General features: G+C 72.0%; 51 protein-coding genes, 1 pseudogene and 2 riboswitches (1 of these 54 running past the window's edge). Of the genes and pseudogenes, 14 read left to right on the forward strand and 38 right to left on the reverse strand.

The genetic code is table 11. The features are described 5' to 3' along the window. Positions 1-187 precede the first annotated feature (187 nt). The 4 genes from ilvN to IE294_RS34495 all read right to left on the reverse strand — a co-directional run bounded on the left by ilvN (position 188) and on the right by IE294_RS34495 (position 7,208). The gene (gene ilvN / locus IE294_RS34480; RefSeq protein WP_014675169.1) at positions 188-712 is read right to left on the reverse strand and encodes an acetolactate synthase small subunit; all 525 of its coding nucleotides are present in this window, start codon (positions 710-712) and stop codon (positions 188-190) included. Between the two features lie 20 nt (positions 713-732). Then, positions 733-2,583, reverse strand: coding sequence for an acetolactate synthase large subunit (locus IE294_RS34485; RefSeq protein ID WP_189892737.1), 1,851 nt, complete (start codon positions 2,581-2,583; stop codon positions 733-735). Between the two features lie 243 nt (positions 2,584-2,826). Next, complete coding sequence (locus IE294_RS34490; protein WP_189892739.1) at positions 2,827-5,844, reverse strand: putative bifunctional diguanylate cyclase/phosphodiesterase; 3,018 nt, start codon at positions 5,842-5,844, stop codon at positions 2,827-2,829. Positions 5,845-6,230: 386 nt separating this feature from the next. Next, positions 6,231-7,208, reverse strand: coding sequence for a 2-hydroxyacid dehydrogenase (locus tag IE294_RS34495; protein WP_229917592.1), 978 nt, complete (start codon positions 7,206-7,208; stop codon positions 6,231-6,233). 75 nt (positions 7,209-7,283) lie between these two features. On the opposite strand from IE294_RS34495, the gene IE294_RS34500 reads away from it, so the two are divergent. Further along, on the forward strand, positions 7,284-8,282 hold the full coding sequence (locus IE294_RS34500) for an aldo/keto reductase (protein ID WP_189892741.1): 999 nt from the start codon (positions 7,284-7,286) through the stop codon (positions 8,280-8,282). Positions 8,283-8,678: 396 nt separating this feature from the next. Further along, positions 8,679-9,845 (forward strand): PQQ-dependent sugar dehydrogenase, encoded by a 1,167-nt coding sequence (locus IE294_RS34505; RefSeq protein ID WP_229917594.1) that lies wholly within the window; start codon positions 8,679-8,681, stop codon positions 9,843-9,845. 30 nt (positions 9,846-9,875) lie between these two features. Here the strand turns inward: IE294_RS34505 and IE294_RS34510 are convergent, their stop codons facing one another. The 7 genes from IE294_RS34510 to IE294_RS34540 form a co-directional block, all read right to left on the reverse strand. After that, on the reverse strand, positions 9,876-10,082 hold the full coding sequence (locus tag IE294_RS34510; RefSeq protein ID WP_189892743.1) for a DUF6191 domain-containing protein: 207 nt from the start codon (positions 10,080-10,082) through the stop codon (positions 9,876-9,878). A 37-nt stretch (positions 10,083-10,119) separates the two neighbouring features. Then, positions 10,120-13,158: a helix-turn-helix transcriptional regulator gene (locus tag IE294_RS34515; RefSeq protein ID WP_189892866.1), complete on the reverse strand. Its 3,039-nt coding sequence runs from the start codon at positions 13,156-13,158 to the stop codon at positions 10,120-10,122. Between the two features lie 95 nt (positions 13,159-13,253). Then, the gene (locus IE294_RS34520; protein ID WP_189892744.1) at positions 13,254-13,445 is read right to left on the reverse strand and encodes a hypothetical protein; all 192 of its coding nucleotides are present in this window, start codon (positions 13,443-13,445) and stop codon (positions 13,254-13,256) included. 217 nt (positions 13,446-13,662) lie between these two features. Then, positions 13,663-14,262, reverse strand: coding sequence for a hypothetical protein (locus tag IE294_RS34525; RefSeq protein WP_189892746.1), 600 nt, complete (start codon positions 14,260-14,262; stop codon positions 13,663-13,665). Between the two features lie 35 nt (positions 14,263-14,297). Next, complete coding sequence (locus tag IE294_RS34530; protein WP_189892748.1) at positions 14,298-14,870, reverse strand: GNAT family N-acetyltransferase; 573 nt, start codon at positions 14,868-14,870, stop codon at positions 14,298-14,300. Next, positions 14,848-17,079 (reverse strand): MMPL family transporter, encoded by a 2,232-nt coding sequence (locus IE294_RS34535; protein ID WP_189892750.1) that lies wholly within the window; start codon positions 17,077-17,079, stop codon positions 14,848-14,850. The genes IE294_RS34530 and IE294_RS34535 overlap by 23 nt, the downstream gene beginning before the upstream one ends. A gap of 108 nt (positions 17,080-17,187) precedes the next feature. After that, on the reverse strand, positions 17,188-17,496 hold the full coding sequence (locus IE294_RS34540) for a hypothetical protein (RefSeq protein ID WP_189892752.1): 309 nt from the start codon (positions 17,494-17,496) through the stop codon (positions 17,188-17,190). Positions 17,497-17,586: 90 nt separating this feature from the next. Here IE294_RS34540 and IE294_RS34545 point away from each other — a divergent pair, with 90 nt between their 5' ends. Beyond that, on the forward strand, positions 17,587-18,060 hold the full coding sequence (locus tag IE294_RS34545; protein ID WP_373315896.1) for an SAM-dependent methyltransferase: 474 nt from the start codon (positions 17,587-17,589) through the stop codon (positions 18,058-18,060). Here the strand turns inward: IE294_RS34545 and gatB are convergent. The 6 genes from gatB to IE294_RS34575 all read right to left on the reverse strand — a co-directional run bounded on the left by gatB (position 18,047) and on the right by IE294_RS34575 (position 22,826). Continuing rightward, the gene (gatB, locus tag IE294_RS34550) at positions 18,047-19,561 is read right to left on the reverse strand and encodes an Asp-tRNA(Asn)/Glu-tRNA(Gln) amidotransferase subunit GatB (protein WP_189892754.1); all 1,515 of its coding nucleotides are present in this window, start codon (positions 19,559-19,561) and stop codon (positions 18,047-18,049) included. The genes IE294_RS34545 and gatB overlap by 14 nt on opposite strands. Before the next feature lie 16 nt (positions 19,562-19,577). Next, entirely contained in the window at positions 19,578-19,817 is a 240-nt protein-coding gene (locus IE294_RS34555; RefSeq protein WP_014675152.1) for a hypothetical protein, read from the reverse strand. Continuing rightward, positions 19,814-21,316: an Asp-tRNA(Asn)/Glu-tRNA(Gln) amidotransferase subunit GatA gene (gatA, locus tag IE294_RS34560; RefSeq protein ID WP_189819285.1), complete on the reverse strand. Its 1,503-nt coding sequence runs from the start codon at positions 21,314-21,316 to the stop codon at positions 19,814-19,816. Before gatA ends, IE294_RS34555 begins: the two co-directional genes overlap by 4 nt. Before the next feature lie 5 nt (positions 21,317-21,321). Next, complete coding sequence (gene gatC, locus IE294_RS34565; protein ID WP_004925108.1) at positions 21,322-21,618, reverse strand: Asp-tRNA(Asn)/Glu-tRNA(Gln) amidotransferase subunit GatC; 297 nt, start codon at positions 21,616-21,618, stop codon at positions 21,322-21,324. 269 nt (positions 21,619-21,887) lie between these two features. After that, positions 21,888-22,382, reverse strand: a complete 495-nt coding sequence (locus IE294_RS34570) for a cupin domain-containing protein (RefSeq protein ID WP_189892756.1) — start codon at positions 22,380-22,382, stop codon at positions 21,888-21,890. Positions 22,383-22,454: 72 nt separating this feature from the next. After that, positions 22,455-22,826 carry a DUF4267 domain-containing protein gene (locus IE294_RS34575; protein ID WP_014675149.1) on the reverse strand — a complete coding sequence of 124 codons (372 nt, stop codon included), beginning with the start codon at positions 22,824-22,826 and terminating at the stop codon, positions 22,455-22,457. Positions 22,827-22,921: 95 nt separating this feature from the next. On the opposite strand from IE294_RS34575, the gene IE294_RS34580 reads away from it, so the two are divergent. Next, positions 22,922-23,500 (forward strand): TetR/AcrR family transcriptional regulator, encoded by a 579-nt coding sequence (locus IE294_RS34580; RefSeq protein WP_059264140.1) that lies wholly within the window; start codon positions 22,922-22,924, stop codon positions 23,498-23,500. A 23-nt stretch (positions 23,501-23,523) separates the two neighbouring features. On the opposite strand, the gene IE294_RS34585 is transcribed toward IE294_RS34580, so the two are convergent. The 5 genes from IE294_RS34585 to IE294_RS34605 all read right to left on the reverse strand — a co-directional run bounded on the left by IE294_RS34585 (position 23,524) and on the right by IE294_RS34605 (position 30,540). Continuing rightward, the gene (locus tag IE294_RS34585) at positions 23,524-25,761 is read right to left on the reverse strand and encodes a putative bifunctional diguanylate cyclase/phosphodiesterase (RefSeq protein ID WP_189892758.1); all 2,238 of its coding nucleotides are present in this window, start codon (positions 25,759-25,761) and stop codon (positions 23,524-23,526) included. 259 nt (positions 25,762-26,020) lie between these two features. Next, positions 26,021-28,216: an NAD-dependent DNA ligase LigA gene (gene ligA / locus IE294_RS34590; RefSeq protein WP_189892760.1), complete on the reverse strand. Its 2,196-nt coding sequence runs from the start codon at positions 28,214-28,216 to the stop codon at positions 26,021-26,023. 15 nt (positions 28,217-28,231) lie between these two features. Next, positions 28,232-29,239, reverse strand: a complete 1,008-nt coding sequence (locus IE294_RS34595; RefSeq protein WP_189892762.1) for a methionine synthase — start codon at positions 29,237-29,239, stop codon at positions 28,232-28,234. A gap of 31 nt (positions 29,240-29,270) precedes the next feature. Next, positions 29,271-29,969, reverse strand: a complete 699-nt coding sequence (locus IE294_RS34600) for an SDR family oxidoreductase (RefSeq protein WP_189892764.1) — start codon at positions 29,967-29,969, stop codon at positions 29,271-29,273. A gap of 40 nt (positions 29,970-30,009) precedes the next feature. Beyond that, the gene (locus tag IE294_RS34605; RefSeq protein WP_189892765.1) at positions 30,010-30,540 is read right to left on the reverse strand and encodes an LOG family protein; all 531 of its coding nucleotides are present in this window, start codon (positions 30,538-30,540) and stop codon (positions 30,010-30,012) included. Positions 30,541-30,606: 66 nt separating this feature from the next. On the opposite strand from IE294_RS34605, the gene IE294_RS34610 reads away from it, so the two are divergent. Next, on the forward strand, positions 30,607-30,930 hold the full coding sequence (locus IE294_RS34610; RefSeq protein ID WP_189892768.1) for a DUF427 domain-containing protein: 324 nt from the start codon (positions 30,607-30,609) through the stop codon (positions 30,928-30,930). A gap of 63 nt (positions 30,931-30,993) precedes the next feature. Continuing rightward, positions 30,994-31,776 carry an alpha/beta fold hydrolase gene (locus tag IE294_RS34615; protein WP_189892770.1) on the forward strand — a complete coding sequence of 261 codons (783 nt, stop codon included), beginning with the start codon at positions 30,994-30,996 and terminating at the stop codon, positions 31,774-31,776. A 31-nt stretch (positions 31,777-31,807) separates the two neighbouring features. On the opposite strand, the gene mnmA is transcribed toward IE294_RS34615, so the two are convergent. Beyond that, the gene (mnmA, locus tag IE294_RS34620) at positions 31,808-32,938 is read right to left on the reverse strand and encodes a tRNA 2-thiouridine(34) synthase MnmA (RefSeq protein ID WP_189892772.1); all 1,131 of its coding nucleotides are present in this window, start codon (positions 32,936-32,938) and stop codon (positions 31,808-31,810) included. A gap of 106 nt (positions 32,939-33,044) precedes the next feature. On the opposite strand from mnmA, the gene IE294_RS34625 reads away from it, so the two are divergent. Then, positions 33,045-33,731: an N-acetylmuramoyl-L-alanine amidase gene (locus IE294_RS34625; protein ID WP_189892868.1), complete on the forward strand. Its 687-nt coding sequence runs from the start codon at positions 33,045-33,047 to the stop codon at positions 33,729-33,731. Here the strand turns inward: IE294_RS34625 and IE294_RS34630 are convergent. The 3 genes from IE294_RS34630 to IE294_RS34640 all read right to left on the reverse strand — a co-directional run bounded on the left by IE294_RS34630 (position 33,724) and on the right by IE294_RS34640 (position 35,994). Beyond that, the gene (locus IE294_RS34630; protein ID WP_189892774.1) at positions 33,724-34,893 is read right to left on the reverse strand and encodes a cysteine desulfurase family protein; all 1,170 of its coding nucleotides are present in this window, start codon (positions 34,891-34,893) and stop codon (positions 33,724-33,726) included. The genes IE294_RS34625 and IE294_RS34630 overlap by 8 nt on opposite strands. Positions 34,894-35,510: 617 nt before the next feature. Beyond that, positions 35,511-35,795 (reverse strand): DUF4190 domain-containing protein, encoded by a 285-nt coding sequence (locus tag IE294_RS34635; RefSeq protein ID WP_189892776.1) that lies wholly within the window; start codon positions 35,793-35,795, stop codon positions 35,511-35,513. Positions 35,796-35,826: 31 nt separating this feature from the next. Further along, on the reverse strand, positions 35,827-35,994 hold the full coding sequence (locus tag IE294_RS34640; RefSeq protein ID WP_014675136.1) for a hypothetical protein: 168 nt from the start codon (positions 35,992-35,994) through the stop codon (positions 35,827-35,829). Between the two features lie 145 nt (positions 35,995-36,139). On the opposite strand from IE294_RS34640, the gene IE294_RS34645 reads away from it, so the two are divergent. Further along, on the forward strand, positions 36,140-36,766 hold the full coding sequence (locus IE294_RS34645) for a TetR family transcriptional regulator (protein ID WP_189892778.1): 627 nt from the start codon (positions 36,140-36,142) through the stop codon (positions 36,764-36,766). Positions 36,767-36,793: 27 nt separating this feature from the next. On the opposite strand, the gene IE294_RS34650 is transcribed toward IE294_RS34645, so the two are convergent. Continuing rightward, positions 36,794-37,756 carry a helix-turn-helix transcriptional regulator gene (locus IE294_RS34650; protein WP_189892780.1) on the reverse strand — a complete coding sequence of 321 codons (963 nt, stop codon included), beginning with the start codon at positions 37,754-37,756 and terminating at the stop codon, positions 36,794-36,796. Positions 37,757-37,857: 101 nt separating this feature from the next. On the opposite strand from IE294_RS34650, the gene IE294_RS34655 reads away from it, so the two are divergent. Next, a complete protein-coding gene (locus tag IE294_RS34655; RefSeq protein WP_189892782.1) occupies positions 37,858-38,457 on the forward strand; it encodes a TIGR03086 family metal-binding protein in 600 nt (199 codons plus the stop codon). On the opposite strand, the gene IE294_RS34660 is transcribed toward IE294_RS34655, so the two are convergent. After that, positions 38,444-39,334 (reverse strand): thioesterase family protein, encoded by an 891-nt coding sequence (locus tag IE294_RS34660; RefSeq protein WP_189892784.1) that lies wholly within the window; start codon positions 39,332-39,334, stop codon positions 38,444-38,446. The two genes, IE294_RS34655 and IE294_RS34660, sit on opposite strands and share 14 nt — an antisense overlap. Positions 39,335-39,498: 164 nt before the next feature. On the opposite strand from IE294_RS34660, the gene IE294_RS34665 reads away from it, so the two are divergent. Then, a complete protein-coding gene (locus tag IE294_RS34665; RefSeq protein WP_189892785.1) occupies positions 39,499-40,758 on the forward strand; it encodes an alpha/beta hydrolase in 1,260 nt (419 codons plus the stop codon). On the opposite strand, the gene IE294_RS34670 is transcribed toward IE294_RS34665, so the two are convergent. The 10 genes and pseudogenes from IE294_RS34670 to IE294_RS34715 form a co-directional block, all read right to left on the reverse strand. Beyond that, positions 40,667-41,326, reverse strand: a complete 660-nt coding sequence (locus tag IE294_RS34670) for a trimeric intracellular cation channel family protein (protein WP_103811275.1) — start codon at positions 41,324-41,326, stop codon at positions 40,667-40,669. The two genes, IE294_RS34665 and IE294_RS34670, sit on opposite strands and share 92 nt — an antisense overlap. A 47-nt stretch (positions 41,327-41,373) precedes the next feature. Further along, entirely contained in the window at positions 41,374-42,765 is a 1,392-nt protein-coding gene (locus IE294_RS34675; RefSeq protein WP_189892787.1) for a M1 family metallopeptidase, read from the reverse strand. Between the two features lie 682 nt (positions 42,766-43,447). Then, a pseudogene (locus tag IE294_RS34680) lies at positions 43,448-44,567 on the reverse strand (ABC transporter ATP-binding protein); the annotation flags it as partial. Then, positions 44,564-45,658, reverse strand: a complete 1,095-nt coding sequence (locus tag IE294_RS34685; RefSeq protein ID WP_189892791.1) for an ABC transporter ATP-binding protein — start codon at positions 45,656-45,658, stop codon at positions 44,564-44,566. The pseudogene IE294_RS34680 and the gene IE294_RS34685, both read right to left, overlap by 4 nt. After that, a complete protein-coding gene (locus IE294_RS34690; protein ID WP_189892793.1) occupies positions 45,655-46,662 on the reverse strand; it encodes an ABC transporter permease in 1,008 nt (335 codons plus the stop codon). Before IE294_RS34690 ends, IE294_RS34685 begins: the two co-directional genes overlap by 4 nt. 72 nt (positions 46,663-46,734) lie before the next feature. Beyond that, entirely contained in the window at positions 46,735-48,489 is a 1,755-nt protein-coding gene (locus IE294_RS34695; protein WP_444545313.1) for an ABC transporter substrate-binding protein, read from the reverse strand. A gap of 55 nt (positions 48,490-48,544) precedes the next feature. Further along, positions 48,545-49,543: an ABC transporter permease gene (locus tag IE294_RS34700; protein WP_189892796.1), complete on the reverse strand. Its 999-nt coding sequence runs from the start codon at positions 49,541-49,543 to the stop codon at positions 48,545-48,547. Positions 49,544-49,892: 349 nt separating this feature from the next. Then, positions 49,893-50,678, reverse strand: a complete 786-nt coding sequence (locus IE294_RS34705) for an enhanced serine sensitivity protein SseB C-terminal domain-containing protein (RefSeq protein WP_373315897.1) — start codon at positions 50,676-50,678, stop codon at positions 49,893-49,895. A 183-nt stretch (positions 50,679-50,861) separates the two neighbouring features. Further along, positions 50,862-51,653, reverse strand: coding sequence for an enhanced serine sensitivity protein SseB (locus tag IE294_RS34710; RefSeq protein WP_189892800.1), 792 nt, complete (start codon positions 51,651-51,653; stop codon positions 50,862-50,864). Positions 51,654-51,719: 66 nt separating this feature from the next. After that, positions 51,720-52,388 (reverse strand): AAA family ATPase, encoded by a 669-nt coding sequence (locus tag IE294_RS34715; protein ID WP_189892802.1) that lies wholly within the window; start codon positions 52,386-52,388, stop codon positions 51,720-51,722. A 179-nt stretch (positions 52,389-52,567) separates the two neighbouring features. Further along, a riboswitch (glycine riboswitch) is annotated at positions 52,568-52,663 on the forward strand. Next, a riboswitch (glycine riboswitch) is annotated at positions 52,664-52,776 on the forward strand. Between the two features lie 42 nt (positions 52,777-52,818). Between IE294_RS34715 and gcvT the strand changes: the two genes are divergently transcribed. The 4 genes from gcvT to IE294_RS34735 all read left to right on the forward strand — a co-directional run. After that, entirely contained in the window at positions 52,819-53,937 is a 1,119-nt protein-coding gene (gene gcvT / locus IE294_RS34720) for a glycine cleavage system aminomethyltransferase GcvT (RefSeq protein ID WP_189892804.1), read from the forward strand. Positions 53,938-54,075: 138 nt separating this feature from the next. Next, positions 54,076-54,453, forward strand: coding sequence for a glycine cleavage system protein GcvH (gene gcvH / locus IE294_RS34725; RefSeq protein WP_014675120.1), 378 nt, complete (start codon positions 54,076-54,078; stop codon positions 54,451-54,453). A 14-nt stretch (positions 54,454-54,467) separates the two neighbouring features. Next, the gene (gene glyA / locus IE294_RS34730; protein WP_229917596.1) at positions 54,468-55,748 is read left to right on the forward strand and encodes a serine hydroxymethyltransferase; all 1,281 of its coding nucleotides are present in this window, start codon (positions 54,468-54,470) and stop codon (positions 55,746-55,748) included. Positions 55,749-55,809: 61 nt separating this feature from the next. Further along, a protein-coding gene (locus IE294_RS34735) for an L-serine ammonia-lyase (protein WP_189892806.1) crosses the window boundary here: on the forward strand, positions 55,810-56,444 show its 5' portion. 733 nt of this gene lie beyond the right edge of the window; the window shows 635 of its 1,368 coding nt (coding positions 1-635); the start codon lies at positions 55,810-55,812; the stop codon falls past the right edge of the window.

Raw genomic sequence — 56,444 nt, forward strand, 5'->3', positions numbered from 1 at the left:
GATGACCGCGACCTTGCGGCCCTGGATGATGGACAGGTCGGCGTCGGCGTCGTAGAACAGCTCGGCCACTTTTGGTTCTCTCCTTGTGTGCAGGTGGTGCGTCCCACCGTATGACGGCGGGCGGGAAGGAAGTTCGGGGGTCTCGGCATACGGGCGGCCGTTGATCCGAGGCCGCCCGTTCTCAGTCTTACGCCGTCCGGTCGAGAGCGCGCAGCGAGCGGTCCGTGATCGAACGGGCGCCACGGCCGATCGCGATCGTGCCGGACTGGACCAGCTCCTTGATGCCGTACGGCTCCAGCATCTTGAGCATGGCGGACAGCTTCTCGGTGGAACCGGTGGCCTCGATGGTCACGGCCTCCGGGGAGACGTCGACGGTCTTGGCACGGAACAGCTGGACGATCTCCACGATCTGCGAGCGGGTCTCGTTGTCGGCGCGGACCTTCACCAGAACGAGTTCACGCTGCACGGCCTGACCGGGCTCCAGCTCCACGATCTTCAGCACGTTGACGAGCTTGTTGAGCTGCTTGGTCACCTGCTCCAGCGGCAGGTCCTCGACACCCACCACGATGGTGATGCGGGAGATGTCGGGGTGCTCGGTGACGCCGACCGCGAGCGAGTCGATGTTGAATCCGCGCCGGGAGAACAGGGCGGCGATGCGGGCGAGGATGCCCGGCGTGTTCTCCACCAGGACGGAGAGCGTGTGCTTGGACATGTCTTCTTGCTCTTCCTCGCTCAGTCGTCTTCGTTGTCGCCGAAGTCGGGGCGGACGTCCCGGGCGGCCATGATCTCGTCGTTGGAGGTGCCGGCGGCGACCATCGGCCAGACCATCGCGTCCTCGTGGACGATGAAGTCGACGACGACCGGGCGGTCGTTGATGGAGTTGGCCTCCGCGATGACCTTGTCCAGGTCCTCCGGGCGCTCGCAGCGCAGGCCCACGCAGCCCATCGCCTCGGACAGCTTCACGAAGTCCGGCACGCGCGTGCCCTTGGCCTCCGGGTTGACGTCGTCGGGCCCGCTGTGCAGCACGGTGTTGGAGTAGCGCTGGTTGTAGAAGAGGGTCTGCCACTGGCGGACCATCCCGAGGGCGCCGTTGTTGATGATGGCGACCTTGATCGGGATGTTGTTCAGGGCGCAGGTGGTCAGCTCCTGATTGGTCATCTGGAAGCAGCCGTCGCCGTCGATCGCCCAGACGGTACGGCCCGGCTGTCCGGCCTTGGCGCCCATCGCGGCCGGGACCGCGTAGCCCATCGTCCCGGCGCCGCCGGAGTTCAGCCAGGTGGCGGGCGTGTCGTACTGGATGAAGTGCGCGGCCCACATCTGGTGCTGGCCGACGCCCGCCGCGAAGATCGTGCCCTCGGGGGCGAGCTGCCCGATGCGCTCGATGACCGCCTGCGGGGAGAGCGAGCCGTCGCCGGGCTGGTCGTAGCCGAGCGGGTAGGTCTCGCGCCACCGGTTCAGGTCGCTCCACCAGGCGGTGTAGTCGCCCTTGTGGCCCTCGCTGTGCTCCTTCTGGACGGCCTGGACCAGGTCGGCGATGACCTCGCGGGCGTCGCCGACGATCGGCACGTCGGCGGCGCGGTTCTTGCCGATCTCGGCCGGGTCGATGTCCGCGTGGACGATCTTGGCGTAGGGGGCGAAGCTGTCCAGCTTGCCGGTGACGCGGTCGTCGAAGCGGGCGCCGAGGGCCACGATCAGGTCGGCCTTCTGGAGCGCGGTGACGGCGGCGACGCTGCCGTGCATGCCGGGCATGCCCAGGTGCTGCGGGTGGCTGTCGGGGAACGCGCCGAGCGCCATCAGGGTGGTGGTGACCGGGGCGCCGGTCAGCTCGGCGAGGACCTTCAGCTCGGCGGTGGCGCGCGCCTTGAGGACGCCGCCGCCGACGTACAGCACGGGCCGGCGGGCGGAGGTGATCAGCTTGGCGGCCTCGCGGATCTGCTTGGCGTGCGGCTTGGTCACCGGGCGGTAGCCGGGCAGGTCCATGACGGGCGGCCAGGAGAAGGTGGTCTTCTTCTGGAGGATGTCCTTGGGGATGTCGACCAGGACCGGTCCGGGGCGGCCGGTGGAGGCGATGTGGAACGCCTGCGCGATCACCCGCGGGATGTCCTCGCCCTTGGTGACCAGGAAGCTGTGCTTGGTGATCGGCATGGTGATGCCGACGATGTCCGCCTCCTGGAAGGCGTCCGTGCCGATCGCGGAGGACACGACCTGCCCGGTGATCGCGACCAGCGGCACGGAGTCCATGTTGGCGTCGGCGATCGGGGTGACCAGGTTGGTGGCGCCGGGGCCCGAGGTGGCCATGCAGACGCCCACCTTGCCGGTGGCCTGCGCGTAACCGGTGGCGGCGTGGCCGGCGCCCTGCTCGTGCCGGACCAGGACGTGCCGCACCCGGGTGGAGTCCATCAGCGGGTCGTACGCCGGCAGGATCGTGCCGCCCGGAATGCCGAATACCGTGTCCGCGCCGACCTCCTCAAGGGAGCGGATGAGGGACTGCGCACCCGTGACGTGCTCGACGGGGGCGGACTGCTGTCCTCCGGAACGGGGCCGCGGCTGCGGATGGTGGGCCCCGGTGGCCTGCTCGGTCATCGGCATTCTCTTCTCGATGCTGAGGGTTTTTGCGAGGTTCGGGCGGATTTCGGGCGCTGCACGAAAGGCACTCGTGCAACAAAAAACCCCTCGTGCCGCAAGGCAAGCGAGGGGAGCGCGCCGGTGAGGTCGCTGGGGATTCCGGATCGTCCTCCGGTGGGTCCCAGCTCAGCCGACGCGCTGTCCAAGTACGAGGATTCGGGTGCGCATGGCACTGACCCTCCCCCCGGCACGCACCACGTGTCAAGTGGGTGGGACGGGAGTCTCAGAATGTGAGCGAAGGGCACTGCCGCCTCCGAAGACAGCGGGTACACCCCCTGTGTACACCCTCTCCGGCTCCCTCGCGCTGCCCGCGAACGCGGGTTCGGCCGGGGCGTGCGGCACCGGGTAGTGGCCGGATCCGAGCGCCCGGCGCAGCCGGTACTCGTCCAGCGGACCGGCGAACGCCATGCCCTGCCCATGGGTGCAGCCCATCGCGCGCAACGCGACCACCTGCTCGGGCAGGTCCACGCCCTCGGCGAGCGACTGGAGCCCCAGATCACCGGCGATCCGCAGCAGACCACTGGTGATCTTGTGCAGCCGTGCCGACTCGACCACGCCCTCGACCAGGCCGCGGTCGAGCTTGAGGATGTCCACGGGCAGCCTCCGGAGGGCCGTGATGGCCGCGTAGCCGCTGCCGAAGCCGTCCAGCGCGATCCGCACCCCGAGCCGGCTCAGCGCGGTCAGCCGCCGCTCCAGCTCGTCCAGGGAGACACGGGGATCGGTCTCGGACAACTCGATGACCAGCGCCCCGGGCGGCAGCCCGTGCCGGGTCAGCAGCGCCTCCACCGAGCCCAGCGGCGTCGAGCGGTCCAGCAGCCGCCGGGCGCTCATCCGGACCGCCACGGGGACGACGACCCCGGTCGCGGCCCGCTCGGCCGCCTGCTCCAGGGCCTCCCGCAGGATCCAGCGGTCCAGCTCGGCGGTCTTGTCACCGTCCTCGGTCACCCGCAGGAACTCGGCCGGTGTGAACAGCACCCCCTGCGATGAGCGCCAGCGCGCCTGCGCGGAGACCGCCGTGATCCGGCCGTTCTGCAAGCACACCACGGGCTGGTGCAGCAGGGCGAACTCGCCGTCGTGCAGCGCGGCGCGCAGCCGCGTGGCCAGCTCCGCCTTGCGGACGACGTCCTGCTGCATCTGCGGCTTGTACAGCTCGACCCGGCCCTTCCCGGCCGACTTCGCGCGGTACATCGCCAGGTCGGCGTTGCGCAGCAGCTCGCCCGCGCCGAGGCCCGGTTCGGCGAAGGCGACGCCGATGGAGGCGTTGACCCGGACGTCGTTGCCGTCGATGGCGTACGGGTGGGAGAGGGTCGTCCGGAGGCGGTCGGCGAGCTCCACGATGTTCCGCTCCCGGGCGGCCCGGTCCCGGGTGCCGTCCCCGACGATCAGGGCCGCGAACTCGTCGCCGCCCAGCCGGGACGCGGTGTCCCCCTGCCGGACCGCGTCCTGGAGTCTGCGGGCGGCCTGGATGAGCAGTTCGTCCCCGGCCTGGTGCCCGATCGTGTCGTTGACGGCCTTGAAGCCGTCCAGGTCGATGAAGAGCACGGCCGTACCCCGCAGGGCGGCGCCCCGGTCGGTGGCCCGGCGGCCGGACAGGGCCTGCTGCACCCGCTTGGTGAACAGCGCGCGGTTGGGCAGGTCGGTCAGCGGGTCGTGCTCGGCGTTGTGCTGCAACTGGGCCTGCAACCGCACTCTCTCGGTCACGTCCCGGCTGTTGAAGATCAGTCCGCCGTGGTGCCGGTTGACGGTCGACTCGACGTTGAGCCAGCCGCCGTCACCGGAGCGGAACCGGCACTCGATGCGCGTGGTCGCCTCCTCCAGCGGGTTGGCGGCGAGGAAACGGCGCACCTCGTGCACCACACAGCCCAGGTCCTCGGGGTGGATGAGCCCGGCGAGTTCGGTGCCCACCAGTTCCTCCGCCGGTCTGCCGTACACCCCGGCGGCGGCCGGGGAGACGTACCGGAGGATGCCGTTGGGCGCGGCGATCATGATGACGTCGCTGGAGCCCTGCACCAGCGAGCGGAAGTGGTTCTCCTTCTGCGCCAGTTCCTGGGTGAGGGTGATGTTGTCCAGCAGCATGATGCCCTGCCGGATGACGAGCGCCAGCACCACGGCGCCCGCGGTGATCAGCACCACGTGGTCGGGCCTGCGGCCGTTGAGGACGTTGTACAGGATGCCGAGGGTGCACACGGCCGCGGCGAGGTACGGGGTGAGGGCGGCGAGGGAGCCGGTGAGCGGCCTGCCGGACGGGTACCGGGTGTGCTCGCCGCCCGGTGCGGACAGCGGCAGGTGCCGGTCCGTGCTCCGCCGGCCCGGCAGGTGCTCGTGGACCACGCGCGTGTGCCCGTCCGCCGCGCGTGCCTCCCGCGCGTGCCGGCGCCGGGGCGCGGCCCAGGGTGCGTAGGCGAGCAGCAGCGAACCGGCGAACCAGCCCGCGTCCAGCAGTTGCCCGGAGCGGTAGCTGCTGTGCAGCAGCGGCGAGGTGAACAGGGCGTCGCACATCACGGTCAGCGCGAGCGCGCCGATCGCGGTGTTCACCGCCGTACGGTTGCCCGGGGCGCGGCGGAAGTGCAGGGCGAGCACCATGCTGACGAGCGCGATGTCGAGCAGCGGGTACGCCAGTGACAGCGCGGCGTGCGCCACGCTGGAGCCTTCGATCCGGGCCGCCTGGGCGAGGGCGAGGCTCCAGGAGAGGGTGAGCAGCGAGCCGCCGATCAGCCAGGCGTCCAGTCCCAGGCAGATCCAGCCCGCCTTCGTCACCGGCCGCTTGGCGAGGACCAGCAGGCCGACGATGGCGGGCGGCGCGAAGCAGAGGAAGAACAGGTCGGCGTAGCTGGGGCTGGGCACGGGGCGGTCCAGCACGACCTCGTACCAGCCCCAGACCGCGTTGCCCAGCGCGGCCATGAGCGAGGAGAGGGAGAACAGCAGCCAGGCCGAGCGGAAGCGCACGCGCCGGCTGCGGGCGTACAGGAAGCAGGAGACGGCGGCGGCGCCCGCCGCCGCGCTCAGGCCGAAGTCGCCCATGACCAGCGCGACTTGGCTCGCGCCCCAGTCGAACGCGGCTCCGACGGCGTAGGCCGCGCAGATCAGGGCGAGGACGAGTTGTTCCATCAGCCGGGTGTTGTCGCCGATGGACGGCCGACGGGGCGGCGGCGCCTCGTGCGGGTGCGGTGCGCGCGCCGCTCCGTCGAGGGTGGTCGTCACGGAGGGCGGGGCGCTCACCGGGGCCTCCCGGTGGTCGCCGCTCCCGTGTCCCGACGGTCCCGGTTCGCTGGGTGCGCATGCCTGCGACGGCCGCTGTGCCTGCGCTGCTGGTGGCTGTGGTGGCTGGTGTGGTGGCCGCGCCTGCGCGCGGCCGTGCGCCAGGGTCGCCGTCGGCGGCTCCGCCGCGTCGGATCGTTCGTCCATAGGCCGTGCATCGCCCGTCGCCCCCCTCACGAAGCTGAAATGTCCATCCCCGGCGCCGAGTGGTCAGTCGGCGCAGCCCCTGTCGGGACGATACACCAGTATCGTCACTCAGGGACATAGCCTCTCTACGCTCCGTGACGACCAGCGGTGATACGGGTACGGGCCGCGTCCGAAGGGTTGCGGAGGGTGCCGGAAGCGGCCTAGAGCCCGTTTGCTCCCCTGGTTTCGGGTCCGGTCGTAAGGATCACGTTCCGCAGGGGCTGCCGGTTCACGAACCGGGTCAACTGGTCCACGAGCAGCCTCTCGGCGCGCGGCAGGAAGGCCGAGGAGGGGCCGCCGACATGCGGGCTGATCAGCACTCCGGGCGCCTGCCACAGGGGGTGGCCGGGGGGCAGCGGCTCGGGGTCGGTGACGTCCAGCGCGGCGGTGATCCGGCCCCGCTCCAGCTCGGCGAGGAGCGCCTTGGTGTCCACGACGGGCCCGCGCGCGACGTTGACGAGCAGCGCGCCGTCCTTCATCCGGGCGAGGAAGTCCGCGTCGACGAGCCCCCGGGTCTCCTCCGTCAGCGGGGTGCAGAGGATCACGACATCCGCGTGTGGAAGCAGTGGAAGCACTTCGGCGATCGGAAGCACGGGACCGCGCGCGGTTGTGCGACCGGAGCGCGCAACGCGCGCCACCCGCGCGACCTCGAAGGGCACGAGCCGGTCCTCGATGGCGGCACCGATGGCCCCGTACCCGACGATCAGCACGCTCTTGTCGGCGAGGGCGGGGTGGAAACCGCCCACCCAGCGCTCCTGTTGCTGGGCGCGGACGAAGCCGGGGACGCCGCGCAGCGCGGCGAGGGTGAGGGTGAGCGCCAGCTCGGCCGTGCTCGTCTCGTGCACCCCGCGCGCGTTGCACAGCCGCACGCCCGGCGGGATCACCGACAGCTGCCCGGTGATGTCGTCGACGCCGGCGGTGAGCGTCTGGATGAGCCGCACGTTCGTCAGGTGCTCCAGGGGACCCACCCGGACCGACAGCCGCTTCATGTACGGCACCACGTACACGGCGCACTCCGCCGGGTCGCCGGGGTACGGCTGCGCGCCGTCCTCTCCCCCGTCCCAGAACAGGTACCGGGGCCCCTCGGGCAGCCCCTCGATCTCCTCGGGCGGAATGGGAAGCCACACGTCTGCACTCATGCCAGGAGGCTATGTCAGGCACGTCCGCGCGCAGAGGTTAGGTTGGGGGCCGGGCTAGGGGAGGTTCACGAGCAGGTGGAGCGCAGGACGATCGGCGCGGGGGCGCTCGCGGTGGGGGCCGTCGGACTCGGATGCATGCCGATGAGCTGGGCGTACAGCGGATCGCGGCAGCGGGGTGACGAGTCGGTCAGAGCGGTGCACCGGGCGCTGGACCTGGGCTGCGATCTCCTGGACACCGCGGACATGTACGGCCCGTTCACCAATGAGCTGCTGCTGGGGCGGGTGCTCAAGGAGCGGCGCCGGGACGCCTTCGTGTCCACGAAGGTGGGGCTGCTGGTGGGCGAGCAGCACATCGTGGCCAACGGCCGCCCCGGCTATGTGCGGCGGGCCTGCGACGCCTCGCTGCGGCGGCTCCAGACCGATGTGATCGACCTGTACCAGCTGCACCGTGCCGACCCGGAGATACCCGTCGAGGAGACCTGGGGCGCCATGGCGGACCTGGTGCGGGCCGGGAAGGTGCGGGCCCTCGGTCTGTGCGCGGTGGGGGCGCGCGGCGGGCGCCGCCCGGGCGCCGGGCTGTACGACACGACGCTGCGCCAGTTGCAGCGGGTGCAGCAGGTGTTCCCGGTGACCGCGGTGCAGGCGGAGCTGTCGGTGTGGTCGCCGGAGGCGCTCCGGGAGCTGCTGCCGTGGTGCGAGGCGCGCGGTGTGGGCTTCCTGGCGGCGATGCCGCTGGGCAACGGCTTCCTGACCGGCACGCTGACGCCGGGCGAGGGCTTCGAACCGGACGACGTACGCGCCCGGCACCCCCGGTTCACCGCCGAGATGATGGCGGCCAACCAGCCGATCGTCGCGGGCCTGCGGCGCATAGCCCGCCGGCACGGTGAGGACATGACCCCGGCCCAGGTGGCCCTGGCCTGGGTGCTGGCGCAGGGCCGGCACGTGATCGCGCTGCCGGGCACCAAGCGGGAGCGCTGGGCCGCGCAGAACGCGACGGCCGCCGGGCTGCGGCTGACCGCGCGGGACCTGGCGGAGGTGTCCGAGCTGCCGCCGGCCCAGGGCTCGTGGGACTGAGGTGCCCGCGCTGCCGCCGGCCCAGGGCTCGTGGGACTGAGGTGCCCGCGCTGCCGCCGGCCCAGGGCTCGTGGGACTGAGGTGCCCGCGCTGCCGCCGGCCCAGGGCTCGTGGGACTGAGGTGCCCGCGCTGCCGGCCACCCGGGAGCCCCGGGACCGAGGTGTTCCCGGCCACCCGAGAGCCGCGGGACCGGAGTGTTCGCGCCACCGGACACCCGAGAGCCGCGGGATCGGAGTGTCCGGCGGCCCGCCGCCCGAGGCGGCACGGGACCGAGGTTTTCGCGGTTGGTCGTCGGGGATCGGGAACCCGAGGGGGCGCGGCCCGTGTTTGAGAGGGAGAGCGTGCCGTCGGGCCCGCCTGTGGAGCGCCACCGGACCGCCGCGGCGAAGGGAACCGTGATCGTGCGACGTAGAGCTGTGCCTGCCGGGCTGGCCGTGGCCGCCCTCCTGCTGACCGCCGGCTGTTCCTCCGGCGGCGGGGACGCCCCGAGCGGTGCGCCGGGCGCGACGACCTCCGGGGCCACCGCTTCCGGGCACGGCACCGCCTCGGCCGCGCCGGTCCCTCCGGCGAAGGGTTCGGTGAAGGTGCTGCGCACGGTGGCCGAGGGCCTGAAGACACCGTGGGGGCTGGCTCCGCTGCCCGGCGGCGGCCTGCTGGTCTCCTCCCGGGACGAGGGCACGATCAGCCGGATCGACGAGAAGACCGGCCGGACGACCGAGCTGGGCACGGTCTCCGGGGTCTCGCCGGCCGGCGAGGGCGGCCTGCTGGGCATCGCCCTCTCCCCCGACTTCGCCTCGGACCACATGATCTACGCCTACTTCACCTCGGCCTCGGACAACCGCATCGTCCGCATGCTGTACGACGAGCGGAAGCCGGCCGGTGAGCAACTGGGCGCTCCCGACACGGTGTTCAAGGGCATCCCCAAGGGCCGCATCCACAACGGCGGCCGGATCGCGTTCGGCCCCGACCGCATGCTGTACGCGGGCACCGGCGAGAGCGGGGAGAAGGGCCTGGCGCAGGACAGGAAGTCGCTGGGCGGCAAGATCCTGCGGCTGACCCCGGACGGCGAGCCCGCTCCGGGCAACCCGTTCCCCGACTCGCCCGTGTACTCGTACGGCCACCGGAACGTCCAGGGCCTGGCCTGGGACGACAGACAGCGGCTGTTCGCCTCGGAGTTCGGGCAGGACACCTGGGACGAGCTGAACGCGATCAAGCCCGGTGACAACTACGGCTGGCCCCAGGCCGAGGGCAGGTCCTCCGGCACCGGCTTCCACAACCCGGTGGCCCAGTGGCACACCGACGACGCCTCCCCCAGCGGCATCGCCTACGTGAACGGCGTGATCTGGATGGCGGCCCTGAAGGGCGCGCGCCTGTGGCGCGTGCCGTTGAACGGCACGTCGGCCTCGGCCGCCCCGCAGGCGTTCCTGACGGGCGTCTACGGCCGCCTCCGTACGGTCGTCCCGGCCGGCGGCGACAGGCTCTGGCTGGTGACGAGCAACACGGACGGCCGCGGCACCCCGAAGAAGGGGGACGACCGGGTGCTGGAGCTGCGGGTGCGGTGAGCGGCGCGCCTTCCTCGACGAGCCGCACGGCTACTCGTCCTCGGTGAGCGCTTCGGGCTCCGGCTCGGCCGGCGCCGTCCGCGGAAGGCGTATCACCGCCTTCCCGGAGGTCAGGTCTATGGGGCCGCGGCCGGGGTCGTTGTCGCCCACGTCCTCGCGGGTCAGTTCCAGCCGCTTCTGCTCGTCCCGGGTGTGCTTGCGGCCGGGCGCGAACAGTTCCTCGAACACGTTGAACACGGCTCCCCCTCACTGCCGGTTTTCTCCAGCGTAGGTCTCAGCCCGGCGTTTCGGCGGCGAGCGTCCCGGCCGCGAACAGCCCCATCCGGTGGGCCACCGCCGCCGCCTCGCCCCGGCCCGAGACGCCGAGCTTGCCGAGGATGTTGGAGACGTGGACGCTCGCGGTCTTCGGGGAGATGAACAGTTCCGCCGCTATCTGACGGTTGGTGCGGCCGGCCGCGACCAGGTGCAGGACGTCCCGTTCGCGACTGGTGAGGCCGAGCGCGGTGGCCGGGTCCGCGGGGGCCCGGCGTGCGGCGCCGGTCAGGGTGAGGCGGGCGCGCTGGGCGAGCCGGGCGACGGCGTCGGCGAGGGGGCGCGCGCCGAGGTGGGCGGCGACCGCCCCGGCCAGCCGGAGCAGTTCCACCGCGCGCTCGCGCTCGTCGTCGCCGCCCTCGGCCAGCAGCACCGCGGCGAGGCGGTGGCGGACCCGGGCGAGGGCGTAGGGCCGGTCCAGGCACTCGAAGGCGGTGACGACCGGGGACCAGGTGTCGGCGGTGTCACGGCCCTCCGCGCGGAGCAGTTCGGCGCGGGTCCACTGGCCGTATGCCTGCCAGAGCGGGACGCCGGTGGTGAGGGTCCGTACGGCCGCCGAGAGGCGGTCGAGGGTCTCGGCGCGGCCGGGCAGGGCGGCGGGCAGGGTGCGGGCGTCGGCCTCGGCGGTGGCGGCGGACAGCAACAGCGGCCAGCCATAGCGGTGGGTGCCGGGCGGGAAGCCGGCGTCCAGGGCCGGGAGCAGTGCCGCGCGGGCGTCGGTGATCCGGCCCTCGGCGGCGGCGACCCCGAGGACGATGCGGGCCACGGGCAGGGACTGCTGGGGCATCGGGTCATGGGTGCCGTACCAGGCGCGGGCGGCGGCGAGGTGCCGGCCAGCCTCGGCGAGGTCGCCGCGGGCGAGGGCGAGGCGGGCCCGCGACAGGGCGCCCGCGCCACGGGGCATGGCGCCGTGGCCGGCCCGGGTGGCGTGCGCTGCGGCCTCGGCGGCCTCCTGCCACTGGCCGAGCGAGTACAGCGCCTCGGACAGGTTGCCCCACATCCACGCCCCGGAGTCCAGCAGCCCGTACGCGCGGCAGAACTCGATGCCCTCGCGCAGCAGGGGGACGGCCTCCCGGTCCCGGCCGACGCTCTGCAACACGGACGGCAGGTTCACGTAGGCGCGGGCCGCGACCTGGTGCATGCCCTCCGCGCGGGTGTCCCGCAGCACCTGCCGCATCTCCGCGAGACCGGCCTCCGGCGCACCGGCCTCCGCGGTCAGCCCGCCCAGGGTGAGGCGGGCGTCCAGCTCGGTCTCGCGGGCGCCGACCATGTGGGCGTACTCCACGGCCCGCTCGGCGGCGGCCAGGGCTTCGGGGCCCGGCCGGCGCTGCATGGACCAGCTGGCGGCGACCGCCAGTACCTCCGCGTGCACCTCGGACGGCGGCAGTCCGCGCACCAGGTCCTGGGCGGTGGCCAGTTCCTGCCGGCCGTCGCCGCGCGCCATGGCCTGGACCAGCCGGGAGCGCTGCACCCAGAACCAGGCGGCGCGCAGCGGGTCCGGTTCCTCCTCCAGGAGGCGCAGGGCCCGCTTGGTGATCTTCAGGGCGCGTTCGCGCTCACCACCGAAACGGCCCGCCACGGCCGCCTCGGCCAGCAGATCGAGGTAGCGCAGCGGTGTCGTGGCCGGGTCGCAGCCGCACGGGGGGTAGACCTCGGCGTAGTCGACCGGACGCAGGGCGGAGCGGATCTCCTCGGGCGCGCTGTCCCACAGCTCCATCGCCCGCTCCAGCAGCCGCAGTTGCTCGGTGTAGGCGTGCCTGCGGCGGGCGACGACGGCGGCGGACAGGACGGCGGGCAGGGCCTTCGCGGGGTCGTGGGCGTGGTACCAGTAGCTGGCCAGGCGCATCACGCGGGCGTCGGCCGGGACCAGCGTCGGGTCGGCCTCCAGGGCCTCGGCGTAGCGCCGGTTGAGCCGGGAGCGTTCGCCGGGCAGCAGGTCGTCGGCGACGGCCTCGCGGACCAGGGAGTGCCGGAAGCGGTAGCCGTCGCCGGTGCGGGTGGCGGTGAGGATGTGGGCGCCGACGGCGGCCCGCAGCGCCTCGATGAGGTCGTCCTCGGCGAGCCGGGCCACGGCGGCGATCAGCCGGTACTCCACCGTGGAACCGCCCTCGGCGACGGTCCGGGCGACCTTCTGGGCGCTCTCGGGCAGGGCTTCGACCCGGACGAGGAGCAGGTCGCGCAGGGAGTCGGTGAGGCCGGTGCAGTCGCCCGCCGTGGCGGCGACGGCGAGTTCCTCGATGAAGAAGGCGTTGCCGTCGGAGCGTGCGTAGATCTCGTCCACCTGGGCGGGGTCGGGTTCGGCGGCGAGGATGCCCGCGATCTGGCGGCCGGCCTCCTCGCGGGTGAAGCGGGCGAGTTCGATGCGGCGGACGGTGCGCAGCCGGTCGAGTTCGGCGAGCAGCGGGCGCATCGGGTGGCGGCGGTGGATGTCGTCGGAGCGGTAGGTGGCCAGGACGAGGAGGCGGCCGGCGCGCAGGGTGCGGAAGAGGTAGGCGAGGAGGTGGCGGGTGGAGGCGTCGGCCCAGTGCAGGTCCTCCAGGACGAGGACGACGGTGTGCTCGGCGGCGATCCGTTCCAGCAGCCGGGCGGTGAGTTCGAACAGGCGGGCCGTGCCCTGTTCGTCGTGGCGGCCCGCGCCGGCCTCGCCGAGGTCGGGCAGCAGCCGGGCCAGTTCCTCCTCCTGGCCGGCCGCCGCGGCGGCGAACTCCTCGGGCAGGACGTCGCGCAGGGCGCGCAGCGCGGCGGAGAAGGGGGCGAACGGCAGCCCGTCCGCGCCGATCTCCACACAGCCGCCGACGGCGACGACGGCGCCGTGCCGGGCGGCGGTGGTGGCGAACTCCTCCACGAGGCGGGTCTTGCCCACGCCCGCCTCGCCGCCGAGCAGCAGCGCCTGCGGCTCGGCCGCGGCGGCACGGGCGAGCGCGTCGTTCAGCGTGTCCAACTCGTCGGCGCGGCCGACGAACACGGGACTGACGGACCTGTTCTCCACGGGCCCGAGCATCGCACGGGGCCGGAACGGCCCGGCACCGGTTTTCCACAGCCCCTGTGTGATGGTCGTACCGATGGCCGGCGGTGCCGCACCGGCGGACGGCAGGGTCACGCGATGCGTGGCAGCCGGTGCCGGCGGGGGCGGTCGGTATGCGACTCGGCGGCCGGGGCACCGTCGGCGGCGGGCTCGGCGCGACGGGCGGCGCGGCGGGAGCGCACGGCCTCGCGGGCCAGACGGTCCTCCTGGGCCGTGCGACGCAGCTCGGCGGAGCGGAGGCGGTGGAGTTCGAGGGCGTACATGGCGGGTCCTTCGGGAGTGACGGTTGGGAGAGATGTGTCGTGTGCCGCTTTCCGCGACGCCTCCACCCTCGTCTCCCAGGCGGGTCCGCCACATCGGGAGAGTGCCGCATCTTCGGGCGGCCGGCGGGCCGCACGCGCGCGTAAGGGGCCTTAGGGCGGCGGTGAGTCGCTCACGCGCGCCCTAAGGCCCCTCAAGGTGTGGGTTCCCGGCGCCCTCTCAGCCGGTCGAGGGCAGGCCGAGCAGGGCGTCGGAGTACTTCAGGACGGCGAGCAGCAGTCCGATGACGCCGAGCGAGACGCCCGCCCAGGCGACCGATTTGATCCACGCGGCCTGCGGGCGGCCGGGCGCGCCGAACGCGGGCCGGGCCAGCACGACCACGCCGGTGATGAGCGCGGCCAGCGCGAACAGGCCGGCCCACAGGGCGGTGGTGTGCCAGGCGTCGCCGTAGACCTCCTTGATCTGCGTGGCGACGCTCGCGGTGGAGGACGTCCGGAGCTGGCCGACGAGCTGCTCGCGCGCGGACGCGACGGTGCCGATCCAGCCGCCGCTGAGCGAGACCAGGCCCAGCGCCGCCGAGACGACGGCGCCGGCGCCCTGCCCGACGCCGGAGGGTGCCTTGCCACCGGCGGCTTCCGTCGCATCGCCCGCCTCGCCGCCGTCGGCTTCCGCGGCCTCCTCGGGGACCTGCTCCCCGGCGGCCTGCTCCTCGCCGGCCTGCTCCTCCGCAAGATCTGCCGTCGTCGTCTCGTCGTCCTTGCGCGCCTCGGTGCCGGCCTCAGTGCCGCCCGTGGCGCCTTCCGCTGTCTTCGTTGCCATGCCTGGCACCGTACGGACGCTGTCTGAGAGGTCTCTTAATGATCGTTGTGCGCGGTACGCGCGCGTGCCGCACGCCACTCGGGCGCGAGCACCGACCAGATCTCGGTGCTGGTGCGCACGCCGCGGTGCCGGTAGTTCTCCCGGAGCACGCCCTCACGCGTCATGCCGAGCCGCCGGGCCACGTTGATGCTCGGCTCGTTGGCCGAGGACACCTGCCACTCCACCCGGTGCATGCCGCGCTCCTCGAAGGCCCAGTCGAGCAGCACCCGCATCCCGCGCGTGACCAGTCCGCGGCCGGCCGCGGCCGGCTCCAGCCAGCAGCCGGCCTCGCAGACCCCGCCCGGGGTGTCCCAGACGCGGAACAGCAGGCCGCCGACGAGCCTGCCGTCCAGCCAGATGCCGTGCAGGCCGCCGGCGTCGGCGGCGCGCTTGTCGGCGTACGCCTTCAGCCAGCCACGGGCGCCGTCGAGGTCGGACACCACGTCCGCCAGACCGATGTGCCGGCCGATGAACTCCCGCCCGCGGTCGATGTTGGCGAGCAGTTCCTGCGCGTGCCAGACCTCCAGTGGCCGCAGTTCTGCGTCGTCACCGAGCGATATCGCGTACATCGTGCCGTTCTTCCTTCCGTGGTTCGTGCGCCGGGACCCGGCCGAGCCCGTCCTGAGCCGCGCGGCGCCCGGACGGCTCGATGCCGAGGCGCGGCAGGCGGCGCTCCAGCCAGCCGGGCAGCCACCAGTTGGCGGCGCCGAGCAGATGCATCAGGGCGGGCACGAGCAGCGTACGCAGGACGAAGGCGTCGATGGCCACGGCGGAGGCGAGCGCGATGCCGAACAGGGCGATGACGCGGTCGCCGCTGAGCACGAAGGCGAGGAAGACCGAGATCATGATGACCGCGGCGGAGTTGATCACCCGGGTGGTCTCGGCGAGGCCCACGCGGACGGCGCGCCGGTTGTCGCCGGTGTCCAGCCACTCTTCGTACATCCGGCTGACCAGGAAGACCTGGTAGTCCATGGAGAGCCCGAAGAGCACCGAGACCATGATCACGGGCAGGAAGGGCTCGATGGGGCCCGCGCGGCCGAGGCCGAGCGGTTCGCTGCCCCAGCCCCACTGGAAGACGGCGACGACGATGCCGAACGCGGCGGCGACGGCGGCGACGTTCATGGCGGCGGCCTTCAGGGGGATGCCCAGCGAGCGGAAGGCGACGAGCAGCAGGAGGCAGCCGAACCCGACGACCGCGCCGACGAACAGCGGCAGTTTGCCGACGATCACTTCCGCGAAGTCGTCGTAGCCCGCGGTGACGCCGCCCACCTGTACGGCGAGCGAGGTGCCGCGCTCGGCGCGCGGGAGCACGTCGGTGCGCAGCCGGTCCACGAGATCGCTGGTGTCCTGGGACTGCGGCGCGGACTCGGGCACGACGGTGAGGTACGCGATGTCCCCGCCGGTGGCGTAGGTGACCGGGGTGACGGAGGCGACGCCCGGGGTGGCGCGCAGGGTGGTGTCGAGGTTGTCGAGGGCGAGTTTGTCGTCGCCGCCGTCCACGCGTGTGACGAGGGTCAGCGGCCCGTTCACGCCGGGTCCGAAGCCTTCCGCGAGCAGGTCGTAGGCCTGGCGGGTGGTGGAGGTGCGGGGGTCGTTGCCCTGGTCGGAGGTGCCGAGGCGGAGGGAGAGGGCCGGCAGGGCGAGCACGGCGACGACCGCGAGGGCGAGCGATCCGAGCAGCCGGGGGTGGCGTTCGACCAGCGCCGACCAGCGGGCGGCGAGGCCGGTGGGCAGTTCCGGGCGCGGCCCGTGCTCGGCGAGCCGGCGCCGCTCGCGCCGGCTGAGGGCGTGCGGGCCGAGGTACGACAGCAGGGCGGGCAGCAGCGTCACGGAGGCCGCGACGGTGAGCGCGACCGTCAGACAGGCGGCCACGGCGACCCCGTTGAGGAAGCCCAGCCGCAGTATCAGCATCCCCAGCAGGGCGATGCACACCGTCGCACCCGCGAAGACGACCGCGCGCCCGGTGGTGGCCACGGCGTATGCGGCGGCCTCCGGGACGCTCAGGCCGCGCTTCAGGTCGCGCCGGTGCCCGGTCACGATGAACAGCGCGTAGTCGATGCCCACGCCGAGGCCGATCAGCATGCCGAGCACGGGCGCGAAGTCGGCGACCGTCATGAGGTGTCCGAGCAGCCCGATGCCGGCGTACGCGGTGCCGACGCCGACCAGCGCGGTGGCGATCGGCAGCAGGGAGGCGGCGAGCGAACCGAAGGCGAGGAACAGCACGACGGCGGCGACGAGCACCCCGACCGCCTCGGCGGTGTGCCCGCGCGCGGACTCGCTGAGCCCGATGGCGGTACCGCCCAGCTCCACCTGAAGCCCCTCGTCCGCCGCGGCCTTGGCGGTGCGCACGACGGCCCGCGCCTCGGCCCCGGCGATGTCGTCGGCCTGCCGTGCGAAGGTGACGGTGGCGTAGGCCGTGTGGCCGTCGGCGCTGATCCGGTGGGTGCCCTGGCCGCCGTAGGGGCCGGACACCGAGGCCACGCCGGGCAGTGCGGCGATCCGGCGCAGGGTGCCCGCCATGGTCCGCTCGACGCCGGGCGCGCGGACCGTGCCGGTGACGGTGTGCCAGACGACGGTGTCGCTGTCCCCGCCCAGCCCCGGGAAGCCCTCCTTGAGCAGCCGGGTCGCGCGGCCGGACTCGGTGCCGGGGACCTCGTAGTCGTTCGAGTACGCCGAACCGGCCAGGGCGGTGCCCGCGGTGACCCCGCCGAAGGCGAGGAGCCACAGCAGGACGGCGATCAGGCGGTGTCTGACACACCACCGCGCGAGGTCTGCCACCGACGTGCTCCCGGAAGACGATGTGTGCATCCTTCGCCGGGAACAAACCTTTATAAACCGGACATCCTGCAAAGAACACGTCGGGAGGGCAGTCGAGCTGAAGGCATGTCAGTCGAACTGGTCACCGAACGCCATGACCATCGTCCCGACGATGAGCAGCCACAGGGCTCTGCGGGTACGGCCCTTGGAGCCGAGCAGCGCCGCGAGCGCGCAGACGGCGGCGCCGAGGGCGTAGGCCGCGGGCACGCGGGCGGGCGCGGACCCGGTGAGCCGCAGCAGGGAGGCGGCGAGTCCCGCGAGGCACAGGAGCGCTCCGGTGCCGGCCGCGGTCCACCGGGCCCGCCGGGCGTCCTCGACGTACCCCTCCGGCTCCTCGGTTATCGGGGGCTCGATGTCGGAATCGGTGCGTCCACTCATGGCGGGCGAGCGTACCGTCCCCGGCCGGGAAATCCTGGTGCGGGGCGGTGCCTGCGGCTGCATCGAGGACCAGCCGGGCCCGCACGCGCTGTGGCTGCTGGAGTGGCCGGCGCCCGGGTGCTCGACCTCGGCTGCGGACGGGCCATGACCTCCGTCTACCCGGCCAGGGAGTACGGCCTCCAGGTCACCGCGGCCGACCTGTGGGTGAAGCCGGACGAGAACGCCGTACGCCTCGCCGAGGCGGGTGCGGCCGGCACGAACGACCTGTACCTGCCCACCCCGGCCCGGCTGCTGGAGCCCGGCGGGCGGATCGGGGTGGTGGTGCCGTCGGCGCGGGAGGAGATCGCCGGGGCCGGGCCGCCGGAGCACCTCACGGCCCACTGGGACCGGGTTCCGGGCGAGCGAGTTCACGGCCGGGCCGGCACGCGACCCGGTGGAGCTGCTGACCGCCGACCAGGGGCGCCTGCTGGGGTTCGCCCGGGTCGTGGGACGCCGTACCTGGCCGTACGGCCCCGGAGGGACGCCCTCCGGGGCCGTACACCGCCTGCTGTCAGCCCTCGCTGACGCCCAGCTTCTCCAGGATCAGCTCCTTGACGCGGGCCGCGTCGGCCTGGCCGCGGGTGGCCTTCATGACCGCGCCGACCAGGGCGCCGGCCGCGGCCACCTTGCCGCCGCGGATCTTGTCCGCGATGGCCGGGTTGCCGGCGATGGCCTCGTCGACGGCCGTGCCGAGCGCGGAGTCGTCGGAGACGACCTTCAGACCGCGCTTGTCGACGACCTCGTCCGGGGTGCCCTCGCCGGCGAGGACGTCCTCGATGACCTGGCGGGCCAGCTTGTCGTTCAGGTCACCCTTCGCGACCAGCTCGGTGACCCGGGCCACCTGCTGCGGCGTGATCGCCAGCTCCTCCAGGGCCTTGCCGGACTCGTTGGCACTGCGCGCCAGTTCGCCCATCCACCACTTGCGGGCGGAGGCCGCGTCGGCACCGGCGTCGATGGTGGCGACGATCGGGTCCAGCGCGCCGGCGTTGAGGATCGCCTGCATGTCGGTCGCGGAGATGCCCCACTCCGCCAGCAGCCGGGTGCGGCGGGCCAGCGGCAGCTCGGGCAGCGCCGCGCGGATCTCCTCGACCCACTCGCGCGCGGGCGCGACCGGCACCAGGTCGGGCTCCGGGAAGTACCGGTAGTCCTCGGCCTCCTCCTTCACGCGGCCCGAGGTGGTGGACCCGGTGTCCTCGTGGAAGTGACGGGTCTCCTGGACGATCGTGCCGCCGCCGGAGAGGACGGCCGCGTGCCGCTGGATCTCGAAGCGGGCCGCACGCTCCACCGAGCGCAGGGAGTTGACGTTCTTCGTCTCCGAGCGCGTGCCGAACTTGTCGGCGCCCTTGGGCATCAGCGACAGGTTGACGTCGCAGCGCATCTGACCCATCTCCATGCGGGCCTCGGACACGCCGAGCGCGCGGATCAGCTCGCGCAGCTCGCGGACGTACGCCTTCGCCACCTCGGGGGCGCGCTCGCCGGCGCCCACGATCGGCTTGGTGACGATCTCGATCAGCGGGATGCCGGCGCGGTTGTAGTCCAGCAGGGAGTGGGACGCGCCGTGGATACGGCCGGTGGCGCCGCCGACGTGCGTCGACTTGCCGGTGTCCTCCTCCATGTGGGCGCGCTCGATCTCCACGCGGAAGACCTCGCCGTCCTCCAGCTGCACGTCGAGGTAGCCGTTGAAGGCGATCGGCTCGTCGTACTGGGAGGTCTGGAAGTTCTTCGGCATGTCCGGATAGAAGTAGTTCTTCCGGGCGAAGCGGCACCACTCGGCGATCTCGCAGTTCAGCGCGAGGCCGATCTTGATCGCGGACTCGACGCCGGTCGCGTTGACGACCGGGAGCGCGCCGGGCAGGCCGAGGCAGACCGGGCAGGTCTGGCTGTTCGGGTCGGCGCCGAGCGCCGTCGAGCAGCCGCAGAACATCTTGGTCTTGGTGCCGAGTTCGACATGGACCTCAAGGCCCATGACGGGGTCGTACGACGCCAGCGCGTCCTCGTACGACACCAGGTCGGTCGTGGTGGTCACGGTGAAAACTTCCCTCTCAGCCCAGCAGGACGTCGTCGTCGCCCAGCCGCTTCAGCTCGCGGTAGAGGATGGCGAGGCCGGTGACGATGCCGGCGGCGGTGACGACGGCGTCGACGAGCCGCAGCGTGTCGTTCTCGGCGCGGGCCTTCTTGATCTGCTTGGCGGCGCCGACCGCGCCGAACGCGGTGGCGGCCATGGACAGGTACGTACCGGACTTGGACTTCTTGAAGCCCTTGGCCTTGGTCAGTGCGCTCACAGCGACGGTGCCTCCTCCAGCAGCGGGTGACCCCACTTTTCCACGAAGGCGGCCTCGACGGCGGCGCCCACCTTGTACAGCCTGTCGTCCTTCATCACCGGGGCGATGATCTGGAGGCCGACCGGGAGGTTGTCCTCCGGGGCGAGCCCGCAGGGCAGGGACATGGCCGCGTTGCCCGCCAGGTTGGTCGGGATGGTGCACAGGTCCGCGAGGTACATCGCCATCGGGTCGTCGGCGCGCTCGCCGATCGCGAAGGCGGTGGTCGGGGTCGTCGGGGAGACGATCACGTCGACCTGCTCGAAGGCCTTGTCGAAGTCCTGCTTGATCAGCGTGCGGACCTTCTGGGCGCTGCCGTAGTACGCGTCGTAGTAACCGCTCGACAGGGCGTACGTGCCGAGCATGATGCGGCGCTTCACCTCGGGGCCGAAGCCCGCCTCACGGGTGAGGGAGGTGACCTCCTCGGCGGAGTGCGTGCCGTCGTCGCCGGTCCGCAGGCCGTAGCGCAGGCCGTCGAAGCGGGCGAGGTTGGAGGAGCACTCGGAGGGGGCGATCAGGTAGTACGCCGACAGGGCGAGGTCGAAGGACGGGCAGTCCAGCTCGACGATCTCGGCGCCCAGCTCCTTGAGCAGCGCAACCGACTCGTCGAAGCGCTGGATGACACCCGCCTGGTAGCCCTCGCCGCGGAACTGCTTGACCACGCCGACGCGCATGCCCGCGACGCTGCCGTTGCGCGCGGCCTCGACCACCGGCGGGACCGGGGCGTCGATGGAGGTGGAGTCCAGCGGGTCGTGCCCGGCGATGACCTCGTGCAGCAGCGCCGCGTCGAGCACCGTGCGGGCGCAGGGGCCGCCCTGGTCGAGCGAGCTGGAGAACGCGACCATGCCGTAGCGGGAGACCGCGCCGTACGTCGGCTTCACACCGACCGTGCCGGTGACGGCGGCCGGCTGGCGGATCGAACCGCCGGTGTCGGTGCCGATGGCGAGCGGGGCCATGTGCGCGGCCAGCGCGGCGGAGGAGCCGCCGCCGGAACCGCCGGGGATCCGGGTGAGGTCCCACGGGTTGCCGGTCGGGCCGAAGGCGCTGTTCTCCGTCGACGACCCCATGGCGAACTCGTCCATGTTGGTCTTGCCGAGGATGACGACGTCGGCGGCTTTGAGCCGCTTGGTGAGCGTCGCGTCGTACGGCGGGATCCAGCCCTCCAGGATCTTCGAGCCGACGGTCGTAGGCACGCCCTCGGTGGTGAAGATGTCCTTGAGCGCGAGCGGGACGCCGGCCAGCGGGCCGAGCTTCTCGCCGCGCTCCCGCTTCTCGTCCACGGCACGGGCCTGGGCGAGGGCGCCCTCGCGGTCGACGTGGAGGAAGGCGTGCACCTTCTCGTCGACCGCCTCGATCCGGGCGAGGTGGGCCTCGGTGACCTCGACGGCCGTCAGCTCGCCGGAGGCGATCTTCGCGGCGGTCTCGGCCGCGGTGAGCCTGATGATGCTGTTCTTGTCCGTCATGGCGGTCACTCCTCCCCCAGGATCTGCGGCACCTTGAAACGCTGCTGCTCCTGTGCCGGGGCGCCGGAGAGCGCCTGCTCGGGGGTGAGCGAGGGACGGACCTCGTCCGGCCGCATGACGTTCGTCAGCGGCAGCGGGTGGGAGGTCGGCGGTACGTCTTGGTCGGCGACCTCGCTGACGCGGGCGACCGCGCCGATGATGTCGTCCAGCTGTCCCGCGAAGTGATCGAGTTCTTCGGGCTTCAGCTCCAGACGCGCCAGCCGGGCGAGGTGGGCGACCTCCTCGCGCGTGATGCCAGGCATGCAGCGATCCTCTGGGGTGAGTGTGTGTGGTTCGGGCCGGGGGCTGGTCGTCCCGTTCCCGTCGTCCGCCCGAAGGGCGGGTCGCGCGGCGGCTGGTGCGTGCGATCGCAAGGCGCCGGAGCGTCCTCGTGGCGGAGCCACGTGGACGATTCGGCAACGCGGCGAGCGTACGTGCCGGGCGTCGCGCGACAGACGGGGACGGGACGACCAGTCCCAATCCTATGGGGCGGGGCGCTGTGACCGTGAAACGGTTTCCCCCGGCCCCGGCCTCAGCGGCGCCGCCCGTCCCAGGCGTCGCTCCTCAGGAAGTGGTTGTCGTACAGCTCCTGGACCTCCAGCAGGCTCTCCGGGGTGACCTCGCCGAGGCGGATGCGCTGGAGGTGGCGGAAGTACTCGAAGCGCTCGACGCCCGGGGTGATGACGATGAGCAGGTCCGCGGTGCTGCCGGGGGCGGCGGCGAAGGCGTGGGGCCTGTCCGGCGGCACGATGATCAGGTCGCCGCGCCCGGCGGTGACGACGTCGTCGCCGGACAGCACCTCGGCCTCGCCGTCGAGCAGGTAGAACATCTCGGCCGAGTTGTGGTGCACATGCGGCCGGGCCCCGTCGGCGCCCTCGGCGAGCGTGACGCGCACGGTGGACAGCGCGCCGCCGCTGGCGCTGCTGTCGGCCAGCAGCTTGACGGCGACGGGCGCGCCGCCGACGACCTCGGCCTCGGCGCCCCGGACGAGCACGGTGTCGTCGAACTCGGGCACGAACAGCGACATGACACATCCCCCTTGTCTGGTGATCGGACCGCTGCGTGGTCGGACCGCTGTGTGATCGGACCGCTGTGTGGATCAGACCGCGAAGAGCAGTCCGGCACTGATCAGTACCACGACCGCGGTGGCGAAGTGGATCCCGAAGGCGACGGCTTTCGGGCCGCCGTTGCGCAGAACTATCAGCGTGTCGACGAGCGGGACGAGCGCGACGCAGACCATGAACCAGGCCTCGGCGCGGGCTCCGGCGAAGGCGAGCAGGGCGAGGCCCACCAGCCCGAGGGTGCCGTCCCTGAGTCCCTTGACCGACAGGTAGGCGCGGGCGTCGCCGTGCGGGTCGGCGGGGACTCCGTAGCCGGCCGCCGCGGGGCCGGGCTGGAACCAGAACCGGTAGGCGAGGAACACGCAGAACAGGTCGAGCAGGACGGCCAGGGTGTACGCGGTGACGGTCATGTGCTGTCTCCCCCATCGTTTTCTAGCAGCGCTAGGTGTGAGAGCGAAGCTAGCAGAGCATCGACAGATTGGCTAGCGTTGCTAGAATCGTGGCCATGTCGATCCAGACGCGCCGGGAGCGCGAACGAGCGGAACGGGAGCGGCTGATCGTCACGGCCGCTCGGGAACTGGCCGAGGCCGAGGGCTGGGACGCGGTGACCACACGCCGGCTGGCCGCCGAGATCGAGTACAGCCAGCCGGTCCTCTACAGCCACTTCAAGGGCAAGGACGCGATCATGGCGGCGGTCGCGGTGCAGGGGTGCGCCGACCTGGCGACGGAGCTACGGCGGGCCCGCACGGCGGCGCGGGGCACGCGGGGGGCACTGGCGGCGGTGGCGGAGACGTACACGTCCTTCGGCAGGCGCCGGCCCGCCCTCTACGACGCGATGTTCACCCACCTGGTGGACCTGCCGTTCGCCACGGAGGAGGCGCCGGCCCCGCTGTGGGACGCCTTCACCGAACTGCGCCTCGTGGTGGAGCCGATCGCGGCCGAGGGCGATGACCTCGGGCTGCTGACGGAGACGTTCTGGGCGGGGCTGCACGGGCTGGTGACGCTGATGCGGAGCGGCAGACTGCCGGAGCACGCGCACGAGGCACGCCTGGCCCTGCTCGTCGGCCACTTCGCGGGGCGCTAGCCGGCCGCGGACCGGCCGGTGGACTACTCCGCCGCGGGCAACGCGGCGCGCGGGCGCTGCCAACCACGGGAGCCCCGCGCCAGCAGCCACGCCGTGGTCTCCTCGGGCGGCATCGCCGCGGCGACCAGCCACCCCTGCACCGCGTCACAGCCCAGGTCCCGCAGCCGCTCCCACGTCTCGTCGTCCTCGACCCCCTCGGCGACGACCAGCAGACCCAGCGAATGCGCGAGATCCACCGTGCAGCGCACGATCTCCGCGTCCTGGGTGTCGACGGCCAGCCGGGCCACGAAGGAGCGGTCGATCTTCAGCTCGCTGACGGGGAGCCGCCGTAGGTGCACCAGCGACGAGTACCCGGTGCCGAAGTCGTCGAGGGACATCTTCACGCCGTGTCCGGTGAGCCCGGCGAGGGTGTCGGCGGCCCGCTGCGGGTCCTCCAGCAGCACGTGTTCCGTGATCTCCAGCTGGAGCGCTCCCGCGGGGACGCCGTGCCGGGCGAGGCGCGCGGCGACCGATCCGGCGAATCCGGGGGTGTGCACATCGCGCGGGGAGACGTTGACGGCGACCGGCACCCGCAGGCCCTGTGCACGCCACCGGGCGACCTGGCCGAGCGCGGTCTCCAGGACGTACTCGGTGAGGTGGGGCATCAGCCCCGAGGACTCGGCTATCGCTATGAACTCGTCCGGCGGCACCTTCCCGCGCTCGGGGTGCACCCAGCGGACCAGGGCCTCCAGGCCGGCGACCTGTCCGTCGAAGCGGACCTTGGGCTGGTAGTGGAGCTGCACCTCGTGCGCGTCCAGCGCCCGGCGCAGGTCGCCCAGCAGGCCGAGGCGGTCCGGGGTGTTGGAGTCCCGCTTGGACTCGTACACCTCGACGCCCGTACGGTCCCTCTTCGCCTGGTACATCGCGACGTCGGCGCGGCGCAGGAGCCCTTCGGCGTCGAGCGCGTGGTCGGGGAAGACGGCGACGCCGGCGCTGGCCTCCAGGACGAGGGTGAGTCCGTCCAGGTCGAGCGGGGAGCTGAGGGCGGAGACGAGGCCGCGGGCGACCCGGGCGGCCGACGTGGTGGAGTCGGCTACGGGCAGTAAGACGGCGAACTCGTCACCGCCGAGCCGGGCGGCCTCGGCGCCGCGCGGCAGGGCGAGCCGCAGCCGGTCGGCGATCTGGAGCAGCAGCCGGTCACCGGCCAGATGACCGAGGGTGTCGTTCACCGACCGGAATCGATCGAGGTCGATGAGCATGAGCGCGGCGCGCGCCCCGATGCGGTCGGCGTCGTCCAGGGCGGTCCAGATGCGCTCCAGCAGCCACTGCCGGTTGGGCAGCCCGGTCAGCGGGTCGCGCAGCTGCTCCTCGGCGCGGGCGCGGGCCATCCACAGCGTGGAGTCCAGGGCGATGAGCGGGATGGCGAACAGCGGGAGGAGGATCGGCTGGGCGACGGCGACCACGCACAGCAGGGGCGCGATGCCGAGCAGGGCGACGGCGACCAGGCCCTGCCGGACCAGGGCGGTGCGGGCGACGGTGGGCATCCCGCCGCCGCGGGGGGCGTTCAGGTACCACAGCAGGCCGCGGCTGACGGCGAGGTAGGCGACCGCGACCAGCACGATCTCGGGTGCCGTGGTGACGCTCCAGATGTCGGGCCGCCAGGGCTCCTCGACGCTCGGGACGTTGCCGAACGCGCCGAGCAGCAGGGCGCCGACGCCGATGCCGAGGATGTCCACCGCGCCGTGCAGCACCCCTTGCCGCCAGCGGATGCGGCGGGCGATGCCGACCAGGACGACGACGGTGAGGCTGACCAGGCCGGCGGGCACCCAGCCGTACAGCAGCAGGACGGCGAGGGTGAGGGCGGCGCCCGATCCGGTGCCGCCCCACCAGCGGGCGCGGCCCAGCATCACGAGGTGGCCGACGATGACGCCGGTGAGCAGGGCCAGCGACCAGCCGACCGTGCCGCCGGGGAAGAGGGCGTGGTGGCCGGCGTAGGCGCGGTAGAAGCCGGCGCCCAGGACCAACCCGGCGGCGGCCACGACGGCCGCGGGCAAGGCGGTCCCGGACAGGTGCCGTTCGGTGTCGGCGCCGGCCAGGCCGGAGGCCGGCGCGACGGCGGACAGGGGCGTGCGGGCCTCGCCGGCGGTGCCCGGTCCGGCGGGGCGTGGCCGCACGGCCGTGCGCGCGTCGGCCCGTCCGGTCCATCGGTTCCCCCGCCACACGCCCGCACGGCGGCGCAGGCGCAGCCATGAGTCCGGGGCGGCGCTCTCGGTCGGTTCCATTCCCGTCCCTCTCACAGCCGGCGGTGCCCACGCCACGCGGCCCGATGCCCGACAACCATCAGCAGCTCCGCGTCGAAGAAACCTTCTCCGCGCCTCTGGAAGGCACGGAGGTGCCCCAGCCGTAGCTGGGCACGGCAGGCGCACACCTCAACAGTAGGCCGCGGAAGGCTTCCACGGGCAGCGGTCTCCGACGGTTGCCCGAATGCGCCCGGGCCACCCGTATGCATCTGATATGCGCCGATCGGGTGGCCTTCAACCGCTACTCCCCGGTCGGAAGCGCGACTTCGGCCGCCGCTTCGGGGCCCTGCTCCAAGAGGACGCCGAAACCGTCCTCGTTCAGCACGGGAACCTTCAGTTGCATGGCCTTGTCGTACTTCGATCCGGGGTTGTCACCCACAACGACGAATGCGGTCTTCTTCGACACCGAACCGGTCACCTTCGCGCCCTGGCGCTGCAATGCCTCCTTCGCGCCGTCCCGGGTGAAGTTCTCCAGCGTGCCGGTGACGACGACCGTGAGCCCCTCCAGCGGACGCGGCCCCTCCTCCTCGCCGGAGGACTCGTCCTCCAGGGGGACGCCCGCGGCCTTCCACTTGCGGACGATCTCGCGGTGCCAGTCCTCGGCGAACCACTCCTTGAGCGCGGCGGCGATGATGGGGCCGACGCCGTCGGTGGCCGCCAGCTCCTCCTCGGTCGCCTGTTCGATGCGGTCGATGGACCGGAACTCGCGCGCGAGGGCCTGCGCGGCCACCGGCCCCACGTGCCGGATCGACAGCCCGTTCAGGAAGCGGGCCAGCGGACGGGACTTGGCCGCCTCGATGTTCGCCAGCAGGGCCAGGGTGTTCTTCTTCGGCTCGCCCTTCTGGTTGGCGAAGACCGTGACGACCTTCTCCTCGCCGGTCTTCGGGTCGTGCTTGGGCAGACCGCTGTCCGGATCGAGGACATAGGCCTTGATGGGCAGCAGTTTCTCCACCGTCAGGTCGAACAGGTCGCCCTCGTCCACCAGCGGCGGGTCGGCGGGCTCCAGCGGGCGCGTGAGCGCGGCGGCGGCCACCGCGCCGAAGTGCTCGATGTCCAGGCACTCCCGGCCGGCGAGATAGGACACCCGCTCCCGCAACTGGGCGGGGCAGGTACGGGCGTTGGGACAGCGGAGGTCGATGTCGCCCTCCTTCATGGGCCGCAGCGGCGTCCCGCACTCGGGGCACTCGCCCGGCATCACGAACTCCCGCTCGCTGCCGTCCCGCAGGTCGACCACCGGGCCGAGGATCTCCGGGATGACGTCACCAGCCTTGCGCAGCACCACGGTGTCGCCGATGAGCACGCCCTTGGCCTTGACGACCTCCTGGTTGTGCAGGGTGGCGAACTCCACCTCGCTGCCCGCGACCGTGACCGGCTCGACCTGCGCGTACGGCGTGACCCTGCCCGTGCGGCCGACGCCCACCTTGATGTCGACGAGCTTGGTGTTGACCTCCTCCGGCGCGTACTTGTAGGCGATCGCCCAGCGGGGCGCCCGCGCGGTGGAGCCGAGCCGGCCCTGGAGGCGGATCTCGTCCAGCTTGACCACGACACCGTCGATCTCGTGCTCGACGGAGTGGCGGTTCTCGCCGTAGTACGCGATGAACTCCCGTACGCCGGCGAGGTCGTCGACCACGCGGTTGTGCGGGGAGGTGGGCAGGCCCCAGGTCTTCAGCAGGTCGTACGCCTGCGAGAGCCGGGTCATGCCCGTGAAGCCCGCCAGGGCGCCGATGCCGTGGACGACCATGTGCAGCGGGCGGGTCGCGGTGACTCGCGGGTCCTTCTGGCGCAGCGAACCGGCGGCGGCGTTGCGGGGGTTGGCGAAGGGCTTGTCGCCGGCCGCGACCAGGCGTTCGTTCAGTTCGAGGAACTTCTCCATCGGGAAGTAGACCTCGCCGCGGATCTCCACCAGGTCGGGCACCTTGTCGCCCGCCAGGCGGTCCGGGATCTCCGCGATCGTCCGGACGTTCGGCGTGATGTCCTCACCGGTGCGGCCGTCGCCGCGGGTGGCCGCGCGCGTGAGGCGGCCCTTCTCGTAGGTGAGGTTGACCGCGAGGCCGTCCACCTTCAGCTCGCACAGGAAGTGGTACGTCTGGTCGCCCAGCTCCCTGGCGACACGGTCGACCCAGGCGGCCAGCTCGTCGTCGTTGAACGTGTTGTCGAGCGAGAGCATCCGCTCGCGGTGCTCGACCGCCGTGAACTCCGTCTCGTACGACCCCGAGACCTTCTGGGTCGGCGAGTCCGGGGTGCGCAGCTCCGGGTACCGCTCCTCCAGGGCCTCCAGGGACTTGAGGAGCTGGTCGAACTCCGCGTCGCTGATGACGGGAGCGTCCTTCACGTAGTACCGGAAGCGGTGCTCCTCGACCTGCTCCGCCAGTTGCGCGTGCTTGTCGCGGGCCTCGGCGGGCACCGCCGTCGTCTCCGCCTGCTTGTCGCCGGCCACCGTGTTGTCCTCCCGTTACTCAGGGTTGTCCGCGAGGGATCTCGCCGCCCGGACGCAGTGGGCGAGCGCCTGGCGCGCGTACGCGGGGGAAGCGCCCGCCAGCCCGCACGGCGGGGTCACCGTGACGGCCTCCGCGAGCAGCCCCGGGTGCAGCCCCAGCCTGCGCCACAACGTCCTGACACCCATGACGCTACCGGCAGGGTCTGACAACGGGCCGTCCGTGCCCGGCACGACACCGGTGAACAGCCGCGTGCCGCCCTCCACGGCCTCGCCGACCGCCTCGTCGTCACGCTCGGTGAGGAGCGCGAAATCGAAGGAGACGGCCGCCGCGCCGGCCCGCCGCAGCAGGGCGAACGGCACGTCCGGGGCGCAGGAGTGCACCACCACCGGCCCGCCGGCGTGCGCGCCGACGACGTCGCGGAGCGTGGCCTCCACGATCTGCCGGTCCACGGCCCGGTGGGTGCGGTAGCCGCTCGCCGTACGGACCTGTCCGCGCAGGACGGCCGTGAGGGAGGGCTCGTCGAGCTGGAGGACGATCCGGGCGCCCGGGACGCGGCGCCGCACCTCGGCGAGGTGCAGCCGCAGCCCCTCGGCGAGCGAGGCGGCGAGGTCCCGGCAGGCGCCGGGATCCGACAGGGCGGCCTCGCCGTTCTTCAGCTCCAGGGCGGCGGCCAGTGTCCACGGCCCGACGGCCTGCACCTTCAGGTCGCCCTCGTAGCCCTGGGTGAACTCCTCCAGGGCGTCCAGGTCCTCGACGAGCCAGGACCTGGCCCGCCTGGTGTCCCGGCCCGGCCGGTCCCCGAGCCGCCACCCGCTGGGCTCCACGCGGGCGTACAGCTCGACCAGCATCCCGGCGGTCCGGCCGATCATGTCGGCGCCGGGCCCGCGCGCGGGCAGCTCCGGGAGGAACGGGAAGTCCTCGAAGGATCCAGTGGCGGTCTTGGCGGCTTCCCTCGCGTCCCCGCCGGGCAGGGAACCGACACCGGTGGCCCCCGGGAAGCTGAACTGGCTGTTTTCGCTCACCAGGGAAGCCTACGGAACCCCCCGGCCGAGGTCAGCGCCCCGGACGTACCGTCAGGTCGTTGATCTCCGCGTCCCTCGGCAGGTCCAGGGCGGTCAGGATCGTCGTGGCGACCGACTCGGGGTGGATCCACCTCGACGGGTCGTACTCCTTGCCCTCCTGCTGGTGCACCTTGGCCTGCATGGGGCTCGCGGTGCGGCCCGGGTAGACCGAGGTGACGCGGACGCCGTTCGCGTGCTCCTCCTGGCGCAGGGAGTCGGCGAGGGCCTTCAGACCGTGCTTGGAGGCGGCGTACGCGGACCAGCCGGCACTGGCGGAGAGGCCGGCGCCGGAGTTGACGAAGATCACATGGCCACGGGTCGCGCGCAGCTGCGGCAGGAAGTGCCGGGTCAGCTCGGCGGGGGCGATCAGGTTGACGTTGAGCTGGTGGCGCCAGGACTTCGGGGTCAGGTCGCCGACCTCGCCGAGGTCGACGACTCCGGCGATGTGCAGCAGGGAGTCGACCCGGTCCGGGAGCGTCTGGTGGGAGAACGCCCAGGACAGCTTGTCCGGGTCCGCCAGGTCGCCGACGAGGGTGCGCGCGCCGGGGAACTCGGCCGCCAGTTCCTTCGCGCGGCCCGCGTCGCGCGCGTGCAGCACGATCTCGTCCCCGCGCGCGTGCAGCCGGCGGGCCACGGCCGCGCCGATGCCGGAGCCCGCCCCGGTGATCACATGAGTAGCCATGACCGCCATGCTCGCATCACCGGACGCGGAGCCCCGCGGCGGTGGCCGCTCATGTCGCGGCCTCCAGGTACGCCAGGGCCCCCGCCGGCTCGTCGGCGAAAAAGACCAGTTCGGCCAGCGGACGGGGCAGGAAGCCCTCGGCCTCCATGCGGCGGAACTGCTCGCGCAGGCCGTCGTAGAAGCCCGCCGTGTTCAGCAGCACGACCGGCTTCTCGGTGCGGCCGTGCTTCTTCAGCTCCAGGATCTCGGTGGCCTCGTCCAGCGTGCCGGTGCCGCCCACCATGATCACCACGGCGTCGGCCTTCTCCAGCAGCAGCTTCTTGCGTTCGGCGAGGTCGGCCGCGACGAACATCTCGTCGGCGCCGGGCCGCGCCTTGTTCGCCAGGAACTCCACGGAGACGCCCAGCAGCCTGCCGCCCGCCTCCTGCACGCCGTCGGCGACCACCTTCATCAGACCGACGTCGGAACCGCCCCAGACGAGCGTGTGGCCGGCCTTGCCGAGCAGTTCCGCGAACTCGCGCGCGGGGCGTGTGTAGCGCTCGTCGAGGTCGGCGGCGGACAGGAAGACACAGATGTTCATGGCCTCTACCGTACGGTCCCCGCGCCGGACGGGAAGAAGCGCGGCCCGTCCCGGCGCTGAACCGGTATGACCCAAGGACACACGATCACGATCCAGAAGAGCGAGCGGCACGTGCGCGTGGTGCGCGGCGACCAGGTGCTCGCGGAGTCCGACCGGCCCCTGGAACTGCGCGAGACGGGCTGCCCGGTCAGGTACTACATCCCCGCCGAGGACGTCCGGCTCGATCTGCTGACGCCGTCCGACACGCACACCGTGTGCCCCTTCAAGGGCACGGCGTCCTACTGGTCGCTGCCGGACGCGCCGGACCTCGTCTGGGCGTATCCGGACCCCAAGGACGGGGTGGCGGAGATCAAGGACCACTACTGCTTCTACGACACCGAGGTCGTATGACCACCCCCGGCACCGCCGTGTCGTGACCGATGACTGCCGCGCCGTGCGGCAGTCTGCACGGCCATGGACAAGAAGACGACTTCCCGCGACGGCACCTCCCTCGCGTACGAAGTGATCGGCCAGGGGCCCACGGTGATCCTGGTGAGCGGCGCGATGTCCACCGGCGGCACCGTGGCGCCCCTGGCCCGGCGCCTCGCGGACCGCTGCACGGCCGTCGTCTACGACCGCCGGGGCCGCGGCGCGAGCGGCGACACGGCACCGTACGACGTCGACCGCGAGATCGAGGACCTGGCCGCGCTGACCGACGCGGTGGGCGGCGAAACGGCGCTCTTCGGGGTCTCCTCGGGCGGCGCGCTGGTCCTGCGCGCGGCGGCGAGCGGGCTGCCCGTCGCCCGCGCGGCGGTCTACGAGGTGCCGTACGCCGACCACCTGGCGGGCGGTGCCGCGCGTGAGGCCACCTACAAGGAGCAGCTGGGCAAGGCACTCGGCGAGGACCGGCTCGGGGACGCGGTGGAGCTGTTCCTGCGCCTGACGGGCCTCGGCGAGGAGATGATCCAGCGCGCCCGGGAGTCGCCGATGTGGGCCGGCATGGAGGCCGTCGCCCCCAGCCTCGCCCACGACGACGCGGTCATGGGCGACGGCCTGCTCCCCCGGGACCGGCTCGCCGCGATCGGTGTGCCCGTGCTCGCGGTCGCGGGTGGCGCGAGCCCGGAGTGGATGCGCGAGGCGTCCCGGGAGATCGCCGAGACGGTGCCCCAGGGCACGTACCGGGTCCTGGAGGGCCAGACCCACGCGGTGGAACCGGACGTGCTGGGGCCGGTGCTGGCGGAGTTCTTCACGGGCTAGGCGTGCCGTTGCCCGCGGGAAGGAGGCCGGTTCAGACCGCGGCGGCCGTCGCGCGCGTGGTCGACGCGATCGTCGCCGAGCCCACCACGCGCGTGCCGTCGTACAGGACGATCGCCTGGCCGGGGGCGACGCCGCGGACCGGCTCGGTGAACGTCACGCGCAGGGCGCCGTCGACCGGCTCTGCGGTCACCTCGGTCTCGCCGCCGTGGGCGCGCAGCTGGGCGGTGTAGGTGCCGGGGCCGGCGGGGGCGGTGCCGCACCAGCGGGGCTTGATCGCGGTGAGGGCGGTGACGTCCAGGGCGTCGGCCGGGCCGACGGTGACGGTGTTGGTGACCGGGGAGATGTCCAGGACGTAGCGCGGCTTGCCGTCCGGGGCCGGGGTGCCGATCCGCAGGCCCTTGCGCTGGCCGATGGTGAAGCCGTACGCGCCCTCGTGCGTGCCCAGCTTGGCGCCGGACTCGTCCACGATGTCGCCCTCGGCCTTGCCGAGCCGCTTGGCCAGGAAGCCCTGGGTGTCGCCGTCGGCGATGAAGCAGATGTCGTGCGAGTCGGGCTTCTTGGCCACGGCCAGGCCCCGGCGCTCGGCCTCCGCGCGGATCTCCTCCTTGGTGGTGACCGTGTCGCCGAGCGGGAACATCGCGTGCGCGAGCTGCCTCTCGTCCAGCACACCGAGGACGTAGGACTGGTCCTTCGCCATGTCGGAGGCGCGGTGCAGTTCGCGGGAGCCGTCCGGGTTCAGGATCACCTTGGCGTAGTGGCCGGTGCAGACCGCGTCGAAGCCGAGGGCCAGCGCCTTGTCCAGCAGCGCGGCGAACTTGATCTTCTCGTTGCAGCGCAGGCACGGGTTCGGGGTGCGGCCGGCCTCGTACTCGGCGACGAAGTCCTCGACGACGTCCTCGCGGAAGCGGTCGGCGAGGTCCCAGACGTAGAACGGGATGCCGATGACGTCGGCCGCGCGGCGGGCGTCGCGCGAGTCCTCGATGGTGCAACAGCCCCGCGCGCCGGTGCGGAACGACTGCGGGTTCGCGGAGAGCGCGAGGTGGACGCCGGTGACGTCGTGGCCTGCTTCCGCGGCGCGCGCGGCGGCGACGGCGGAGTCGACCCCGCCGGACATGGCGGCGAGGACGCGGAGGGGGCGGGTGCGCTGCGGGGTGTCAGTCATAGCCCTTCCAGGGTACGGGGCGCGGGAACCGCGTCGGCCTGATATCCGTTGACGATCGCAGAGGGTGACGACGGGGCCGGCGACACCGGCGGCGACGGGGGCGGACATGGGCACGGCGAAGGACGACACGGACCGGCGGCTGGGGCGGCGGGCCCTGCTGGTCGGCGGGGCGGCGGCGGCCGTGGGCACGGCCGTGCTGGCCCGGGAGGAGCTGTCCCGGCTGTGGTGGCGGATGCCCGGGGTGGACAAGTCGCGGGTGGCGGGCGCGGTGGACTTCCGGGGCGCGCGCTGGGTGGGTGCCTCGGCGGCGAACTACCGGCTCGCGGACCGGCCGTCCGACTACCGGGTGGACCGGGTGGTCATCCATGTCACCCAGGGCGGCTACGCGTCCGCGGTGAAGGTCTTCCGGGACCCGGGGCACGGGGCGGCGGCGCACTACATCGTGCGCAAGGACGGGCGGGTCACCCAGCTGGTCCGGGAGCTGGACGTGGCCTTCCACGCGGGCAACCGGGAGTACAACGAACGCAGCGTCGGCATAGAGCACGAGGGCTTCGTGGAGGACGCCTCGTCCTTCACGGACGAGATGTACGCGGCCTCGGCGCGGCTGACCGCGGCGATATGCGAGCGGTACGGCATACCCGTGGACCGTGAGCACATCATCGGGCACGTCGAGGTGCCGGGGACGGACCACACCGATCCGGGGCGGTTCTGGGACTGGGACCGGTACCTGCGCCTGGTCCGCGCCGAGCGGGAGAAGGCCGGGACGGCCGCGTCCCCCCGCGCGGCTACGTGAGCCCGGCCGCGCGGGCGCGTTCCACCGCCGGGCCGATCGCCTTGGCCACGGCCTCGACGTCCGCCTCCGTGGAGGTGTGGCCGAGGGAGAAGCGCAGGGTGCCGCGGGCCAGGTCCGGGTCGGTGCCGGTGGCGAGGAGGACATGACTGGGCTGGGCGACGCCAGCGGTGCAGGCGGAGCCGGTGGAGCACTCGATGCCCTGGGCGTCCAGCAGGAGCAGCAGGGAGTCGCCCTCGCAGCCGGGGAACGTGAAGTGGGCGTTGGCCGGGAGCCGGCCCTCGGGCGCCGGGTCGCCGCCGAGGATCGCGTCCGGTACGGCGCGGCGCACGGCGTCGATCAGCTGATCCCGCAGGGCGCCGATCTCGCGCGTGAACCACTCGCGCTGTTCGGCGGCGAGCCGGCCGGCGACGGCGAAGGAGGCGATGGCCGGGACGTCCAGCGTGCCGGAGCGCACATGCCGCTCCTGGCCGCCGCCGTGCAGGACGGGTACGGGGGTGTGCTCGCGGCCGAGGATCAGCGCGCCGATGCCGTACGGGCCGCCGATCTTGTGCCCGGAGACGGTCATGGCGGCCAGGCCCGAGGCCTCGAAGTCGACCGGGACCTGGCCGAATGCCTGGACCGCGTCGGCGTGCAGCGGGATGCCGAACTCGGCGGTGACGTCGGCCAGTTCCCGGATCGGCATGACCGTGCCGATCTCGTTGTTGGCCCACATCACGGTGGCCAGGGCGACGTCGGCGGGGTTGCGGGCGACGGCCTCGCGCAGCGCCTCGGGGTGGACGCGGCCGTGGGAGTCGACCGGGAGGTACTCGACGGTGGCGCCCTCGTGCTCGCCGAGCCAGTGCACGGCGTCCAGTACGGCGTGGTGCTCGACGGGGCTGGCCAGGATGCGGGTGCGGGCCGGGTCGGCGTCGCGGCGGGACCAGTACAGGCCCTTGACGGCGAGGTTGTCGGCCTCGGTGCCGCCGGAGGTGAAGACGACCTCGCTGGGGCGGGCGCCGAGGGCTTCCGCGAGGGTTTCGCGGGATTCCTCGACCGTGCGGCGTGCCTGGCGGCCGGATGCGTGGAGGGAGGAGGCGTTGCCCGTGATGCTCAACTGGGCGGTGAATGCCTCCGCCGCCTCCGGGAGCATCGGGGTGGTCGCGGCGTGGTCGAGGTAAGCCATGGTGAGGCGATTCTACGGCTCCCCTGCGGTCGGCTTCGGCCGCGAGGGCGTGCCGTTGGCTTCACGCGTGGCGCTGGCCGCGCCTGAGCGCCTTGCGTTGGCCGCGCCTGGGCGCCTTGCGGTTGGCCGCACCTGAGCGCTTTGCGTCGGCCGCACCTGGGCTTGGGGGCGGCGCACCCGGCGCTGTCGGCCGTGCCCACCCGTTCCGCCCTGCGGAACGATTGCCCACGGCGGGTAGGGCGGGTGCGGCGGTGCGGCCGGTCCGGCGGCGGTGCGGGTTCGGCGCGGCGACGGGGTGACCGGTCGGCGGGGCGGCGGCGGGGCGCCGGTCCGGTGGGGCGGGTGCGGCGGGGCCGGTGCGGCAGGGCGGCGGGGCGACGGCGGTACGGGTTCGGCACGGCGACGGGGCGGCCAGTCGGCGGGGTGGTCGGCCGGCCGGGGCGGTGGCGGCAAGGCGACGGGGCGACCGATCGGCGAGTGCGGCGGGGCGCCGGTCCGGCAGGGCGGGTGCGGCAGGGCAGCGGCGGCCGGTCGGCGGGTTGGCCGGGGCGGTGGCGGTGCGGCGGGGGTCATTGCCGCGTTGCCGTCCGTGGTGCGCCGGGGCGTGCCGGGGTGGGTCACAGGCTCCAGGACACCGTGCCCGAGAGCTCCATCGCGATCACCAGGACCGCCAGGTCGGCGACGCCCAGGGTCAGACCGAGGTAGGCGCGGCCCCGGCGGGCCGTGCCGCGCCAGAGGGCGACCGCGGCCAGGACGATGGCGATCGGGCCGAGGAAGAGGTTCAGGACGAGCAGGCCGAGGAGGCCGAGGATGAAGGACGCGACGGCCATGCCGTCGGCGTCGCGGGGGCGCGGGCGGGTGTCGGTGCGGGGGCGGCCGGTGGCCGGTGCGGTGAGGTGCATGACGCTCAGCTCCTGAAGTCCTGTCCGGTGGTCAGTTGGCCGAGGTGTGGCGGCGGCGCCCGTGGCGCTCGCGGATCGCGAAGACGCCGAGCCAGACGGCGATGACGGCGGCCAGGACGGCGGTGACGGTCAGCGGTGCGTGAGCGACGGTGCCCAGCACGACGCCGAGCAGCATGAGTGCGGCGACGAGGAACAGCATGGGATCAGATCCCCCCTCCGATATGCCTCGTGGTCAGCCGGTGTGAAGTTTGGGTGAACAGTTGTAGTAACAGTTGTTCACTGACTTCGAGTCTAGCGCTCCGGACGGCTTTTCAATTCCAGAGAACAGTTGTTAACTGGATGACATGAGTCACACCCTCGGCATCCGGCAGGCCCAGAAGCAGAAGACCCGGCAGGCGTTCCTCGACGCGGCGCTCGCCCTGCTGGAGGAGCAGAGCCTGAGCAGCCTGGGTCTGCGCGAGGTCACCCGGGCCGTCGGTGTCGCCCCGACGGCCTTCTACCGGCACTTCCGCTCGACCGCCGACCTCGGCGTGGCCCTGGTCGACGAGGCGCTGGGCAGCCTGCATCCGATGGTGCGGACGACGGTGTCCGCCACGGGCGACAGCGAGGAACGCATCACGCGTGCCATCGAGTTGATCGCCCGTCACGTAGACGCGTACCCCGCTCATGTCCGTTTTATCGCCCGAGAGCGACATGGCGGGGTCCAGCCGGTGCGCGAGGCCATCCGGGCCCAACTGCACCGGTTCGCCGAGGAGGTGAAGGCCGAGCTGGCCAACGACCCGGAGGCGGCGGGCTGGAGCGACGACGACCTGCTGATGCTCGCGCACCTCTACGTCGACCAGATGCTCATCACCGCCTCCCTGTTCCTGGAGGCACTGGAGGCCCCGGCGCAGGAGCGGGAGCGGGTGACGCAGCTCGCCGCCCGCCAGCTCCGGCTCATCAGCATCGGCCGCAGCCACTGGCTGGACTGAGCCGTCCCGCCACGGATCAGCCGCCGCTCAGCCCTGCTGGTACAGGGCCGTGACGGAGCGGGCCCCGGCCAGCAGTTCCGCGCGGGCCTCGGGCGGGTCCAGGATCTCCACCCGGTCGGAGAACGCGAGGAGTTGGCGTACGGCGCGCAGCACCGGGTAGGCCAGCCGCGCAGTGACCCACTCGCTCGCGCCGTCGTCCTCGGGCGGAGCCGTCAGCTGTGCGGCGGCCATGCGCTGGAACATGTCGAGCAGTTCGCGCCGTACCCGCACGGTGACCTCGATCCCGTTCTCCCGCTCCTCCACCTGCCGGCGCAACAGCTCCCAGACGTCGGCCAGTTCGACCCCGGGCCGGCGCCGGACGGGCTCGTCCAGCAGCCGGGCCGAGCGCACCCGGTCGGCGCGGAACAGCCGGGGCCCGCCGCGCCGGTCGGCGACCAGGTACCAGACCCCGGCCTTGGCGACGAGGCCGTAGGGGTCCACGGTGTACGTCCGCGGTTCCCGCTCCCCGCTGTGCCGGTAGCGCAGCCTCAGGCGCCGGTCGGAGAACACCGCGTCCTGGAGCACGTCCAGGTCGACCGCCTGCCGCGGACCGCCCTTCCAGCGGGTGGCGTCGACCAGGACACGGCGGCTGGTCACCTCGGCGGCGGGCCGGTGCGGCGCGGGCAGCGCGGCCATCACCTTACGCAGGGCCGAGCCGAGGGCCGCGTCGAGGCCGAGCGCGGCGTGGGCGCCCTGCGCGGCCACGATGAACAGGGCGCGGGACTCGTCGGCGGTCAGCCCGGTGACGTCGGTGCGGAAGCCGGGGAGAAGTTCGATGCCGCCGTGCCGGCCGCGCTCGGCGTACACCGGGACGCCGGCGGCGGACAGTGCCTCGACGTCCCGGTAGATGGTGCGGACCGACACCTCCAGCCGGTCGGCGAGTTCGGGCGCGGGGACGCGGCCCCGGGTCTGGAGGAGCAGCAGGATCGAGAGCAGCCGGTCGGACTTCACCGCGCCAGGATCCCGCCGCCGCGAACTGCCGGGCAAATGCTGACGCCGGTTGTCAGGTTATCCGGGCATCCTCGCCTCACCGACCGAGAGAGAGGCACACCATGACCAGCACCGGCTTCGTCGACCCGCGTCCCGTGTACGTCCGCGCCACCGAGCAGGCGGCTGCCCTGATCAAGACCGTGCGCCCCGAAGACCTGACTCGGCCGACGCCGTGTTCCGAGTTCGATGTCCGGGGTCTGCTGAGCCACGTCGTCGGCGGCACCCGGCGGATCGCGGTGGTGGGCGAGGGCGGTGACGGGCTCGCCGTGCACCCGTCCGCCGACGGCGTCGCGGACGACGGCTGGGCCCCGGCCTACGACGAGGTGCGGGCCCGTGTCCTCAGGGCCTGGGAGAGCGACGAACGGATGGTGACCCCGGTGCGGGTCCCCTGGGGCGAGGTCCCCGGCCATGCGGCACTCTCCGGTTACGTCATGGAGGTCGTCACGCACACCTGGGACCTGGCCGAGGCGATCGGCGCTGCGGGCGAACTCGACGCCGAGCTGGCCGAGTTCGCGCTCGCGACGGCCCGCGCGGTACTGCCGGACACCCGGCCCCGCGGCGCGGAGACGCCCTTCGAGGCCCGCCGCGAGGCGCCGCTGGGGGCCGGACCCTACGAACGCCTGGCGGCCTGGCTGGGGCGCGAGCCGCTCAGCCGAGCCTGATCCGGGCCAGCTGCCGGGACTGGGCGACCAGGCGGTCCGCGCTGTCCCACACCTCGGCGTCCTCCTCCAGGAAGCCGCCGGCCAGGTTGCGGGTGGTGATGGACACCCGCAGCGGACCGGGGGCCGGGCGGTGGCGGACGTGGACGGTGAGTTCCACGGTCGGCACCCAGCCCTTGAGGCCCAGCTCGAAGGCGGTGGGCGGGAGGGCGTCCACGGCGAGGAGCAGCGAGAGCGGGTCGGCGTCCCGGCCGTCGGCGAGGCCGAACCAGGCGCGCATCTCGCCCTTGCCGGAGGGGGAGCCGAGCGCCCAGCCGAGGGTGGCGGGGTCGAGCTTGAGCATCAGCCGGTCGGCGATGGCGGAGCTGCCCTCGACCGGGGAGCCACCCGACGGCATCCGGGTGTCGGATGCGGCGTCCGCGGAGCCGAAGCACTGCTCCAGCGGGGGCATCGCGGGCGGGACGGCGGTCGTACGGACGTCGTCGGGGAGGGTGGCGAGGTCGCCGTAGGAGGCGAGGACGCGGATGCGTTCGACCTCGTTGCCCTCGTCGTCGTACTGGAAGAGCGAGGCCTGGCCGGTGGAGAGGGTGCGGCCGGTGCGGACGGTCTCGGTGCGGGCGACCGCCGGGCCGGGCCGGGAGGCGGTCAGGTAGTGCGCGGTGACGGAGAAGGGGTCCGGGTGCGGCAGGGTGTCCGCGAGGGCCCGGCCGAGCACGGCCAGCAGGTAGCCGCCGTTGACGGCGCTGATGATGGTCCAGCCGGCCGAGAGGTCGACGTCGTAGACGCCGGGCTCGCGCCGGGTGACCGCGGTGTCGCGGTCGAACTCGCTGTCGCCGATCAGGGCCCGCGAGGGGGAGGGGGCGGAAGCTGCTTCTGGCATGGCCGAACAGTACAGCAGGAAACTACTAAGCGGTAGCTTTCTTGCTCAAGGCGAGATGATCAGCGGATGATCCGCTCCCGCCCCCGGGTGAGGTTCCGGCAATTTCTCGGTAAGTGTCCGGACTCGTCCACAACCTCCGGCCGCGGATCGCCCTCTATGGGGACATGAGTCTCACCGGGACCCCGTTTCTCTACACGACCGTCCTGCTGGCGGTCGTCGCCCTCATACTGCCGCTCGTCCTGTGGTCGCGGATGCGTGGGCCCAAACCCCTGCGGATCACGGCCCGGGTCCTCATGCTGCTGTTCGCCCAGGGCACGGCCGTCACCCTGGTCTTCGTGCTGGTCAACAACCAGAACAACCTCTACGACAACTGGGCCGACCTGCTCGGCACCGGCGACCACGTCCAGCAGGCCGCCGACCTCGGCAAGGACGGCACCGGCGGTATCACGGTGACCCGGCTGCCCAGGGTCAGGCAGACCTTCTCGGCCGCCGACGGGCCCGGCATGCGCGCGGCCGGCGGAGTCCGCGTCACCCAGCTCAAGGGCCGGGTCTCCGGCGTGAACGCCGAGGTCTACGTCTGGCTGCCGCCGCAGTACGACGAACCGGCCTACCGGAACAAGAAGTTCCCGGTGGTGGAGCTGCTGCCGGGCTACCCCGGTTCCGCGAAGGCGTGGTTCGGGTCGCTCAAGGCGCACGAGCAGCTGCTGCCGCTGATGAGGAGCGGCCGGGTGGCGCCGTTCATCCTGGTCGCCCCGCGCACCAACCTGCTGGCCGGCGTGGACACGGGCTGCGCCAACATCCCGGGGCAGGTCAACGCCGACACCTGGCTCAGCATCGACGTACCGAAGATGGTCATGGACAACTTCCGGGCCCAGCCGGCCCCCCAGGGCTGGGCGGTGGCCGGGTACTCGGCGGGCGCGCACTGCGCGGTGAAGCTCGCGGTGGCCCACCCCGACCGGTACCGGGCCGCGGTGAGCATGTCCGGCTACAACGACCCGATCGGCGAACGCGACTCCCTGGCCGCCCAGACCCCCGCCCTGCGCGCCGCGAACAACCCCTATCTGCTGCTCGGGCGGGCGGCCGTGCCGCCCCGGATCGCGCTGTACCTCTCCGGCGAGTCCGGCGACGGCTACCAGGCGGGCATGGCCCTGGAGGCCGTCGCCAAGGCGCCGACCACGGTGCGGGTGGTGTTCCTGCCGCGCAGCGCGGGCGGTCACACCATGGCGCTGTGGCGCCCGCAGGTCGACACCGTGTTCCGCTGGCTGACCCTCCAGATGGGCCAGGGCCACGCCAGGGGCCAGGACACCTCGGTCGCCGGGACCGCTCCCGGGACTACTCCTCGGTCACCGTCGACCGGCGGTTCCACGCACGCGGCGCTCGCCAGTGGAACCGCATCGCGAGCAGGCGCAGCACGAAGGCCGTGATCACCGCGAGCCCGCTGGTGAACGGGGTCAGGACGTCGTAGCGGATGCACAGGACGACCATCGTGGCGCCGACCATCGCCGGGACCGCGTACAGGTCGCGGTCCCAGCGCAGCAGCGAGGGCACCTCGTTGGCCAGCACGTCCCGCAGGACGCCGCCGCCCACGGCGGTGGCGAGGCCCAGCGTCGCCGACGCGGTCAGGCCGAGGCCGTAGCTGTACGCCTTCGTCGTACCGCTGACACAGAACAGGCCGAGGCCGGCGGCGTCGAAGACGAGCACCGCTGCCTGGATGCGCTCCACGTGCGGATGCAGGAAGAAGACGACGAGCGTGGCGAGCAGCGGGGTGACGAAGTAGCCCAGGTCCGTGAAGGCGGCCGGGGGTACGGCGCCGATCACCAGGTCACGGAACAGCCCGCCGCCCAGCGCGGTGACCTCGGCGAGGACGGCGATGCCGAACACGTCGAAGTTCTTCCGTACGGCCAGCAGGGCGCCGGAGATCGCGAAGACGAAGATGCCGATCACATCGAGCGTGTGCTGGACGGAGGGACTGAAGAGTTGCTGGAGCTGCACCCTGACATTCTCACCCGCCGGAGTGCGTGAACCTTACAAACCCAGGCTCACAGGGCGGGCTTCCCTGTGGTGAACAGCCAGGTGCCGAAGAGATCATCGAGCTGCTGCCCGCTGACGCGCTCGGCGAGGCGGATGAAGTCGGCGGTGTCCGCGTTGCCGTACCGGTGGAGCTTCGTCCAGGCCGGCAGCAGCTTGAAGAAGGCCGTGTCACCGATCCGCTCGCGCAGCACCTGGAGGGTCATCGCGCCGCGCTGGTAGACGGCGGAGGCGAACATCGTGTCCCGCTGCGGGTCGGCGACCTTGATCTGCCAGAAGGAGGAGTCGGCGGGACGGGAGTCGTAGCCGGCCAGGAAGGAGTCGTGGGCGGTGCGGGTGCCCTGGTGCTCGGTCCACAGCCACTGGGCGTAGGTGGCGAAGCCCTCGTTGAGCCAGATGTCCTTCCACTGGGCCACGCTCACCGAGTCGCCGAACCACTGGTGGGCCAGCTCGTGCACGATGGTCGACTCGTTGCGCACGGCCGAGTACGCGGGCTTGCTCTGCACCTCCAGCGAGAACCCCGCCTCCGGCATGTCGTCGACGATCGCGCCGGTCTCCTCGAAGGGGTACGGCCCGAAGACCTGCGACCAGTAGTCGGTGGCGGCGGCCGTGACGGCGTACACGTCGACGTTGTTGCTGTTCTTGAGCACGGGGTCGATGGCGACGTAGATGGGGGTGCCGCCGGGGGTGCGCCCGGTGCGCACGTCGAACTTCCCGATGGTGGCGGTGGCGAGGTAGGTCGCCATCGGCTTCGACTCCCGCCAGTGGGTGTACGTCGAGCCGCCCTTGTCGTACGTCGACACCAGCCGGCCGTTGGAGACGCCGGTCAGACCCCGGGGAGCCTTGATCCGGATGTCGTAGGTGGCCTTGTCGGCGGGGTGGTCGCTGGACGGGAACCAGGTGGAGGCGGCGTTGGGTTCGCAGGCGACGAAGACGCCGTCGGGGGTCTTCATCCACCCGTAGTCGGAGCCGAAGACGATCGGCCCGCCGAGGGCCTGCGGTACGCCGCCGTAGGTCACGGAGACGGTGAAGTCCCGTCCCGCGGGGAGCGGGTGGCGGGGGGTGGCGGTGATCTCGTCGCCGTCGCGGGTGAACCGCGCGGGTCTGCCGTCGACCTGGACGCCGGTGACCTCCAGCTGCTGGAGGTCGAGGTCGAAGGAGGAGAGCTTCTGGGTGGCGCGGGCCGTGAGGGTCGTACGGCCGTCCAGCCGGCCCGTGTCCGGGGCGTAGGCGATGTCCAGGTCGTAATGGCGGGCGTCGAAACCGCCGTTGCCCAGCCGGGGGAAGTAAGGGTCGCCGATGCCGGGGGCGCCGGGGGTGGGGGCGGAGGAGGCGGCGATGACGAGGAAGGAGGCTGCCGCGGTGGCGACAGCCCCCAGACGTGCCGAACGGGAGAATGCCATGGGTCGTCCCTTTCGAGCGTGCCGATCAGTGGTCGGGCACGGACGACTCTGCACTCTCCCGCTCGGACATGTACATGACTTTACCTAGTCGTCATGTGCTACTTGTCGGTTGACTCCTGTGAGTCGGCGCCGGACGCCTTGCCGGTGGCCTCGGCCTCGCGGCCGGTCTCCTCGGCGACGGCCTCGGTGTCGCCCGAGCCCTCCGCCGGAGCGTCGGCCGCGGCGCCGGTGGCGGTGGCGGGCTCCTCGGCGGGGGCGTCGGCCGCGGGCGCGGCCTTCCCGGCCGAGACCTTCGCACCGGGACCGGTCTTCACACCGGAGGCCGCCGCCGCTTCGGAAGCCGCCGACTCTTCGGAAGCCACCTCGTCCTCGGAAGCCTCTTCGTCCTCAGCAGCCTCTCCGCCAGAAGCCCCTTCTTCGGAAACCGCCTCGCCGGAAACCGCCTCCTCCTCGGAAGCCGCCTCCTCCGTGGAAGCCGCGGGCTTGTCCTCGGAGGCCGTCGGCTCCTCTTCGGAAGCCACCGCCTCCTTCTCGGAAGCCGGCTTCTCCTCGGAAACCGCCGGCTTCTCGTCGGAAGCCACCGCCTCGGAAGCCGCCGCCGCTTCGGCAGCGGCCGTCTCCTCCGCGGCCGTCTCCTTGTCCGACGCCGGTTCCTTCTCGGCCGCACCCTCGGAGAGCACCGCGTCCGGCACCAGCTCCGACGCCTCCTTCGCCGCCGTCAGCAGGACCGTGTCCTGCGGGGCCTGGTCGGCGAAGTTCTCGGGGTGGTGGCAGGCGACCCGCTGGCCCGGCCGCAGCTCCACGAGCTGGGGCTCGGTGGTCTTGCAGATCTGCGTCGCCTTCCAGCACCGGGTGTGGAAGCGGCAGCCGGAGGGCGGGGCGATGGGCGAGGGCACATCGCCCCGCAGCAGGATGCGCTCGCTCTTCAGGCCCCGGCGCTTCGGGTCCGGCACGGGCACCGCCGACATCAGCGCCTTGGTGTACGGGTGCATCGGCGACTCGTACAGCGAGACGCGGTCGGCGAGTTCCACGATCTTGCCGAGGTACATCACCGCGATGCGATCCGAGACGTGCCGGACGACCGAGAGGTCGTGCGCGATGATCACGTAGGTCAGGCCCAGCTCCTGCTGGAGGTCGTCCATGAGGTTCACGACCTGCGCCTGGATCGACACGTCCAGCGCGGAGACCGGCTCGTCGGCCACGACCAGCTTCGGCTTCAGGGCGAGCGCGCGGGCGATGCCGATGCGCTGGCGCTGACCGCCGGAGAACTCGTGCGGGTAGCGGTTGTAGTGCTCGGGGCTGAGGCCGACCAGGTCGAGGAGCCGCTGGACCTCCTTCTTCACCCCGCCCTCGGGCTCCACGCCCTGGAGCCGGAAGGGCGCCGAGACGATCGAGCCGATGGTGTGCCGGGGGTTCAGGGAGCCGTACGGGTCCTGGAAGATCATCTGGATGTCGCGGCGCAGCGGGCGCATCTGCCCGGTGTTCAGCCGCGTGATGTCCTGGCCCTCGAAGGTGATCTTCCCGCCGGTCGGGTCCTGGAGCCGGGTGATGACCCGGCCCATGGTCGACTTGCCGCAGCCCGACTCGCCGACCACGCCCAGGGTCTCGCCCTTGCGCACCTCGAAGTCGAGGCCGTCGACGGCCTTCACGGCGCCGACCTGGCGTTGCAGGATGCCCTTCTTGATCGGGAAGTGCTTGGTCAGCCCCTCGACCTTGAGCAGCACGTCCCGCTCCTCGGGAGCCGACGCCTGCTTCGGGACCGCGGCCTCGGCGACGGTGTCCGTCTTCTTGGTCTCACTCACAGCTTGGGCGCAATCTCTTCGGTCCAGATCCGCTGGCGGTCCTCGGCCGAGAGGTGGCAGGCGGACCAGTGCCCGGTGCTCACCTGCTCCAGCTCGGGGCGCACCGTGCGGGTGACGTTCCCCTTGGGGATGTCCGCGTACGGGCAGCGGGGGTGGAAGGCGCAGCCCGAGGGGACGTTGATGAGGCTCGGCGGCGAGCCCTTGACCGGGATGAGCCGTTCGGAGGTCTCGCGGTCGATGCGGGGCATCGAGCCGAGCAGGCCCCAGGTGTAGGGGTGCTGCGGCTGTTCGAAGACCTCGCCGGCCGGACCGCGTTCCACGCACCGGCCGCCGTACATCACGAGGACGTCGTCGGCGATCTCGGCGACCACGCCGAGGTCGTGAGTGATCATGATGACCGCGGAGCCGAACTCCTTCTGGAGGTCACGGATCAGGTCGAGGATCTGCGCCTGGACGGTCACGTCGAGGGCGGTCGTCGGCTCGTCCGCGATGAGCAGTTCGGGGTTGTTCACCAGCGCCATGGCGATCATGGCGCGCTGGCGCATACCGCCGGAGAACTCGTGCGGGTAGCCGTCGACGCGCTTGGCGGGCTCGGGGATGCCGACGCGGTCGAGCATCTCGATGGCCCGGGTGCGGGCGACCTTCTTGCTGACGTCGTGGTGCACCCGGTACGCCTCGACGATCTGGTCGCCGACCTTGTAGTAGGGGTGCATCGCGGACAGCGGGTCCTGGAAGATCATCGCCATCTCACGGCCGCGGAGCTTGCGCACCTCGTCCGGGGCGGCGGAGACCAGTTCCTTGCCGTCCAGCCAGATCTCGCCGGACATCCGCACGTTCTTGCCACGGGTGCCGAGCCGGTGCAGGCCCATGATGGCCTGCGAGGTGACGGACTTGCCGGAGCCGGACTCGCCGACGATGGCGAGGGTCTTGCCCTTCTCCAGCGAGAAGCTGAGCCCGTCGACGGACTTCACCAGGCCGTCGTCGGTCGGGAAGTGCACCTTGAGGTCGCGGACCTCCAGGAAGGCTTCGGGCGCCTTGCCGGAGTCGGTGGGCTCGCCCACCGCGGCGCCGGTCTTGGAGAGTTCGGTCACGAGAGCCTCACCCGCGGGTCGGCGGCGGCGTAGAGCACGTCCACCAGGAGATTTGCGATCACGACGAAGAAGGCGGCGAGCAGGGTCACGCCGAGGATGGGGGGCAGGTCGTTGTCGGTGATGGCCTTCACCGCGTACTCGCCGATGCCGTGCAGCGAGAAGACGTACTCGGTGATCAGGGCGCCGCCGAGCAGCAGACCGATGTCCATGCCGAACACGGTGATGATCGGGGTGAGGGCCGCGCGCAGTCCGTGCCGGACCACGACGTTGCGCTCGCGCAGGCCCTTGGCGCGGGCCGTGCGGATGAAGTCCTCGTTCATCGTCTCCAGCATGCCCGAGCGGGTGAGCCGCGCGTAGATGGCGGAGTACAGGAGCGCGAGCGAACACCACGCCGGGAAGAGGGTGTTGGCCCACTGCGAGGGGTTCTCGGTGAACGGGACGTAGGTGGTACCGAAGATCGGCCACTGGTACGTGAAGAGCAGGAGGGCCAGGTTGCCCGTGAAGAACATGGGGAGCGAGACACCGGCGAGGGCGACACCCATGAAGGCACGGTCGAAGAAGGAACGGGGCTTCAGCGCCGAGACGACACCGATGGCCACGCCCGACAGGACCCACAGCACGGCGGCACCCACGGCCAGCGAGATGGTCACCGGCAGCCGGCTGGTGAGCTGCGGCCAGACCGCCTCGTGGGTCTTGAAGGAGTAGCCGAAGCACGGGGCGTCGCAGTGCACCGTGGTGGGACCGATGTTGTAGTCGGCACCGGCCACGATCCCCTTGATGAAGTGCCAGTACTGGACGTAGACCGGCTGGTCCAGACCGAGGTTGTGCTTGACCGCGGCGATGTCCGCCTTCGACGGGCTCTTGCCGATGTACTGCTGCGCCAGCTGATCCGCTGTCTGGCCGGCGAGCCGTGGCAGCAGGAAGAAGATGGCAAAGGTGACCGCGGAGACGACCAGCAGCAGGATCACTGCCGCGGCCGTCCGGCGGAGGATGTACGAGATCACGGGGACCGGCGCTGGTGCCCGCGGGCCGCGAAGCCCGCGGGCACCAATGCCTTCACCTGCCTTCCGGGGCTGCTACTTCGACGCGACGCCGATGTTGAGGTAGTCGTACTGACCGCTGAAGGCCGCCGTGGAAACCAGGTTGGTGTAGCTCTGCGGGCGGCCCAGGAGGACCTTGAAGTAGGTCAGCGGGACCAGGACGGCGTCGTCCATGGTCTTCTTGTCGATCTGCGTGTAGAGCGTGTTGCGCTCGTTGGTGTCCTGAGTGCCGATCGCCTTGCCCAGCAGCTCGTTGACGTCCTTGTTGTTGTACTGCGACAGGTTGGTGTTACCGGACTGGCTGATCGCCTTGCCGTTCAGGATCTGCTGGAGGAAGCCGTAGCCGGAGGGCCAGTCGGCACCCCACTGCATCATGATCAGGCCGATGTTCTGCTTCTCGGTGAACTTCGGCACACCCGCGTAGTCGGTGAAGTACTTGCCCGACGGGTACTGCTTCAGGCTGGCGTTGATGCCGACCTTCTTCAGCGAGTTGATGATCGCCGTGGCGGCGTCGATCTCCTGCGGACGGTCCGAACGGGCCGAGATGTTCGTCGAGATCGAGGACTTGCCGCAGGCCTTCAGCAGATCCTTGGCCTTGGCGGCGTCGCCCTTGCTGCCGGAGGTGGCGTAGACGTCGGACTTGCTGTAGCCCGGGATGTCCGGCGGCAGCACGGTGGAGGCGACGTCACCGCGGATCGGGCCGCCCTCGGCGGTCTGCACCGAGACCTTGTCGATCGCGTACTGGACGGCCTTGCGGCACTCGACCTTGTCGAACGGCTTCACCTTGGTGTTGATCGCCATGTAGACCAGGCGGCCACCGTAGGTGTTGTCCGTGTTGGCCTTCTTGGCGGGGTCGGTGAGGACGTCGGCCTGGGTCGAGGCCTGGACGCCGGTGCCGGCCAGGTCGATGGCGTCGCCCGCCATGACGTCCTGGTCGATCTTCTCCGGGTTGACCTTCAGGTTGACGACGATCTTGTCCGGCAGCTGCTTGCGCAGCGGGTCGGTCTTCGCGTCCCAGTTCTCGTTGCGCACGAGGACGGCCTGCTTGCCGTCGTCGTAGCTCTGGAACTTGTAGGAGCCGGAGGACACGATGTGCTTGACGTAGTCGACGCCGGTGTCCTTCGCCTTGGGCACCGGGGCCGTCTGCGGGGCGGCGACCAGGTAGTCGAACTCCTGGAAGGCCTGCTTCAGGTGGAAGACGATCGTGGTGTCGTCCGGCGTCTGGATGGAGGACAGGCCCTTGTCGCTCTTGTCCTTGTACGGGCCCTTGTACTTGTCGCCGCCGGCCAGGAACTGCTGGAAGTAGTTCGGGCCGAGGGAGAGCACGTCACGCGCGAAGTTCGAGCGCTCGACGGCGTACTTGACGTCCTTCGAGGTGATCGGCGAGCCGTCCTCGTACTTCAGGCCCGAACGCAGCTTGTACGTCCAGGTCTTGCCGCCGTCGCTCGGGACACCCTTGCCCGCGGCGAGGTCCGGGACCAGGGTGTTGCCCTCCTGGCCGGCGCCCGGCTTGAAGGTCATCAGCGGGCGGGCCCACAGCCGGCTGAGGTTGTACATGTAGGCGTAGTACGTGTTGCCCGGGTCGAAGGAGTCCGGCACGTCGGCCATCTCGTAGGTGACCGTGCCGCCCTTCTTGTCGGACACGTTCACGATGCCCTTGGTCGCGGCGTTGGCACCGGCCGACTTGGTGTTGCCGTTCTCGTTCTTGTTGTCATCGGCCTTGCTGCAACCCGCAAGAAACAGGCTGGCGGAGCCGATGGCCGCGATCGCGGCCAGCGCTGACCTTCGCATGATGGGCGCTTTCCCCTCCATTGTTGGAAAATTTTCGGGCTCTCCGCGGCAGGCGTCAGCGGCTGCGCGGGTCGAGAGCATCGCGGAGACCGTCACCGAGCAGGTTGAAGGCCAGGACGGTCACGAAGATGGCGAGACCGGGAACGATCATGTACTGGGGATCGACCTTGTAGTAGGTGACCGCCTCACGGAGCATGCCGCCCCAGGACGCCTGCGGGGGCTGGATGCCGACGCCGAGGAAGCTCAGGGACGCCTCGAAGAGGATGTTGGTCGGGATGAGCAGCGTCGAGTAGACGATGATCGGGCCGACCAGGTTGGGCATCAGCTCCCGGAACAGGATGTACGGGGCCTTGGCGCCCATGCCCCGGGAGGCGTCCACGAACTCGCGCTCACGCAGGGCGAGGGTCTGGCCTCGCACGATCCGGCCCAGGTAGGGCCAGTTGAAGAAGCCGATGACGAAGATCAGCACGCTCAGGTGGAGCGGCAGCCCGTTGAGACCGAACGCGCCGCCCTGGAGGGTGGCGGAGATGGCGATCGCGAAGAGCAGGAGGGGGAAGGCGAGGAACGTGTCCATCAGCCGGCTGATGACCGAGTCGACCCGCCCGCCGTAGTAGCCCGCGACGACGCCCATGACCGCGCCGATGACGTTGGACAGGATCGTCGCGCCGAACGCCACCACCAGCGACACCCAGGAGCCCTCCAGGATGCGGGTGGCGATGTCACGGCCGAACTTGGGGTCCACGCCGAGCGGGTGATCGAGGCTCATGCCGCCCCAGCCGCCCGTGGGCAGCGAGGTGTCGGGCGTGATCAGGTCCTGGTGGAAGGCGTTGGGGTCGAGGCCGAAGAGGGCCTGGATGGGGCGGGACAGGATCGCGAGAAGGATCAGCAGGATCACGACGACGCCGCCCGCGACGGCGACCTTGTCCTTCTTGAACCGGGTCCAGGCGATCTGGCCCAGGGAACGACCCTCGATCTGCCCCTTACCGGCACCCTCCAGCACAGCCTCCGGCTGTGCCTCGGCTGCCGCCCCGGTGGTCTCGATCGGTGCGGTCACGGTGAGCGACCCCTCTCGCCGGTGGTGACCGGCCTGCGCTGCCGCGGATTGCGGCTTTGTCGACTTGCCATCGAGCATGAGGTCTCGACCTCATGTCTGAGTCGGGAGTCTTCAGCGTCTTTGCGATCACCCGCCAGAGCTGACGGCGAATGTATGCGCAACCGTGATGCAGTCCAGGGGATTCCGTTATCCGATCAGTGGGTAACGGGCATCGGACGCGGGCCAGTTGGGACAGAACGGTGAATCTACGCGGTTCGGGGCGATCGGGCGATGTCTACGCGCGAAGAAGTGTGTCGTCCGTGTAAATTCTGCGACCCGGAGTCAAAACCCCTGTCGCTCCACTTAGTTGTCAGTAACCGCCGTGCACCGGTGGGTAGCCGTACCCGCCGGCCGGGGCCTGCGGCGGGACCGGTGCCTGGAGCTGCGGCTGCGGCGCGGGGACGTGCGCCTCGCGGTCGTAGAACGGGCGCGCGTTGACCCGCATCCACATCACCACCGGGTCGTAGCCGTCCGTCATCGCGACCGTCGACACCGGCAGCCCCTCCGGGACCGCGCCGATGGACTGCTGCATCATCGCGCGCACCGAGTCGACCGCGGCGGGCGAGGTCTCGTAGACGTCCAGACCGATGGCGAGATACGGCGCCCCGAGCGCGGGCTGGACCCAGGCGCGGCGCAGCGAGCGGAGCGCGGGGGTGCGGTGCGCGTTCTGCGCGAGGAGGGCGTAGAACTGCGGGATCTCGATGCCGGGCTCCGACAGGCGCAGCGGACCGGCGGGCTGGCGGTCCAGACCGGTGGCGATGCGGCGCAGATCCAGCCAGGGGATGCCGACTCCGCCGCCGGGGCCGTGCGGATTGAGCCAGAGGCCGTAGTGGTCGGGGTAGAGGGTGCGGGCCACGTCCAGGCCGTCGACCACTTCGTACGAGCGGTTCCAGCCGCTGGCCGACAGCTCCTGGGCGGAGGTGACGCAGGGGGCGTAGTGGGAGCCGTCCACCTCCATGTCCCCGTACTGGGCGTCCGGGGAGCCGGCCTGGCCGTGCCACAGGAGCATCCAGATCTGGCCGGAGGAGGGGGTGGCGAGGGCGCGGAGCAGGGCCTCGTAGGCGTCGTAGCGTCCCGGGGTGACCTGGCGCAGCATGTGCTCGACGCTGCCGCTGTGGCTCGCGCTCACCTGTTGTACCGGCCCTTCTACTCCGTGCCCCGCGTTTGGAGACAGCTTAAGCGCCCGGTGGCTCGGGGCCTTCTGTTCGTGCGGGGGTGCGGGTGGTGGGTTCTCGCGCGGCGCCCCGCGCCCCCTGCGTCGGCCGCCCCCGGGCCGGTGCTAGTGGCCGTACTGGTAGAAGGGCCGGACGTTCGTTTTCAGCCAGTCGGAGACCGGGTCCTCGGCCACGTCCATGAGGATCAGGTTGACCGGCCACTGGACCGGGACTCGGCCGAGGGCCCTGCCGAGGGCGTCCAGGGGCAGCGTCCGGATGTCGCCCTCCCACTGGGAGAGTTCCACGCCCACGAACATCACCGGGTCGGCCGTCTCGATGGCGGCCAGGCAGCGGCGGGCGGTGAGGACCACGCCGGTCTGAGCGAACTCGGCGGAGGCCGCGGAGAGGAAGTCGACCGGATCGTCCTGCCAGTCGGGCTCGAAGAGGCGGACCCGGCCGCCGGCGTTGGGCCCGTCGAGCGGGGTGCGGCCGGCGCGGCACAGCTCGGCCACGGCCTCGGGCGGCAGCGGGATGCCGACCACACCGCCCGGGTTCACCGCGATGCCCGCCTGCGGCGGCAGGCCGCGCGCGAACTCCACGGCGGGGGCGATGGTGTACGACATGTGGGGACCGGCCGCCTGGCGCAGCTGCTCCTCGGAGCTGAACACCGGGACGTACACCTGGCCGTCGATCTCCGTCGTCGGCAGGTCCAGCGGCCCGCTGTGCGGGCCACCGCCGTTGGGCAGCGGTATCCACAGGAAGCTGCGGCCGACGACCTCGATGATCCGGTCGCCCGCCGAGGCGATGCCGAGGGAGGCCGACAGCACCTCCTCCAGCTCGTTGCCGGGCCAACCGCCGTGCGGGTGGGGGTGCGCCTGTGCCGGGAAGTCCGCTGGGATGTCCGCCGGGAAGTCCATCTGCCTACCGCCTGCTGGGAACCACTGCTGTGAGCAAGAAGGCTAGCGGGTGGCTGTGACAGTGCCTCACCGAGCGAAGCCGACCCGGCTGAGGACGTCCGCCGCGTCCCGGTCCAGCAGCACCGCCGCGCCGCAGCCGGCGGGCAGTGCCCCCTTCTCCACCGCGCGCAGCAGCCGGGCGGTCGTACGCCGGTGGCGGCGGAAGGCGTAGCGGGAGACGCCCCGGCCGCGCTCGCGCTGGCCCGCCCGAGCGGTCTCGAGGCTGACGTCGAGCAGGAGCAGGTGCAGGGTGGCGCCGCGGCGCCGGGCCTCGCGGGCCAGCCAGGCACGCACCCAGGGCTGGGTGCCGCAGTCGTGCACGACGACGCCCTCGCCGGTGCGCAGGGCCCTGCGCAGTGCGGCGTAGTGGGCGAGGCGGACCAGGGGGCGGTAGAGCGCGTACGGGACGGAGCGGGGGACGCGGGCGTCCCAGCGGTCCCGGGTGTCCTGGGAGTCGACGCGGTGGCCGGTGACCGCGCGGTGCATCAGGGTGGACTTGCCGCTGCCGGGCAGACCGGTGATCACCACCAGGTCGCGGGGGCCGAAGAGCAGGGCGTGCGGGCTGCGGCCCGCGCGGTCGCGCAGGTCGCGGACGACCGGGGCGGGCCGGTCCGCGCGGCGCCCGCGGGTCAGGGCGGAGGGCTCTCCCGGCACCGCGATGCCGGCGTCGGTGGCGTAGGCCGATGTCCTGTTCACCGTGATCGTCCTCCCCAGTGGGCTCGGTCATCCCCATGCCCGCTCTATGTAAAGAGAAGGTAATGGGCAACGGTAGGAGGTTCGTGTGCGTTCTGCCACAGCTCGGTCACAAGGAGCGTGCTCTGGATGGGCGGGGAGCGGCGTGCAATGATGTGCCCGCCAACTGCATACCGGCCGCTTGAATCCGCGCGGGAGAGTTCCCAGCCCCGGGCTGGGACGCCGAAGGAGCAAGTCCCTCCCTTGAATCTCTCAGGCCCCGTTACCGCGCGGGCGAGGCACATCTGAAAAGCGGGCCGCTGTGTCAGTGGCTCCACCCAAGGTGCAAGCCCTGGTCGTCCCTGTGGCGGTCGTGGCGAACCTCTCAGGTTCCGATGACAGATGGGGAGGAACGTTCCTCGCCTGTCCGCTCGCCTTGGGAGACGACCGTCCGATGAGCAGCACTGAACTCCGCCACACCGCGCTCGATGCCGTACATCGCGCGCTCGGTGCGACGATGACCGACTTCGCGGGCTGGGACATGCCCCTGCGCTACGGCTCCGAGCGCGACGAGCACCTCGCCGTGCGGACCCGGGCCGGTCTCTTCGACCTCTCTCACATGGGTGAGATCACCGTGACCGGCGAGCAGGCCGCCGCGTTCCTGAACCACGCCCTGGTCGGCAACATCGCCTCCGTCGGTGTCGGCCGCGCCCGCTACACGATGATCTGCCGGGCCGACGGCGGCATCCTGGACGACCTGATCGTCTACCGGCTCGCCGAGACCGAGTACATGGTCGTGGCCAACGCCTCCAACGCCCAGGTGGTGCTGGACGCCCTGACCGAGCGCGCCGAGGGCTTCGACGCCGAGGTCCGGGACGACCGGGACGCCTACGCGCTGATCGCCGTGCAGGGCCCGGAGTCCCCCGGCATCCTGAAGTCCCTCACCGACGCCGACCTCGACGGCCTGAAGTACTACGCCGGCCTGCCCGGCACGGTCGCCGGCGTCCCGGCGCTGATCGCCCGCACGGGTTACACCGGCGAGGACGGCTTCGAGCTGTTCGTCAAGCCGGAGCACGCCGTCGAGCTGTGGCAGGCGCTCACCAAGGCCGGCGAGGGCGTCGGGCTCGTCCCGTGCGGACTGTCCTGCCGGGACACCCTGCGCCTGGAGGCGGGCATGCCGCTGTACGGGCACGAGCTGACCACCTCCCTCACCCCCTTCGACGCCGGGCTCGGCCGCGTGGTCAAGTTCGAGAAGGAGGGCGACTTCGTCGGGCGCGAGGCGCTCACCGAGGCCGCTGCCCGGGCCCAGGAGAACCCGCCGCGGGTCCTGGTCGGCCTGGTCGCCGAGGGCCGCCGGGTGCCGCGCGCCGGGTACGCCGTCGTCGCCGGCGGCGAGGTGATCGGCGAGGTCACCTCCGGCGCCCCCTCCCCCACCCTGGGCAAGCCGATCGCCATGGCCTACGTCGACGCGGCGCACGCGGCGCCGGGCACCGAGGGCGTCGGCGTGGACATCCGGGGCACCCACGAGCCGTACCAGGTCGTGGCACTGCCGTTCTACAAGCGCCAGAAGTAGACACCGGCCGCGGTCGCGCCCGCCTGGGGCCCCGGTCCCGTGGCCGCGGCGTGACGCTGCGCACATTCCCCCGCTCACCAGCGGTTTCCGTAGTCACCCCGTCATCAGCACTCTCGCGCGTACAGGAGAATTCAGGCCATGAGCAACCCCCAGCAGCTGCGCTACAGCAAGGAGCACGAGTGGCTGTCGGCCGCCGAGGACGGCGTCGCGACGGTCGGCATCACGGAGCACGCGGCCAACGCGCTCGGTGACGTCGTCTTCGTCCAGCTCCCCGAGGTCGGCTCCACGGTGTCCGCGGGCGAGACCTGCGGCGAGCTGGAGTCGACGAAGTCGGTGTCCGACCTGTACTCCCCGGTCACCGGTGAGGTCACCGAGGTCAACGAGGACGTCGTCAACGACCCGTCGCTGGTGAACTCCGCCCCCTTCGAGGGTGGCTGGCTGTTCAAGGTACGCGTCGCGGAGGAGCCGGCCGACCTGCTCTCCGCCGACGAGTACACCGCCTTTTCCGCCGGCTGAGGAGTCGTAGCCGTATGACTGTCCTGAACACGCCCCTGCACGAGCTGGACCCGGAGATCGCCGCCGCGGTCGACGCCGAGCTGCGCCGCCAGCAGTCGACCCTGGAGATGATCGCCTCCGAGAACTTCGCGCCGCTCGCGGTGATGGAGGCCCAGGGCTCGGTCCTGACGAACAAGTACGCCGAGGGCTACCCGGGCCGCCGCTACTACGGCGGCTGCGAGCACGTCGACGTCGCCGAGCAGATCGCCATCGACCGGGTCAAGGAGCTGTTCGGCGCCGAGTACGCCAATGTGCAGCCCCACTCCGGCGCCTCCGCGAACCAGGCGGCCCTCTTCGCGCTGGCCCAGCCCGGGGACACCATCCTCGGCCTGGACCTGGCGCACGGCGGCCACCTGACCCACGGCATGCGGCTGAACTTCTCCGGCAAGCAGTTCGACGTGGTCGCCTACCACGTGGACGCCGAAACCGGCCTGGTCGACATGGCCGAGGTCGAGCGGCTCGCCAAGGAGCACCGCCCCAAGGTGATCATCGCGGGCTGGTCGGCGTACCCGCGGCAGCTGGACTTCGCCGAGTTCCGCCGGATCGCCGACGAGACCGGCGCGTACCTGTGGGTCGACATGGCGCACTTCGCGGGCCTGGTCGCGGCCGGTCTGCACGAGAACCCGGTGCCGTACGCCGACGTGGTCACCTCCACCACCCACAAAACGCTGGGCGGCCCCCGCGGCGGCATCATCCTCGCCAGGAAGGACTTCGCGAAGAAGCTGAACTCGTCCGTCTTCCCGGGCTTCCAGGGCGGTCCCCTGGAGCACGTGATCGCGGCCAAGGCGGTGTCCTTCAAGGTCGCGGCCTCGGAGGACTTCAAGGAGCGCCAGCGTCGTACGGTGGAGGGTGCGCGCATCCTCGCCGAGCGCCTGACGGCCCCGGACGCCCGCGAGGCCGGCGTGAACGTGCTGTCCGGCGGCACGGACGTGCACCTGATCCTGGTGGACCTGCGCGCGTCCGAGCTGGACGGGCAGCAGGCCGAGGACCGGCTCCACGAGGTCGGCATCACGGTCAACCGCAACGCCGTCCCGAACGACCCGCGCCCGCCGATGGTCACCTCGGGGCTGCGCATCGGTACGCCGGCCCTGGCGACCCGCGGCTTCGCGGCCGAGGACTTCGCCGAGGTCGCGGACGTGATCGCGCAGGCGCTGAAGGCGCCCGCTCCCTTCGGGGCGGCCGACGCCGAGGCCCTCAAGGCGCGCGTGAAGGCGCTCGCCGACAAGCACCCGCTGTACCCGGGCCTGAACAAGTAAGTCCCCGGTGGGGCACCCGCACCGGGTGCCCCACCACCCCCTGCTGTCTTGAGGAGTGACCGTGGCCATCTCGGTCTTCGACCTGTTCTCGATCGGCATCGGTCCGTCCAGCTCCCACACGGTCGGCCCGATGCGCGCGGCGCGGATGTTCGCCCGCCGCCTGCGCAACGAAGGCCTCCTGGAGCAGGCCGCCGCCGTCCGCGCGGAGCTCTACGGCTCCCTGGGCGCGACCGGCCACGGCCACGGCACCCCGAAGGCCGTCCTGCTCGGCCTGTGCGGCGACTCGCCGCGCACGGTGGACGTGGAGACGGCGGACGCGCGCGTCGAGGCGATCAAGGCGGAGGGGCGGATCCGTCTCCTGGGCGAGCACGAGATCGCCTTCGACTTCGACCGGGACCTCGTGCTGCACCGCCGCAAGGCCCTGCCGTACCACGCCAACGGCATGACGCTGTGGGCCCACGACGCCGACGGCAAGGAGCTGCTCTCCAAGACGTACTACTCGGTGGGCGGCGGCTTCGTCGTCGACGAGGACGCGGTGGGCGCGGACCGGATCAAGCTGGACGACACGGTCCTGAAGTACCCGTTCCGCACGGGCGACGAGCTGCTGCGCCTGACGAGGGAGACGGGCCTGTCGATCTCCTCGCTGATGCTGGAGAACGAGCGGGCCTGGCGCTCCGAGGAGGAGATCCGCGCGGG

It is taken from the genome of Streptomyces canarius (genome assembly GCF_014650735.1).
In the GTDB taxonomy this organism is placed as follows: Bacteria; Actinomycetota; Actinomycetes; order Streptomycetales; family Streptomycetaceae; genus Streptomyces; species Streptomyces olivaceoviridis.

Bases quoted from the DNA above. Each gene is read 5' to 3' on its own strand.
- IE294_RS34615 (WP_189892770.1), top strand. From the start codon at position 30,994: ATGGACAAGAAGACGACTTCCCGCGACGGCACCTCCCTCGCGTACGAA.
- IE294_RS34515 (WP_189892866.1), bottom strand. From the start codon at position 13,158: ATGCTCGGGCCCGTGGAGAACAGGTCCGTCAGTCCCGTGTTCGTCGGC.
- IE294_RS34575 (WP_014675149.1), bottom strand. From the start codon at position 22,826: ATGACCGTCACCGCGTACACCCTGGCCGTCCTGCTCGACCTGTTCTGC.
- IE294_RS34525 (WP_189892746.1), bottom strand. From the start codon at position 14,262: ATGGCAACGAAGACAGCGGAAGGCGCCACGGGCGGCACTGAGGCCGGC.
- IE294_RS34495 (WP_229917592.1), bottom strand. From the start codon at position 7,208: ATGAGTGCAGACGTGTGGCTTCCCATTCCGCCCGAGGAGATCGAGGGG.
- IE294_RS34710 (WP_189892800.1), bottom strand. From the start codon at position 51,653: ATGGACTTCCCGGCGGACATCCCAGCGGACTTCCCGGCACAGGCGCAC.
- IE294_RS34605 (WP_189892765.1), bottom strand. From the start codon at position 30,540: ATGAACATCTGTGTCTTCCTGTCCGCCGCCGACCTCGACGAGCGCTAC.
- IE294_RS34660 (WP_189892784.1), bottom strand. From the start codon at position 39,334: ATGCCAGAAGCAGCTTCCGCCCCCTCCCCCTCGCGGGCCCTGATCGGC.
- IE294_RS34645 (WP_189892778.1), top strand. From the start codon at position 36,140: ATGAGTCACACCCTCGGCATCCGGCAGGCCCAGAAGCAGAAGACCCGG.
- gatC (WP_004925108.1), bottom strand. From the start codon at position 21,618: ATGCCTGGCATCACGCGCGAGGAGGTCGCCCACCTCGCCCGGCTGGCG.
- IE294_RS34705 (WP_373315897.1), bottom strand. From the start codon at position 50,678: ATGCTGCGCCAGGTCACCCCGGGACGCTACGACGCCTACGAGGCCCTG.
- IE294_RS34635 (WP_189892776.1), bottom strand. From the start codon at position 35,795: ATGCACCTCACCGCACCGGCCACCGGCCGCCCCCGCACCGACACCCGC.
- IE294_RS34655 (WP_189892782.1), top strand. From the start codon at position 37,858: ATGACCAGCACCGGCTTCGTCGACCCGCGTCCCGTGTACGTCCGCGCC.
- gcvH (WP_014675120.1), top strand. From the start codon at position 54,076: ATGAGCAACCCCCAGCAGCTGCGCTACAGCAAGGAGCACGAGTGGCTG.
- IE294_RS34570 (WP_189892756.1), bottom strand. From the start codon at position 22,382: ATGTCGCTGTTCGTGCCCGAGTTCGACGACACCGTGCTCGTCCGGGGC.
- gcvT (WP_189892804.1), top strand. From the start codon at position 52,819: ATGAGCAGCACTGAACTCCGCCACACCGCGCTCGATGCCGTACATCGC.
- IE294_RS34530 (WP_189892748.1), bottom strand. From the start codon at position 14,870: ATGTACGCGATATCGCTCGGTGACGACGCAGAACTGCGGCCACTGGAG.
- IE294_RS34600 (WP_189892764.1), bottom strand. From the start codon at position 29,969: ATGGCGGTCATGGCTACTCATGTGATCACCGGGGCGGGCTCCGGCATC.
- ilvN (WP_014675169.1), bottom strand. From the start codon at position 712: ATGTCCAAGCACACGCTCTCCGTCCTGGTGGAGAACACGCCGGGCATC.
- gatA (WP_189819285.1), bottom strand. From the start codon at position 21,316: ATGACGGACAAGAACAGCATCATCAGGCTCACCGCGGCCGAGACCGCC.
- IE294_RS34485 (WP_189892737.1), bottom strand. From the start codon at position 2,583: ATGACCGAGCAGGCCACCGGGGCCCACCATCCGCAGCCGCGGCCCCGT.
- IE294_RS34580 (WP_059264140.1), top strand. From the start codon at position 22,922: ATGTCGATCCAGACGCGCCGGGAGCGCGAACGAGCGGAACGGGAGCGG.
- glyA (WP_229917596.1), top strand. From the start codon at position 54,468: ATGACTGTCCTGAACACGCCCCTGCACGAGCTGGACCCGGAGATCGCC.
- IE294_RS34610 (WP_189892768.1), top strand. From the start codon at position 30,607: ATGACCCAAGGACACACGATCACGATCCAGAAGAGCGAGCGGCACGTG.
- IE294_RS34585 (WP_189892758.1), bottom strand. From the start codon at position 25,761: ATGGAACCGACCGAGAGCGCCGCCCCGGACTCATGGCTGCGCCTGCGC.
- IE294_RS34675 (WP_189892787.1), bottom strand. From the start codon at position 42,765: ATGGCATTCTCCCGTTCGGCACGTCTGGGGGCTGTCGCCACCGCGGCA.
- IE294_RS34640 (WP_014675136.1), bottom strand. From the start codon at position 35,994: ATGCTGTTCCTCGTCGCCGCACTCATGCTGCTCGGCGTCGTGCTGGGC.
- IE294_RS34665 (WP_189892785.1), top strand. From the start codon at position 39,499: ATGAGTCTCACCGGGACCCCGTTTCTCTACACGACCGTCCTGCTGGCG.
- mnmA (WP_189892772.1), bottom strand. From the start codon at position 32,938: ATGACTGACACCCCGCAGCGCACCCGCCCCCTCCGCGTCCTCGCCGCC.
- IE294_RS34540 (WP_189892752.1), bottom strand. From the start codon at position 17,496: ATGAGTGGACGCACCGATTCCGACATCGAGCCCCCGATAACCGAGGAG.
- IE294_RS34630 (WP_189892774.1), bottom strand. From the start codon at position 34,893: ATGGCTTACCTCGACCACGCCGCGACCACCCCGATGCTCCCGGAGGCG.
- IE294_RS34695 (WP_444545313.1), bottom strand. From the start codon at position 48,489: ATGCGAAGGTCAGCGCTGGCCGCGATCGCGGCCATCGGCTCCGCCAGC.
- IE294_RS34520 (WP_189892744.1), bottom strand. From the start codon at position 13,445: ATGTACGCCCTCGAACTCCACCGCCTCCGCTCCGCCGAGCTGCGTCGC.
- IE294_RS34625 (WP_189892868.1), top strand. From the start codon at position 33,045: ATGGGCACGGCGAAGGACGACACGGACCGGCGGCTGGGGCGGCGGGCC.